Source organism: Clostridium sp. CTA-5 (assembly GCF_054768135.1).
Map to the genome: position 1 here is coordinate 634,386 of NZ_BAAAAT010000002.1, position 57,671 is coordinate 692,056.

Genomic DNA, 57,671 nt, shown 5'->3' on the forward strand with positions numbered 1-57,671 from the left:
ATAAATCTTATTATAATTACAAATATTAAATTATTATAAATAGGAACTTATATAGAAAATTTTTGATATGATTCTAACTAAAATATTTTTATAACAAATGTAACTTTATTATAAAAATAAATAAAAAGTTATAAATGTATAACTTAATTAGAACATATATAATCATAAACTTTTTAAAATATTGATTATTTACTTAAACCATTAAATTAAAATCTATACTAAAACAATTATACAAATATATTATACTCCTTTAAATATATTTTCTTAAAGAAATTTTTTTATTTAGTTTTCCACATTATCCACAGATTTTGTCCACAGTTTTATTTATAGTGTTAATAATATATTTTTATGTATATTTTACCATATTTTTCAAAATATATATACTCTTTAATTTTACATTTTTCTATATATTGTTACATCTAATTTTCCACATTACAATATGTAGAGGATTTAACTTTAACAATAATTATTTTATCCACAATTTTATCCACAGGCATTTTCTCATTTTCCACAAACATGTTACAAGCTTATATTTAGTGGCTTTGTCCTTATTATACGTATACATATCCACATTTTTAATCCACACAGTTATGCACAGGTTAGTTAGTCATTTATTTTTTCTCCAAATTAATCCAAATCCTGTAATAATCAATAAATGCTAAAACTCTTATCTCGACCTTATCTTATATTTTTTCTCATTAACAAAATCTTATACTACCAATTAGACTTGATATACCCACTTGAAATTTCCATATTATTCGTTCCATAAGCTATGTAATCATTATTTTTTTAAAGTTATCCACAAACAAGTAATAAAAAAAGTAATTTATACACATTCTGATTGACTCTTAGCAGATAACAACGAACAATTATTATAAAAATCTCTATAAAATTTAACAAAATATATTCATTAAAAGTTCTTTAAAAATTTCATAATCAATTATTAAGTATACGTCATATATTTTCTATATAAAAACCTCTATAATCTAAAAATTCATAAATTATTTTAGCAGAATAAAAGTGGTTACGCCACGTTTCAATGAACAATTGTCCATGGTCCATTGTCAATTCAAAAATCTCTACATAACCTTAATTTTATCAGCCTTTAAAGCTTCAAAACTTCTCTACTTTCCTAGATATTAAAAAAATCACTTCTATAAAGTAGCTTACATTGTATTAAACACTATTTATAGAAGTGATTGGTCATTCTTTTTAATTTTCACCTATAATATGTTGCAAATTTAGATCTACAACAAAGAACCATACAATTCTTTAATTTAGTCAAATTCATAAAAATAATTATTTCAACATGTTTTTTAACAACTCTTAATATTGTAGTTTAAGAGCAAACTGACATTAAGATTATCTTTTTATTTTCTCTATTTCAGTAGTTATTCCCTCTTTAACATTTTCTATTGCAAAATTTTTTCCTGGACATAATGTATCATACGTATCTCCATGTCCTTGAACCCTATTAATATTATATTTAACTATTAAATATGTTGATAATTCTTCTAAAGCCTTAATTTCTTCTTCTGTTGGTTCCTCTTCCTCCAAATTTCCTTCTAAACATATCCCTAATGTATCTTTATTTTGCCCTTTTATATGTGCCCCTATTGCATTTTCTGGCCTTCCCTTATATATAGTTCCATCTTTCCTTATATAAAAATGATATCCTATTCCAGCCCATTCTTTGTTTTTATGCATCTGATTTATTTGTTGAGGAGTTAATTCTTTAGATGCTGCATGATGAAAAACTAATACTTTAGGTTTATTATTGCATTCTAATTCTTGATCCCATTTATATTCTACATCATGTATTCCCAATCTATTTTCTAACTCAGGCAATTGTCTTTGCAAATCACTAATTTTTATTTTTTCTCCTTGAGAATATGGATTATCTTCTAAAAACCTTACATACCTATTCTTATTAAAATATCCTAGTATTAATAATAATGAAAGTGCACTAACCATTAATATAATAATTTTTTTATAAATCCTTTGTTTATACATCTGCTTTATCCTATAATGTGTTCTATTCTTATTTCTTCTTTCAATATCTTTTGGATATATTGTATAGTTCCCATTTTCATCTCTTTTTAGCACTCTTCTATTTTGGTATTTTATCCTATTTCTATTTCCGTTGATAATATTATTCATAAAACATATCACCCCTTTATTCTAGGTTACATAATATATTATAAATCATTTTCAAATATTTTCCAATTATTGTTGTAAAAATATGGATAAGCTTTCACATAACAAGTTCATACTAAAATATCAACACTATTTTTTAATAATGTTAATTTCTTTAATAACTTCATAACGTAAACGCTTATCCATATTTATAAATTGGATATTTAAAAAGAATTTATAGCCCAAATTTATTTATTAAGATTGTAATTTAAATATTTGTACTAATTCATTTAACTTTTGAGAAACTTCTGATTCATGTTCTACTATTGATGCAACTTCATTCATAGCTTCAGATGTTTCATGTAATCCTTCTTTTATTTTTTGTGAATTTTCTGTACTTACTTCAGCATTCTTTGCTGTATTTTCAATAGCAGCACTAATTTGTTCCATAGATGCTCCTATTTCTTGTGACATTGAAGATAACTGTAATGACATTTCATTTACAAAACTTCCATCTTTCTCATAAGACTTTCCTACAGCCTCATATCTAGTAAGTATATCTTGTACATCATTTTTAATAAAACTTAATATTTCTTGTGTATTACTTGAAAGATTACTAAATGCATTTTCTACTTTGCTGATTGTATTTTGAATAGTAACAACAGTTTTTGATGATTCCTCTGCTAATTTTCTAACTTCCTCAGCAACCACTGCAAATCCTCTTCCAGCTTCTCCTGCTCTAGCTGATTCTATTGCTGCATTTAAAGCAAGAAGGTTAGTTTGTCCAGCTATAGCATCTATTGCATCTGCCATAACCTTTATTTCTTCGACAACCTTTGCTTCTTCAATAGCTTCTAAAATACGTTCTTCTTTTTCTACACATACTTGTTGAGCATTTGAAATTGTTTTTTTGCTATGTTCTTGTATTTCATCAGCTTTTTCCTTTATCTTTTCTGAATTTACACTAGAAGTTTCAGCCTTTTCTGCTAACTCTTCCATATTTGCATTAATTTCTTGTATAGATGCTGATATTTCTTCAATTGTACTACTGTTATCTTCTATTCCTTGAACTATTTTACCAGTTGCATTATCCATACTGTCTATATTTGATGTTAATTCTTGAATAGCTGCTGATATTTCTTCACTTAAAGCAGAACTAGTTGAAGATCTATTAATAGTTTCTTTAATAATTCCTCTAACACTTTCTTGTGCCTTATTTAATGAATCTTCAATTTTTCCAAACTCATCATTCTTTTTAATTATAATATCAGTTGATAGATCTCCCTCCCCTATTCTCTCTGCTAATTGACCTATCTTTTTTAATGGTATGATAATATTTCTAATTGAATATATTATCATACAGATAACTAATAATAAAGCGGCTATTAATACTAGTACTTTTATTGGTGAGTCACAGAGCATTATCATACCTGTAAATATACCAATAATAAATGTAAGACTATAGACTATAATAAGCCTATTTCTAACACTAAGGTTATTAAACATATTTTTTTCATCTCCTCTAGCTAAGGCATATGAAGAAAAATAACATAATGATGCGATGTATATTTTGAGTTAGGCAATATAGTGTGTTTACCTCATAGTTAGCTATTAGATGAACATACTAACAAAGTATTATGCAAAATAAACTAGCATACTGACTTGTTATTTTTTGAATATACCTAAATTAAGTTAAATAATTTAAATTATATGATTTGATTATATCATTTTCTGTTTATAATTAGTATATTTTACATAAAAGATTGCATTTATCCATTAATGTAATTTTTTTCGACAAGGAAATACTAAGAATTTAATATACTTGAAATTTTATTTATAATAAAATGTCGATAAGATACCCTTATTACAACACTTTAATTTATAATTATTTATATAAGTTACAATAAAATTTGTTGATTAATATAAATGTTAGAATACTTATAATTCCTATGATTTAACTAACATAATGATAAACTTATATAGAAAATTTATTATATCCATGATTCTAATTGTATAGTTTTAATATAAATATCAATATTTTATAAAAATTAAATAAAAACTTATAAATGTATTGACTTAATTAGAAAATATATTTATAAAAACCATTTGCAATTTTTCATTTAACATATTATTCATTTTATGTATTAAATGTATTATTTTGCACCATTGTATAATAATTTGAGGAAATTTATGTTAAAATATTTATATCTAGAATTTAGGCACATTCAAAAAATAATAGACCAGTATTCTTGTCTATTCGATCTATTATTTTATTTCATGTGACTTATATAAAGAAGGGGGTGTGCTATTGCTAATTCTTAGCAATGGTGATTACTAATGATATCAAATAAAATGAAAAAATTAACAGCAAACAACTCTACTATAAGAGCAATGTTTGAAGAAGGTAAAAAACTTGCAAAAATTTATGGTGAAGAAAATGTTTTTGATTATAGTATAGGTAATCCAAATGTTGAACCACCTGAAAATATTAAATCAATAATAAATGAAATTTTAAATGAAGAATCTCCAAACCTTGTTCATGGATATATGAATAATTCTGGTTATGAGGATGTAAGAACTTCAATAAGTGATTTTATTAATAAAAAACATAATTTAAATCTTAATAAAGATAATATAGTTATGACTTGTGGAGCTGCTGGAGGATTAAACATACTTTTAAAAACTCTTTTAAATCCAGAAGATGAAGTTATTACATTTGCTCCATTCTTTGGAGAATATAAAAATTATGTAGAAAACTTTGATGGTAAGCTAGTTGTTGTAGAACCTGATACAACTACATTTGAACCAAACTTAAATGTGTTAAAAGAAAAAATTACAAATAAAACTAAAGCAATAATAATAAATACTCCAAACAATCCAACTGGTGTAATTTATTCTGACAAAGCACTAAAAGATTTAGCTGCTGTTCTTGAAGAAAAGCAAAAAGAACTTGGTACTGCAATCTATTTAATTTCTGATGAACCATATAGAGAAATAGTTTATGATAATGCTGAAGTTCCATGCATATTAAAATATTACAAAAATTCATTCATTGGATATTCATATAGTAAATCTTTATCATTACCTGGAGAACGTATAGGATATGTTGTAATAAACAGTGAAATGTATGATTTTGAAGATGTAATATCATCATTAAATGTTGCTAATAGAATATTAGGTTTTGTTAATGCTCCATCATTATTCCAAAGAGTTATTGCAAAATGTCTAGATGCAGAAGTTGATGTTAACATTTATAAAAGAAATAGAGATCTTTTATATAACCACTTAATTGAAATTGGTTTTGATTGTCTTAAACCTCAAGGAGCATTCTATTTGTTCCCTAAAACACCAATAGCAGATGATAAAAAATTCTGTGAAGATGCTAAGAAATTTAATCTATTATTAGTTCCAGGTTCAGCATTCGGATGCCCTGGATTTGTAAGATTATCTTACTGCATATCATATGAAAAAATTGAAAAATCATTATTAGCTTTCACTAAACTAGCAGAATTATATAATCTTAAGTAAGAAACTATGTTTTAACTGAATCCTGATATTATAGTATAAACAGAGTTCTTAGCTTTAGGTAAAACTTGCTTTTAACTAAAGGTTAGAAATCGTTATCCAGGAGCGTGTAGCTGTTATGTAATTACAGATACTAGCTATCGGATAAAGCTCATGGACAGAGGAATTTACTATAATATCAACATCTACTTAAAACATAGTCAAATAAAAAAAGTGGCAATGCCACTTTTTTCTTTTCTATGCGTTATATTCTAAATCTATTTACTTCATTTTCTAGTTTTTCTGAACAGTTATTTGTTGAACATGCGTCTTCTAATACATTATTTATACTTTCTACAATTGCCATAATTCTTTCAGCAATAAGTGTTGCTCCACCTGCTCCATCTTGTGACGCTGATGATATCTCCTCTATAGTATGCACCATACCATTTATATCTTTTTCTAAGTTCTCAGCAGTAAAAACAAAATCTGATACTAAATCATCAATAAAAGTTGCATCATCGCTATACTGCTCTCCAGTCTTTACTAATGATTCATAATCCTTAACTATAGTTGAATCCATAAACTTAAGCATATTTTTTGAGCTTACAACTAAATCTTCAACAGATTCAGTAACTAAACTGATTACACTTTGAATTTCAACTGCTGCTTCCTTTGAACTTTCCGCTAATTGCTTTACTTCTTCTGCAACAACAGAAAAACCTTTACCCGCTTCCCCTGCTCTTGCTGCTTCAATAGCTGCATTTAATGATAAAAGATTTGTTTGAGATGCTATATTAAGAATAGTATCTGCCAATAATTTTATCTTTTCTATTGATTTAGATTTTTCTATTGATTTAATAATATTTTCCTGAGTTTTATCATAAATATTTTGTGCTACTTTTTGTGAAGTTATAGCTTTTTCTTTTAAAGCCTCAGCTCTTTCTTTTATTTTTTGAGCTGATTTTTTACCATCTCTTGATTTTATTGTACCAGATTGAATATTTCCCTTTATTCTAATTGAAGCTTCATTCATTTCATTAGATGATGCTGCTGTTTCCTCTAAACTAGCTGATAATTGTTGTGTTGTAGAAGAAATACTTTCTGTATCAATGTATACACTATTTAATTTTTCACTAGTATTTTCTATGCTATGTTTTATAACCTCTGTTTCATTAATTATACTTTTAATCATTACTTTTATTCCATCTTGCATTTGCTTGATTTCTTTTGCTATAGTACCAATCTCATCTTTTCTATTTAATACTTTATTATTTATTTTTACTCTAAAATTCCCTGAGGCAAATCCCCTTAAATCTTCCTGTAATAATTCTAAATTTTTAAGTATATATTTTGATCCCAATGTAATTATAATAATTAATGAAGCTAATATAACTAAACTGGTAATTCCTATAGTTAATCCTAAAGAAATAAAATCTTGTCTTATCTCATCTTGAGGTAATCCAACTAAATACATTCCTATAATCTTTCCACCTGAATCTCTTAAAGGTGCATAACAAGCTATAACAGTTTCTCCATCAACATCTATTTTTTGAATGTCATTTTCACCGTCTTTAAGTACATCTTTTACAACATCTTCACTTACTTTAGTTCCAATAATTTTTTGTCCATCTTTTTGAGTTATATTTGTAGTTATTCTAGTATCATTCAAAAATATACTTGCATATAAACCTGACTTTTCTTTTATAGAATCTACAAATGAAAAATCATTATTAATAATGTTACTACCTTTGTATAATATATTCCCATCTACTTTCCAATTACCTGGATACTTTGCATCAAGTGTTGTTAAGCTAATATTAAGTGAATTCTTTAATTCTTTTTGAGTTTTATTTTCTAATATAGTTGCTATTTTAAAATACATAATTGATCCCAATATCAAGCTAAACCCAACTAATACTAATGATATTAGAATACATACTTTGCTTCTTAACTTCATAAACTCCCCCCTAAACTTCTATTTCATAATTTAATTGTTTTATTATTAAAATTTTAAATTAATAATTATTAATTTAATCTACCCCTTAAAATAGTATTTATGTTATAATTTTACAACCAATCCCCTTATATTATAATATAAACATTTATTTGTATACATTCAACTTAATTGTAAATATTTACAAGAATAAAATAAAGTATTTATCTTAAAACATATAAGAAAAATAGCTTTAGATTAATTGAAACCTTAATCTAAAGCTATTTTCTTTAATATATATTTAAAAATAGTGTTTATAAATATTATATTTAGTAAAGATACAATTTGATTTAAAATAATTCTGGAAGCTCTATTTCCCCTACGCTCAATGTTACCCTACTCTCAGGGCAATTATCAACCTTCAATTCATTTTGATACTTCCCTTCCTTATTAGGTAATCTTCGGTTGTATAAAATAAATATATTATAGTCTGTCTGCGAACCATCATTAAATGCAAATGTATAGTTCTTATCATCAATCTTACTCATTTCTCCAATATCTTTTACTCTATCTGATCCTAATATATAAACTTTAACATCTCCAACAATACTTCCATCTTGTATATTAAGATTTATATTACTACCTGGCTGGTAATCTAAAATATATGCTCCCATAGGAACAATCGAATCTTTAGCAAAAGTATTTTTCAAAGTATTAGTATCTATACTATTTATAGATATAGAATTATTATTTTGGGAACCTTTATATATACCATGAACTATTTCCGTATAATTAATATTAATTTTAATAGTCATCTCAATTTTTGAATTATCAAAATCCATTTTAAAAGATCCTTTATTTTGTTCCTCTGTATTGGTTCTATCAGTAGATATACTATATTGATTCTCACTATAATTATTTAAACCAATCTTATATTCACTTGATTTTATTTTTTCATCATTTAAATCTTTGGGCCAAGTATATCTTGATTCTAAAGCTTTCTGAACAGTTACTTTAGAATTAAATCCATCCTTATTACTCAATGTAACCTCTGCATCTGTATTTAATGGATTTCCTCTAGAATCCTGAAGTATTAATTTAACTTCACCATCCTTGCTATCAACTACAACCTTAACATTGCACTCTTTAGGATCACCATTACTTTTATAACCAAGTGTTATATTTATTTTTTCTCCAGCAAGTTGCCTAAGTGGAATTAACCCTCCGACTAAATAATACTCATTATTTTCCTTCTCTACTTTTATATCCTTACTATCATTTTGAACATTTTGTGAATTATATTCAATATTTTTAAGCTCTACATCTGTAATTTTATCAGATGAATTATCATTTTTTCTTTCTAATGGTATTTTAAAATCTATTTGATCTCCTGTTAAAACTTGAACTTTTTTATCTTCAGCTACCAATAATGCTTCTAATGTTGGAACTACTGTATACTCTTTTATACGTTGAGCTCCTTTTTCATCTTCTGCTACTATTTCAATACTTACGTCTTTATTAACCCTATCATTAAAATATCTACTAGGAATTTTCAAATCAAATGATGACCCTTGAGATTTCAATTTACTTGGTAAACTATTATAATTACTTATATCCTCATATTTATCATCATCATCTTTTTCTAGCTTTACTTTAATACTATTTATTTTAACTTTATCCCCATCAATATCTTTTACTATTGCCTTAAAGTTCAAATCCTTGTTACCTGGGATTTCATTTATATTTTCTAAAGCTGTAATTGTAGGTTTATGATTAGCACCTCTTTCAGCTTTTACTATTGTATTTACAAATAACTTTAATTCTGATCTTGGATATTGACAATCTTCTCTAGAATTTTCTCCTGTTCCTGAAAAAGTTATATTTCCTTTAGAATAAGTGTAAAAATTATTTCTTGGATCATATTTATTAGCAACATGTACTGAATTGGTTCCTCCATATGGCGTATTGCCATCATTATTATTTTTATTATTATCAGTTAATGTAAACCATGGAATTACATTTTCATCTTCAAGATTCAATTGTAAATACTGACCATGAGTTCTTCTAACTCTTATTGTTTCACCTAATTCAAAAGGATAATTAGTTATTAATGATTTATTTACTCTATACACTTCAGTACTATTACTATTATTAACATCAGTATCAGATTTTCTAGCCCATAAAGTACTTCCTATTGCTTCTTTTGAATTTCCATATGGTTTATCTTTATCATGAGGTATCTTATTTACTCCATCAATATCATATTCATTTATATTAAATTCCTCATCTCTATACCTAGATTGTCCAATACAGTCCCTAAATTGCTTTATAAATTTATCCGAACTTCTAATATCCTCTAATTTATACCATAATGTATCATGAGTAAGCATTAACCCTTGTCCAACTTTTATATAATCTTTAATTTCATCTAATGCTCTCTGATTCATCTTATCACTATAACAATCTGAAAAACCAGCTATAACAATATCATAATCACTTTTTTTAAGTGAATCTCTTCCAGTTCCTTTAAAATGTCCTTGATAAAAATCTTCATAACTGATTACATCTACTTTTATATCATAATCTTTTAATTCATTTAATAACTCTTGAAATTCTCTATTTTCAGCTAAATTCAAGTTTTTACTTTTATCATCTCTTAATTCATATCTACTATAAGGTGATACCTGTAAAACTTTCATCTTCCTTTTTTGTTTTTCTACTCTTCTAAATAATATATTTCCATCAGCATAAGAAATAATAGGATTATTAAACCCTGAAACATTAGGTTTACTTACTTCTATACGCCAATCTAAATAACCTATAAATTCAGGATAATCGTTATAAAAATTATAATCAAAACTATAACTTCCATTTATAATCTTCACCTTATCCATAACTTTTACTGCTTCTTCTTCTTTGAATAATCCATCACCATTAATATCTAAATATAACTTTAATGTTACCTCTTCATCTTCAATATCATTTAAATTTATTTTAAATTTCATTTTTCGTTTATTAACATCACCTAAATTATCATCTTTGCTATCACCAACTGGTTTTTCTGATACAAGTAACTTAGGTCTCTTAACTTTTAGATTTTCAGTAACTCTTTCTATATATTTATTTATAACTTTATCAAGTGTAATTTCATTATTATAATAATTGTAATAATCATTTACACTCATATCTTTAATTAAATTATCAGTAGTTTGATTCCAACAATCGCTCCAAAGTTTATTTAATTTTCTAGCATTAGCATTACTTATACTATTATCCAAATATACTAATTGAGCAGAATTTATAAAATCTTTAATTTCTTCTGCCTTTAAATTAGTAATATCATTTTCCAATCCATTATAATCATTAAACTGATACCCATTATTTTCAATCCTATTGTCTACATATCTACCAATAACTATAGCATCATACTTACCATTTAATTCATTTTTCTTGCCTATAAACTCTGGCATAGGCATATGCTCAACTATTATTTCATATCCGTTTCTTTGTGTTGTCTCTATTCCTGTTTTATTATTACCACCAATATTTAATTTAAAACTATCAGCTGGCTCAACTTCTAAAACCCTTATTTCTTTATTTGTTTGTTCATATCGTTCTATTTTAACAGTAGGAGAATCTATATTTATTTCTTTTACATTCCCATTAATATCTGTATAACTTACTTTACTTCCTTCTTTAAATAAAGAAAATTCTCCCTCTTTATCTGCCCTAACAGTAAATTCAACAACCTGACTAGGCGCAGTATAATTATTATTTTCATCCTTTGTATATATTATTGGATCTATTTTTACTACCCCATTACTTCCATTAATACTTTCAAATCCACTTACTACGGTTATATTATCACTCAAATTAAGATTTAATTTAACATCATCAAATGAAGTTCTTATTATCTTATCTGCAATTTGTTGAAATACTCTATCTATAGCACCTTCATCAGTGGGGAAAAATGTACTATCTGCTTCTGAGCTAACCCCTCCCATGGACTCATGTATTTCTTTCATTTTTTGATTAGAACTACTATATTCATCTCCAAGTCCATATCCTATAGAGAAAACATTATATTTTTTTTCCTTTATTAATCCACCTATAGTTTTAGCATACCCTAAACATTTTCCGTCATAATCTGAATTTCCTGTTCCCTGTAAATAAGGTTCTGAAGAACCCCACCCTGTTGTTCCTGGATTTCTATCGTCTAATCTTGTATAATAATTTCCTCTCCGATCAGTTGAATAATAAGTAGGTTCTCCATCTCCCATAAATATTACTGTCTTATCTGCTCTATTTGATTGGTCTAATAAATATGCACCCTTTCTTAATCCATCACCAGTGTTAGTTCCACCATCAGATTTTAAATTATCTATAATATCTTTAAGATAGTTTATATTATATTGATTCTTACTATCATAATTAGTTACTTCAACTAAACTTTGATTAATATATCCACTATTATTATAGGTTACTATTCCTATCTTTAAATTTTTTACCTTAGGTGTTTGTCCATCTGTTGAAATAGATGTTAGTGAATCAAGAAAGTTTTTTGCTGCTTTTTTTAGTTCATATATTTTGGTGGTATAATGATCATTACTTGTATTATGTTCTTTGCAATATTTTGTATCCCTAATTGAATCATAATAATATGGATATTCATTCTTGTGATTTGCATTAACATATTGTCTACAATTATAACAATAGTATTCATATCTATATCCATCCCACTCTACTCTATGATTAATATATGGTTGTTCATTCCTATGTTCATCAGCAGTTGTATTTAAGTATTTATTACAATTATCACACCAATAATACTGTTGATCATAATCTTTACACAATTGATTTATTTTATCTTCCATACTACGAGACGTATCTAAAACTAAAACTATTTCCTTCGGCTTAGAATCTTCATAATAAAAAGCTTGTGGATCTACTCTATATCTAACTTTAAAATCTTGACCAACCTTAGGATTTGATGGTTCCATTCCTTCATAAGTTACTTTAATTTCTGGTACTACTTTCTCATTATTTATTGCATTAACACTAACAGGTAAAATAGTGCTTAATATAAATATTATTGTTATAAAAATAGTCAATATTCTATACTTCTTCTTGTTATGTTCCAAATTAAAATTCACTCACATTTCCCCCTTTCTTATATATTTCCAATTCATACATTAAAAAAATCATTCTTTTTCTTTATTTCTAAATGTAAATTTAATATTTACTGGATATGTTATATCACTATAACCTTTCTTTTTAGATAATATAATTTCTATTTGAGCAGATGTATCATCCTTGGATAATACATTAATTTTCTCTAAATTATTTGTAAGTAATTTTTCACTAATTTTTTCTTTATCCTTGTCTTTACCATTATTATTTTTGTATTCAATTATATAAAGTTCCCTAACTTGTTTTTTTATTTTAAATTCACATTCTTCACCTGATGAATTTAATGATTCCATTGATATTACTTGTGTATTATCATTTTTATCGCAACTTATACTACTTGCTTGCATTCCTATTTTGCTTAATTTTTCTTCAATTGCTTGTCCTTCTGTTTGTAAGGTGGATTTAATATCAACATCAGAAATGATTCTATTATTAGTATTAAACATTTGAAATACCATTCCCAATATAACAAGTGTTAAAGCCATAACTATTATCAACTCAAGTAAAGTAAAACCACTTTTCTTTTTATTCAATATTAAATCCACCTCCAATTTATTAGTACTACTTTATAATTTTCCAAAGCTTAGTCTTTAAAAACTTATTTAAATCATATTGAACATCTAAATTTTTATCATTAAAATTAGAATTAGCACTACCTCCATTTTCTGACGATTTTTCATTATAAATTGAATCTATAAATACAGAATCGAAAAGTTCAACATTTGAAGCTTTAATCCTGTCACACAAATCTTTATCATATTTTATATTCTTTTCTTGATTCCCCTGAATTTTTAAGTTTCCTTCAGCAATTATACTACCATTAAAATCAACTTTTCCGTCAATAATGACATCTCCTTTAGTTGCTATAATTGCATTTACATCACCATTAGTTGCATCAATAACTATTTCTTTTTCTGTACTCTCCCCAGAATTATTATCATAAGCTTCAGATGCATTCTTACCCTTAATTATTATTGTCTTGTTATTATCTTTATTAAATATAGCTTTTTCATTATTTAATTCTTGACTATCTAAATCATAATCTACAGGAATATTTTCTAATTTCATAAAATATCCAATAGGACTACTTAGTTTTCCTAAAGTGTCATACCAATTACTTCCTACATTTTTTCCTATTGCATATACTTTTGAAGCATACTCTATTTGCTTTTTAGGTATTACAGTATTTATATCATCTATATTATTTTTATCTAAATTATAACTACTATCTTTAAGCTGAATATTTCCTGATTTATCTTTATATACAATTGCTCCTACTGAATAAGTCTGCTCAGGTAATTGAATTCCACCTGTATTTTTTTCTTCTAATTTACCTTTCCAGTAATCTACAAAACGTTTGCTCTTTTTTAAAATATTTTCTTCATCTAATAATTGTAATGGGTTATAATAATCAAACTTATCATTATAATCTAGAGCTTCTCCATAAGCTATATAATTCCCCTTAACCCCAGTAGATTCTCCTGTTTGATATTCTGGAGTTGTATTAATATTAGCTACTCCCATAATATAAGCTTTCTTATTAATAATAACATTTGACTTTTCATCTCCATTAACTATAATGCTACTAGATGTCCTTTCTTTTGTTCCATTTTGAGATCCATGTAATGTATCACCATATTTAGTGTTCTTGTCATTGATTCCATAAAAATTTTCTATTGTAATCTGAGTATTCTTAGCTTTTAAAGTAATATCATTATCAATTACTACTTGTCCATCATCCTTAGATTCTTTATTTAGATTAGTCTTCTTTTCTTTATCTAATTCTGGTGACTTTACAGTTAAGTTCGAATTTTCTGCCATATCTCCATTAGGTTTTCCGGCATAAACATTCATAGCATATAAATTTCCACTAACAGTCGAATGTGCATTACTTCCAATGTTAAATGTTCTTCCTGTAACTACTTCCCCATTAAAATTTGCTGTACAATTTTCTAAGTTTATTCCGCCTTTATATTTATCATAAACTTTATTACTATATTTATTATCTGTTTTATTATCCTCTCCCCAAACAAATATATCTCCATCTAGATTAAGTTTACTATTTCCTTCTATTTTCATATCTTTTTCAATAATTATTGCTTTATTATTCAAAGGAGTATTGTTTTCTACTTCTGAAACACTTTCTGAAAAAGCTACATCTTTATAATTAGGAACTACCATATTGTAAGTTGTTTGAATCTTTCTCATATTAGTTCCAATTACATCTACATTACCTTTTTGAGTTTCAAATGTTGATGTTATTTTTAATGTATATACCTCTTGTTTTTTTTCATTTTCTTCTTTATTTTCAGGATCAGAAATCTCATCAACAACAAGTTCTGGTTTATTTTCTTGTGAATTTAACTCTACCTCTTTATAAGATAAATCCTCTTTTTTTATTCCATTAACACTATCAACATATATTCCTTTTTCTATTGATTCTTTAAGCTTGTTAGGCTTATACTCATTACTATTTTCTAAATTATCCTTATTTACATATATAAAATTTTTAAAAGTCCTTCTAAATTCTTCATTAATAAGAATTTCAATGTTTTTCTTGATCTTTTCTATCTCTTCTTTAATTTCTTTTCTGCCTTTTTTATGTGTTTCATCTTTGCCATCATTGTAATGTTTCCAATAATAAATTTGTTCTTGATAATCCTTATACTTAGCATCATTAGGACTATCTGGATTTCCATCCTTACTTTTAAGTGCTTGTACTTCTTTATTTCCATATTGAACAGCTGCCTCAAAAGTTTTTACAGTTATATCGTAGGCAACGTCTAATCCAGATTCTGATCCATATAAATTCTCTATATTTTTACTTTCTTTAACCCTCATCTTGTAGTCACCAACAGTCATTGATAACATAGCTGTGCCTACCGTAATTAAAATGCTAAAGATGATAACTACAGTAATTAAACTAGATCCTTTCTTTTTCTTTCTCATTTAATCACCGCCTACTTAATATTAATATTTTGGCTACTATGTCCAGCAAATATCGAAGCATCTTCTTTATTTTTCTTTATTTCAACTGTTATATCATATAATTGTCCAAGTTTAACTGATTCATCATTTTCTACACGATTATCATAAACTCTAACTTTCCCTAATTTATTATTTACTTCTACATCTACCTTTTCTGATTTTTTTAAAACTATATTTAAACCTATATCATCTTGATTAAACACATTTATTTCTACTTTTTTATATTTATCATCTACTTTGCTTTTTACTTTGTATTCTTCAAAATTAAAGTTCAACCTTATTGAATTATCTTTATCATTATCTTTTTCTATGCCACTTTTAGCAGTTAAAATTTCTTTATTATTTTTATCTTTAATAACTACTACCTTTTCATCATCTTTTGTCTTAGTGTTTATAATTAACTTTAAATTTTCATTTACTTCAGTATTATATTCTAAGTTACCAATATTTGATTTACCTTCTTTTACTTTTATAGGACTACTTTCTCCACTTAAAGCTATATTAAAATCACAAGTCTTAATAGTTTTCTCTTTTGGCTCTTCTTTTCCTGATCCATCTCCTGCTTTTATATCTTTATCAAGAGTTATTGAATCATTTTTCTTTACTGTAATCTTTGCATAATACTTATTGTCCTTATCTAAATATCCTTCACCTTCATAATTAGATTCTCCTACAGGTTGTAAAACTATATTATTAGATAACATAATACTGTTAGTCTCAGTCTTAGTTATATCTCCACACTTAAATTCTTCAAATACTTCTTGTCCATACAAAGCTGCCTGTTGCTTAACCTCACCAGCTTTATTATTATTCATAGCAGATAAAACAATCCCATATATTCCACCCATCATTATCGCAAATAAAGCAAATGCTATTATTATCTCTATTAAAGTAAAACCTCTCTGTTTCTTCTTAATATTCAATCTAAATCTTCACCTACTTATTTAGGATATCCTTATTATTCTACTTATTACCCACACTTATGTTTTTGCCATCTCCATTTACTACTACTCTTGGATCTTTAGTATCATCACCACTTATTTCTACTTTTATTAGCTTGTCTGTATTATTTTTAATATTTATTTTCACTCCAGATTTATCATTTGAAGTTACTCTACTTTCACTTAAAACATCTATAACAATATTGTCTGATACAGGGATAAATTCTATTCCAAATCCTCCATATTGAGATGGATATGATTCATTTGTTGTCTTGTATTTATAATAATATTTATCATGATTTTTTGTTAACACAATTTCAATTTCTTCTTGATTATTGCTGTCTGCATATACATAAGAAGTTCTCAAACTATCATTACTTTTTCCTATCATAACTGTTGGTAAAACAGAAGTGTTTGATTTTGATGACATAATAAAATCACTAGTTTTTTCATCTTTAGAAACTATACTATTTCCTGCCACACCACCACTAAATGGGTCATTCTTTCCATAAGTATTATTTAAACTCCATTTTAAATATTCTTCTAAGTCATCATGTATCTTTGGAATTGCATATATTTCAAGATTCATAGTTCCACTTATCTGATCTAAACTTTTTTGATTTATTGATATAGAATTAACCACAATTTTTCTATTATATGATCTGATTGAATTTAAAAAACTATTTAATTGTGCATAACTTCCATTAAAATTAAGTTCTAATTTAATTTGCTCTATTGATGTTTTCTTAGAATCATTAGATTTATTTGAATCACCTTCACTTTTTTGTGATTTCTTCTCTTTAGTTTCAGCATTAATTGAAGAAACTTGTGTTTCTCCACTTTGATTATTTTTACTATTCTCATTAGAACTTTTATCTATTGCATTATAATTATCAACCATTGATTGTAATGAACTTTCTTTTAAATTTTCTTGTGTCTTTTCCGAAGATTCTACTCCTTCAACAGCTATAGGTTTAAAATTAAATCCACCATCTAATCCATTCTTTTTAAGTAATTGATCTAGTTCTAAAATTATATGTTCTTGACTTATTGTTGGGAAAAATAGAGAGGATTTATCCTTTACTTTTGTGTCCAATACCTTAATATCACTTTTCCTTTTATCTAAAGCGTTAATTGTATTTATAGAATTATTATATTTTTCTTCAATCTCATTCTTTTTATTACTCTTATCAGCTATCTTTGAAGTTTGTTTTAAATATATAAATTGATAATAAAGAATACTAATTAATACAATCCCTAATATACATAGCATCATCTTTTCTCTTTTACTTATCTTCATATTAATTAACACCCCTTATTACGCATTTTATATCAAAGGAGTATTCTCCCTCTACAGAACCACCAATATCTAATGAATTAACAAAAGCTTCTCTAATTACATCTAAATTTTTTAAATTATGCTGCATTTCACCCACTGCTTCTCTTGATTTTGATACCCCTTGTAGAGTTAAAACATCATTATTTATCTCTAAGTTTTTAAATGATACATCCGTTGGAATAGTTGAACATATATCATTTAATAATTTATCTGATACATTATCTCTTTTTGAAATCACACTAGATAACTCACTTAATGTAGAATCATATTTAGATAATACATCTATCTTAGAATTTATTTTTTCTGCTTCATTAAGTTTTTCTTGAATATCAGATGCATTTAACTTTTCATTATAAGATTCTATACTTTTGTTTAATGAAAATATTCTAAATGTATTTACACCTAAAGAAATAACTATAATAGCTCCCACTAAGGCTGCTAACTTATAGACATAAATCAATGAATCTTTTTTTTGATTATTTTGTCTTTGATATTTACTAAAAAAGTTTATATCTCTCATTATCTTCTTCCCCCTATAGCCTTATAAGTGAACCTATAACATTAACAAACTTATCTATATTCTTAGGACTATCATTATTAGAATTTAAAGTTATTTGTGGAAGTTCTTTTACCTTTATTGTTTCTATTCCAAGCTTTAATGTCATATACTCTTCTAGGCCTTTAAGCCTTGATGTTCCTCCATGAATAAAAACCTTATCCACTTCATCTCCAAAATTTTTACTCTTATAAAATCCTATTATTTTTTCTATCTTATCAATCCATTCATCTAAAGTACTCTTTATCAATTCATTTTGAGGATTTAAATCTTCTTTTTCTAAATCTATACAGCTTATCTTAAAATCCTGTATCTCCTCAAGTGGAATATTGCCGCTTTCATATAAGATTTCATCAAGATAAACTCCACCAGTTTTTATTATTCTAGTAAATTTTAAAATTCCTTTATTATAAATATTAACGTCTAAAGTAGTTGCACCCATATCAATAAAAGCAACTGAATCATCCTTTTTGTATTGATGTTGATTAATGACATCTATATAATTAATCAACTTATTTACTGCATTATAGTTAACATCTAATGCAAAAGGTTTTAAATTTAATGCCTTTAAAAAATCATAATATCCCCTTGCCATCTTTTCAGGATAAGCAATTGCTCTAATTTCTAATTTCTTTCCTGAATCCGAAAATTCTTCTCCTATTAATGTAATTTGCAATATATAATCATCTAAATTTATAGGTAAGTATTGCTGAATTTCATATCTTACAACAGTTTCTAATTCATCCTCCTGAACTTCTGGAATCATAAGCTCTCTATTAATAATTAAAGAGGAATTATTAGTACAAGTAGCTTCTTTAGCACTTATACCATTTTGTTTTAAAACTTTCCCTAATTCAGTAACAAGTAGCTCACGTTTTTCTATAAAACCATCAATAATAGCACCTTCTGGGGTAGGAAACTCTATAAACTTATCAATTGTTAAGTTACCTTTATAATAAGTTCCTTCCGTAATCTTTATACTCTTACTCCCCATATCAAAAGCCACAACTTTTCTCTTCTTTTCTCTCTTTTTAAGGGAGTTCTTTTTTATATTATTAGTACCCTTTAATAACTTAATTTTCAAATCCTTAACATCAAGATTCATAAAATCCTTTATCTTACTAAAATCAAAATTTAATTTGTCCATCTTTTTTAATTCCCTTCCCTTTTTTAATTGACAATGGACAGTTGACAATGAACAATTATGGTGGAAAGCCTTTCGCTTTCTTTAAAAAAATATATTAGAAATCACTTTGTGATTTCATCCCAAATTGTCAATTGTCCATTCTCCATTGTCAATTTCAATTAATAGTTGCTAATAGAGTAAAGTGTAAAGCCTAAAATTTAAGCTTTACACTTTGTTGTAGTTTTATTTAGTTTTGTGATGCTGGTTTTTCTGCTACTTTTTTTCCATAATCTTTAGTAGCTAGATGATTATCATCTTTCTTCTCACTTAATTGAGGAGCTAATTGATATTTATCTACTGTAACAATTACATCACCATCAATAACTTGAACGTAAAACTTTTTCTCTGTTACGTTATCAGCCATTGGAGTTTTTTGTCCATCAATTCTGTCTAATATATCTTGTGTTACTGGCTTTGCAGTTGCAAATCCACTTTCTGCAATAGTTTCATTTCCAATTAACATAGCAGCAGCTGATTGAATATTCTTAGCTGTTGCTATGTCATTACTTACTTTTGCATCTTGTCTAACTTGTCCAAACTTAGGAATAGCAATAGCCGCTAAGATAGCAATGATTGCAATAACAATGATAAGTTCTACAAGTGTAAATCCTTTCTTCTTTTTCTTTGAGATTTGATTGTTGATTGGTTTAATTAATGATCTGTTCATGAAAAAATCCCCCCATAATTTAGCTATATTCTTGTTTTATGTTTATATTTTAGTATAAGGGCGAACTGGCATTGGAATTTGCTTTTTAGAATCTCCTAATGAAGATTTGTACAATTAATTGCTTGTCCTTAATCTTTAATTGGGAGCATGCATTAATTGGACTAATCTTTATTTTTGGAGTTCTTAAAGTAAATTCCTCTGTCCATGAGCTTTACACTAAAATAGTAACCTTAATTAAAGAACAGCTTTAAATTTTATTATAACTATCAAACATTGGAATCATTATTGAAATTATTATAAATCCTATTACAAGTCCCATTATCACTATTAATATAGGTTCCATTAAAGAAACCGTAGCTTGAATTCTCGTCTCTAGCTCTTCATCATAGAAATCTGCTGTCTTGTTTAAAATGTCATCAAGTGATCCTGTTTCTTCCCCTATCTTAATCATTGAATAAAGCATTTGAGGAAAAAAGTTAGTTTCTTTTAAAGAAGTATTTAATGGATCTCCTCTAACTACTTTTTCTTTAACCTTAGATAAAACATCTTGAGCTAGTTTGTTTTCTACAACCCCTGTAACAATTTGTAGTGACTGTACTAATGGTAATCCACTTGATAATAATGTAGATAATGTTCTTGTAAATCTGGATACTATAATCATTTCATTAAGTTTCCTTAGTACTGGAAATTTAAGCTTCAACTTGCTTGATGCAATTAAACCTTTTTCTGTTTTAAAATAATATTTCAGTGCAATAACAATTCCTATTATTGCAAGTAATATTCCAAACCAGTGTTCAGTTAAAGATGAACTTGTCCACAGTAAAAATCTAGTACTCCATGGAAGTTTTGTTCCTGTTCCTTCAAATACTGTAACGAAAGTTGGCATTACATAAGTTAAAATAAATATTACCGCTCCAAGTGCTACAAAACTTAATATAACAGGATAAATCATTGCATTTTTAACCTTATTATTAATCTTATTTTCCTTTTCATAATGATTTGCCAGTCTAAGCATTATGCTATCTAAAGTACCACTAGCCTCCCCTGCTGCTACTAAACTTGTCAAAAGTTCAGGAAAAACCTCTTTATGCTTTTTCATAGCATCTGACAATATTCCACCCTTTTCAACATCATCCTCAACCTCTTTTAATGTCTCCTTTAACTTCTTATTCTCCGTCTGATTAGTTAAGATATTTAAACAAGTTAGTATTGGTACTCCTGCATTTAACATCGTGTAAAATTGTCTACAAAAAACAGAAATATCCTTTATCTTTACTTTATTATTAAGGTTAATCTCAATATTTTTACTTTCAATTATCTCCTCTACCTTTAAGGGGTAAAATCCATTTGATGAAATAAATTCAATAACTTCTCCTTCAGAATCAGCTTCATGAGTTCCCTCAATTTTTTCCCCATCCGAATTCATTGCTCTATATTTATAACTTCCCATACTATCTGTGCACCCCCCCTAAATAATTCTAATTCAGTCTACTTTTACCATATTTTAAGCGAATGTTGTATTGTAGTATAAGGGCGAATTGGCCCCTTAATCTTCATTTATAAGTGTTATTGTTGCAAGTTCAGTCATTGTGGTTACGCCTTTAATCACCAATTCACTACATTCATTCCCTAAAGTTGTCATTCCATTTGTGACTGAAATATCTCTAAGTATGTCTGAATTTGATCCTGCATTTATAGCTTCTCTATGTCTTCTTGTTATCTCCATAATTTCATAAACGCCTATTCTTCCTGAATACCCAGTGTTATTACAATATCCACACCCTTTTCCCTTATACAGAGTTAAAGGCTTATCTTTATCTACTTTAAGTATTTCTTTTTCGTATTGATTAGCTTTATATGATTCCTTACATTTAGTGCATATTTTTCTTACCAATCTTTGTGCCATTATCCCAACAACAGATGTTGCAACTAAATAAGGTTTTATCCCCATATCTATAAGTCTTATTATTGAAGATGGTGCATCATTTGTATGTAATGTACTTAATACTAAATGTCCTGTAATTGCTGCTTTTGTTGCTATTTCAGCAGTTTCATTATCTCTAATTTCCCCAATCATAACTATATCTGGGTCTTGTCTCAATATACTTCTTAAACCATTTGCAAATGTAAGACCAGCTTTTACATTTACATTTACTTGATTTACACCAGCTAATGTATATTCAACTGGATCTTCAATTGTTACTATATTCACATCATTTGAATTCAATTCATTTAAAACTGTGTATAAAGTTGTGGATTTTCCACTTCCTGTTGGACCTGTAACTAAAACTATTCCATGAGGATTAGTTATTATTCTATTTAATTTTTCAAGATTCTTTTCACTTATTCCAAGTTTCTCTTTACCAACATTATAATTAGACGTATTTAAAATTCTTATAACAATTTTTTCTCCATAAACTACTGGAAGTACTGAAACTCTAAGGTCTACATCTTTTCCACCAACCTTAACCATTATTCTTCCGTCTTGTGGAATTCTTTTTTCAGCTATATTTAATCCTGCAAGTATTTTTATTCTTGTAACCAATGGTCCCAAACTGTCTATATTAAGAACATTAACTGTCTGTAATTGTCCATCTATTCTATATCTTATTCTTATTTCATATTCAAACGGTTCTATATGAATATCTGATGCCTTCATCTCTATTGAATTTTTAAACAAATAATCAACCATTTTAACAACGGGTGCATTTTTAACATCATCTACATCTTCTACATTTATATTTACATTTTTATATTTGCTACTTTCTTGTGAAAGTTGCATAGCTGCCATGCTAACTTGTTGACTACTATAATATATTTCTATGAACTTTTTAATATCATCTTTCTTTGCTATAAAGGATTCTATTTCAAAGCCTGTAGATATAGCAACATCATCTATAGCAAATATATTTAATGGATCTGCAAGTGCTACTTTTATTTTGTTATTTTCAAAACCAAAAGGGATTAATATATATTTATTACATAAATTTTGAGGTATGATACTTATAGCTTTTTTATCAAAATTTATTGTATTTAAATCTACTTTTTTTATACCAGTTTGTTGTTCTATCGATTCTATTATGTCGTCTTCAGTTATTATGTTACTGTCTACAAGTATTTCTCCAAGTTTCTTTCCAAGAATTTTTTGAGATTTTAACGCATCTTGTAATTGGTAGCCTGTTATTTTTCCTGCATTTACAAGGATATTTCCTAATCTTCTCTTTTCATTAGCCATAAAACAGTCCCCCTATCACTTTTGATAAATACTGTATTTTATCTCAATTTTATCTTTTTATGTATATTTTTTCAATATTAATCATATAATAACCGAAATTTATTTAACTTTTAAGTTATTATGTATTAGCTTAATTAAAAAGTAATTTATATAAATATCAACACCCAATTAAATAAATAGTGATAAATATGTTGATAATATTTCATTTCCCCATAACATAGTTATTAAAGCGCCTATTGTTAAACAAGGTCCAAATGCCATACTGTCTTTTAAGTTTTTTAATTTAAAAGCCAAAATTATTATTGCTATTATTCCTCCTATAATGATTCCTAAAAATAGTGTAAGTAATACACCTTTAACTCCCAAAAATAATCCACAAATTAAAGCTATTTCTGCATCTCCATCTCCCATACCTTTTGTTAGTATGACAATTAATGCTATAATTCCAAATCCTATTATTGCTCCAAAAATAGGTTGCATAAATTCATTTTTGTAAAGTATATATCCAAGTGCTGTAAATGCTATGCCAACAATACCTCCAAATATAATAGAAGATGTATAAACATCTTGTGTATTGTAATCAATCATTGCTATAACTATTAAAAGAGATGAAAAAATACAATATTTAAAAAAGTCTAAAGTAAAATCATAATTTACATATATAAATAAATATAATAATGCATTTAATAATTCTATTGATGGATATCTTAGAGAAATTTTATCTTTGCAATATCTGCATTTTCCTTTTAAAAAAATATAGCTAAATATAGGTACTAAATCTAACGGATTTAACTTATGATTACATGTTGAGCAGTGAGATGGTGGATAAGAAATTGATTCTTCTCTTGGAATCCTATAAATACATACATTTAAAAAACTCCCTATAACTAGTCCAATAATAATTATCAATAAATAATCCAAAGTTCATCATCCTTTCATTAAAATTCAAAATTAAAGTCAACTTTTTATGCTGCAAATATTCTTTAATTAATAATTAGTAGAACGTAAGTGGTTGACACACTCTATTAATCACATTTTTACAAACCAACTACCTCCTACCCCATTTATAATAGGCATAAAAAAATACCACCAATTAAATAAATTAATTGCTGGCGGGTTGCACCACTAACTCCTAGTTCTCAAGGTGCCCAAATTAAGAGAACTATTCACAGTTTCCAACTTACTTATTAAGTTATTAAGATATATTTTATAAAATTATTTAATTAAATATCTTTTTATTTATAAATTATATCAAACTTTTTCTATTATTGTAATAATATTTATTAAACTAATATTATTTTCTAATAATAATAATGTCAATATTGTTTTTAAATATAAACATATATACACCACGCTTCAATGAACAAGTGACAGTTGAAAATGAACAATTATCCATTGTCAATTCAAAAATTTCTTCATAACTTTAGATTTTATCAAATCTTTCCCCTTAAAACAGTATTGATATTATGATATAAATATGAAGCTAAATTGAAATTTGCTTTTTAAATCATAAAAATAAGCCACTTTAAAATGGTTAACCATTTTAAAGTGGCTTATTTAATCTATTAATTAGGTAAATTATATTACTAATTTATGCTTATAAAATATATTTTATTCTATTAAGCTGCTGTAGCATTAGTATTAACATCTTGTGGCATAATTAATTTCATAAATTCATCTTGTTTAAGAGTAGTTTTACTACTTGGAATTTCAATATTCTTTGCTTCAGCTTTAGCACTTGTAGTATTTACTTTTATACTTATTTTTGCTGCATCTTTTATTTGTAAATTCATGTTTATTTCTGATTTATAATCTTTATCTGAGAAAGTTTCTTTTGTAGATAATGTTGATCCTTGCATTAAAGTTTTAGCTTGATTTAACGCATCATTGAATGATGGATCATTTACAGATTTTTGAATATCTTTTATCATTTGAGCATCAAATCCTAAATTTAATCCAGAGTTACTAGAATCTAAGTTGCTTGCCATTGCTTTTGCTGCTTTTGAAACTAATTCAATCATTTCATCTGAATTCATATTAATAGAATATTCTCTTCCATTTTGAACTAAAGGTAAGTCAACCTTATTATCTCCAAAGATCATTTTACCTAAGTTAGCTAAATAATCTGGTGATTTTGTCATTTCTGTTAAGGCATTCATATCCATTCCTGAATCTATTCCTATATATTCATATGGTAGATTAGCAAGACCTGCTGGTGCTGCTGCTCCATTTGCAGTAAAGCTATTTACATAGTAACTCTTGTTCATGTAAGTTATACCTTTATCCATATATATTTTTAATTCTGGAATATTAATTTTTCCACTTGCATCATTAAATTTAAATTCTACATATGCTTGATCTTGACCTTTATTGTAGCTTGTACCAGTAAAAGTTAACTTTTCTGTTTCTCCTTGAGCTTCAATATTAACTTCCCCTGTAAATTCTGAATTTGTTGCTTCCCATTTAGCTAAGTTGTTGATTTCCTTTGAATAACTCATAGCTTCACTACTACATCCTGCAATTGTAAACATTGATAAAGTAGCTGCCATAATAACTGATAATGTCTTTTTTAATTTCATTTTTTTAACCCCCTGTTTCTACTTCTATATTGAATTTATCCAATTTATATTATTTATAACATAATTATTTTGATATAAAACAATTAATAAATTAGATAAGTTTTAGCAATAATTTAATTAGTCTGGTAATTATTTTAAGCTAAGGACTATTTATACTATTTAATAATCTATTATATTTATCGGCTTATTATAACTTAAATTTAGTTATATACATATTAATAATTTCTTAAATTAACCTTAATTTTATAATTTTATCTATATATCCTTATTTTCACAAATTGAACATGATATTGAATATGATATCCTGCCTACAATTGCTAATATAATAATAGATGCAATAGCTATGATTACTTTATTAATTACGATAATATTTAATATATCATTAGGAATTGTTTTTTCTTTTAATATAGATGGTAATGAGAATATAAAAAATGCTGGAACCATATATACTAACATTAAAATAGCTCTTCCCTTTTCCATTCCAAATTTATAATAAACTGAATACTGAATCATACACATAATTGTAGTAATTATTCCTGCAAAACATATTAAAATAATTTCAGATATATCCATTGAACCAATATTATAAAAATGTATCATTGTAAGAATTTCTATAACCCATACCATAATATTTAATATTATTAAATATAAAAATCTTCCCATTACCATACTTGATACTTTAGATGGAAACATATAATACATTTCTTTACTTTTTTGATTGCCTTCTGAACTAAATGGTAATACTGCAACAACAATTAAAACAAAGAATAAGTAACTCATTGCCTTAAGGCTACTCTCTGAATAAAATAATGATATAGCAAAAGCCACTAAAAATAATGAGTAATACTTTATACTTCCTTTTATTATTCTAAAGTCAAACTTTAAATAGTTTATAGCATTCATTATTTCTCCTCCTTTTCCTTATTTATATAAAATACAATTATTTCTTCAATAGATGGTTTTTCAATTAATAATTCATCATCTAAATATCTTTTATCATCCGCATATATTAACCCTTGGAATCCAACATTTGATTTTTTATATCCTATAAGTTTCTCTTTTATATTAGGTGTTAAATCTTCTATACCACCCTTTACTACTAAATGTTTTTCTAAGATGTTGTCTTTTGTATCATTAAACATCATCTTTCCTTTATTTATAAAAAATATATAGTCAGCTATCTTTTCTAAATCACTTGTAATATGTGTAGAAAATAATACGCTCTTTTCACCATCTTCTATATATTCCTGTAGTAACTCTAAAATATCATTTCTAATTACAGGATCAAGGCCACTTGTTGGTTCATCTAATATAAGTAACTTAGTTTTTCTAGCAAATATGCTTGCAAATGTTAGTTTTATTTTCATACCTTTTGAGAAATCTCTAATCTTTTTATCCTTTGGTAATTCCCATAAATCTATATAATGATTAAATTTATCTTTATTAAATGAAGGATAAAAATCTTTTAATGTATTAATTACATCTTTTATTTTAAAAATTGTTGGAAAGTAACATTCATCTCCTACAAATCCAATCATATCTTTGAATAGAGCTTCATTTCCTTTATACTCTTTTCCAAATATGCTTATTTCTCCACTATCTGCTTTTAACTGTTGCATAATAAGTTTTATAGTTGTAGTCTTTCCTGCCCCATTTTGTCCTACATATCCTAATATATAACCCTTAGGTAAGCTTAAATTTATATTTTCTAAACTAAAATCTTTAAACTTTTTATTTAAATTGCTTATTTCAAGTGCATTCATTACTTATCTTCCTCCATCAAATTTTCTAAAATGATAATAAGTTCATCGTTTGGAATCTTTGCTAATTTTGCATTTTCAATTGCTATAGTAAAAGCTTCTTCAATACGTTTTAAATACTGCTCCTTTACCATTTCATTATCTTTAGGAAGTACAAAACTTCCCTTTCCCCTAATAGTTGCTATAAATCCTTCTTCCTCTAAATCTGAATATGCTCTAGTTGTTGTTATAACACTTATACCTAAATCCTTAGCTAATTGTCTTATTGATGGTAAAAATTCATTTTCTGCAATTTTACCAGACATTATCTGTTCTTTAATTTGTGTTTTTATCTGCTCATAAATAGGTAAATCAGATTTATTAGATAATAATATCTTCAATCAATTTTCCTCCTTAAAGTATATATACTGTATATATAGTATTATATACAGTATGAACACTATAGTCAATAGTTGGATAAAAAAATAAACCTTGTTATAATACAAGATTTATCCTAAAACATAAAATTTTATTTTTGATTGTACCTTATGTACTTTTTAATATATATATATGTTCTAATTAAGTTATTACATTTATAATCTTTTATATAATTTTTATAGAAAATTATATCTTTAATTAATAATATCTAGTTAGAAGCATATATATCATAAATTTTCTATATAAGTTCCTCACTATACTGCAATGTCATAACATTTATAAATATTTTAAAATTTATATTAATAAACAAACTTTATTGGAACTTATATATTATGAACTTTATCCCATAGTTAAAATGTATAATTTAATAAGCTTTATACAGTAGCTAGTATCTGTAATTTCATAACAGCTACACGTTCCTAGACTTGGTGTATAACGACTCTAACTGCCAACTAAGACAAGCTTTATCTTATGCTAATAATTCCGTTTATACTAAAATATAAATACTATTTTTAAAACATATATATTAGTAAAAGTGTATTAGGCTTTTAATTTGTATAATTCATCAACTGGTAACCCTATAACATCTGAAATTTCTTCTAATCTTAAACCCATTAATAATAATTTGCTTGCAATTTCTAATGCCTTTTCTTTTTTCCCACGTTCTTCACCACGTTTTTCAGCATTACTAATCATGTTAGCACCCTCATAAAGAGCTTTTTCTTTCCACCAAGCTTTATTATCTTTGTTATCATGATCTGAATCTATAAGTTTTTTTGCTGCTGAATCTATAAGATTTTTTGCAGCTTTTTTAATCGCTAAATCTAATCCTATTACTTCTTTTAATGTTATTTGTGATGTATTATTTTCCAAAAACCTAACCACCTTTCAATATCATTCATAAACTTTAAGCATATTCAAAAAAATTAATAGACCAGTATGCTCGTCTATTTTGAGACATACTGTATCAGCAAGTTCAGTTAATAAGTTCACTATTAATTGAACTTGCTTCCTTTTCTGGCACAGAATATAAAACGCCTCTTTGGCCTATTATTTTATTTCATGTGCCTCATACTTATATCGTACATATGTTCGTATATATTTGCAAGTTATATTTTTCTTAAAAAACCATATTAAAATTAATTTTTATTTAATTTATCTTTACTTTTCTTTATTTTTCTAACTTAACTAAATAATTTTTAATTTTTCGTAACTTTTGTTACATATTAATCCTTAATATCCATATATAATCTAAATATAATCTAGCAAGTTATAAATAGGAGTGATACTAAATGATAAATATAAATAGTTTTTTAAGACAACATAAGGAAATTCTTGAAGAAGTAAACCATATTGATAAAATAATAAATAAATCTGATTATATAGAATACTTAGATGAATTTGTTAGTCATATAAATAAGCTAGCTGGTAAATTAAATGTGCATTTAGCTTCTGAGGATAAATTTTTATATCCTACTTTAATTAATGGAAATGATAATAATTTAAAAAATTTAGCCAATTTATATATAACTGAAATGGGTAATATATCTAATATATTTACAACTTATAAAGATAACCACAACACTAAAAATAAAATAAATACAAATATTGGCGGATTTATACATGAAACAAATATGATTTTAAAAGAAATTAAAAAGAGAATATCAAAAGAAGAATCTGAATTGTATAAATTAATTTAATGAAATTATTTAAGTAAAAATGTACTATTATAGTAACTATTCTTATACTTTAAAGATTAACAATTATAAAAAAATCAGGTAATACAAAAATATTACCTGATTTTTTATTAATTTTTTTCATAATGCAATAAAGCGAAAAAATAATTGCAGGAAAAAGTAATCTATTAAAACTTTTAAATGAAATTATATCAATAAATTCTAATGTAGTGATAGATAGAACATATATTATAACAATTAATTTTATATAGAATAACAGATTTGTTTTCATAAATTTAACATCCTTTTACTTTTTATTGAGAATATATATTATAAATCCCTGCCCAATTTATATCAACAACAATTCCTGCCTAATTTATATAAAATTTAATCATTATACGTTTCAAATTATTTAATGTTTAATTCTTTTTAAAAATAATGCATAGTCCAAGCAAAGCCATAATTAAACCCAAAATATATTTTAAATTTAAAATATATCTAGCTGTTCCATCAAATAATAAATGAATATTTTCTGGATTTTGTGTTGTTTTTCTAAGATAACAAGCAAAAAACACATAACCCAAAAAAACTATAAATTGAATTATAAAAAAATGTATTTTTTTCATTAAACACCTCATGAATTAATGCAACAGTTTCTTTTTAATATAAGATAATCTAAAATATTTCTAGTATTCTAATATACTGAATACTAGAATTTACTTTTCATCAATTTTGTTTTAAAATTCTCTATTATTATGATATAAAAGATCAATATATTATTTAATTATCTATTATCTTTCTACATACATAATATTTATTATCATACTTTATTATCTTAACAGAAAATAATTCATCATCACTTGAGTCTTTATACTGATATATAGGTGTATTAACCTGCAATTTTGAAGCTTCTAAATTAATCTTTGGATATTTATTAGTTTTACGATTAATCTTCCCTAATTCTTCATCTACAAGATCTTCACTTATTTTTTCATTAGTTACAATATACACATTATTATTAAACATAAAAGTGTTTAAGCTATTTTTTTGATTATAAACATATATAAATCGAATTGTAAACATACTTACAATTATTAAAGAAAATATTATTAAATATCTTTTTTGCATAAATCTCTCCTCAAAAATTAAACTTACTTATGTTATAACATATTACTTATAAAAAGTTTGTCTAAACAAAGTATATCTAATTTCAAGTAGAACATAATAAATTTGGTGAATATCATGATATGTTATTAGATGTTGTTCATATTATTTTCATCCAAAATTTCACTTTTTTAAATATAAAAAAATAGCAGGAAACTCCCTACTAACTGATATTAAAGAAAACAAACTGTGCCTACTGATATATCTTTTACTAATTTATACTAGAATAATTCTAAGATTACTTAATTTAATAAATTCATATTAAATATTGTTTTGTAATCCCTAGTACCATATAAAATCCTATTAATAAATATATTTGTACCTTCAATAAGGTAAAAAAACAAATAATTTCCTAAAACAATATATCTACAACCTTTATGAGCTACATTTTTTATTTAAATTTAATTTATACCTTAATTAGAACATATATATTAAGTATAAAATTCATAAATAAAAGAATTCAATTTTATACTTAATATCAACATACATTTAGATATAATAAATAAAAATATATCTAAATGTATGTTTTGAGACAACCTTTCTAATAGCTACATTTCAATAATGTCTTTTTCATTAACTTTAGAATTCAAAGCTATAATTTCTTGCACTATATCTTCAGATATTTTTGGAGGATCAAAATCTGGTTTACTTAAATAATATCCTTGAAGATAATCTACTCCAAATTCTATTAATATTTCTAATTCTTCCTTTGTTTCTACTCCTTCTGCAACAATCTTAATTTCTCTATCTTTTGAATATGAAATAATATTTTTTAATATCTGTTGTCTATTTAAATCTTTATCAATACCTCTTACAATTTCCATATCAATCTTAACTATATCAGGAGTTATATCTAATAATAATGCTTCATTATTATATCCAGCACCAAAATCATCTATTGCAATATTAGAGTTCCATTTTGTAGCGATATTTCTTTTCTTAAATATGAGATTTCTATTTGACCTTTCATTTTCAAGCAATTCGAAAACTATTTTATTAGTATAAGAGCCATATAAATATTCCAAATCATATAAATCTTCATCTGACAATACATAATTAGGAATAGAATTTATAAATAATTTTGCATCTTCAAATTTTTCATTATTACAAGCAAATACTTCAAGAGTCTTAAACCATGTAAGTTTTTCTATTTGATATAATTTAAATTGAGATGTTGCTAATCTTATTATATCAATTGGATTTTTTAGTTCTTCAAGTTGTGATCTCATAAGAGCCTCATAACCATATATTTTTCCAGTATGTGCATCAACTATTGGTTGAAATGCATATCTCACAAGTTCATTATCAATTAATTTATTTAATTCTTCTTTACTATTTAATAAGAATGAATCTTTTTTATAATCTTCCATATTAAATTCATTTAAGTATCCTTTTACTGTATTCTTGATTTTATACATTGCAAAATCTGAGTATTTTGCAAGTTCTTCATAACTAATTGAATCATACGGATACCAAGCAATTCCTGCTGATGCTCTTATCTTTAATTCACTTTTATTAGGTAAAACTATATTACTAGATTTCATGGTTTTGTGTACATTTTTTATTATTTCCCTTATTTCTTCCTTACTATCATATCCATAGATAAAAACATAGAATTCATCACCTGACATTCTTGCAACTATTCCATTGTACCTTGTAAACTTTTTCAATATTGATGCAGCCTTTTTAATGTATTTATCTCCATAATCATGCCCATATATATCATTTACATACTTAAGATTATCTAAATCCCACATTACAAAAGCTCCTATTCCAATATTGTCTTCCTCTAATTTCTTAGTTACAATATTATAAAACGCTCGTCTATTTAATATATTAGTTAAAGAATCATAATCTCTTTCATATTCAATTTTCCGTTTTTCAAGTATATCTTGTGTGACATCAGAAATTACACCTAAGATTCTCGCTCCATCATCAAAAGTTCTTAATTTTACCCATATACTCTCCCCATTACCTTTTTCAATATCATATATACCATCACAAAATATTCTAGAATTCCTAGTTAGTTCTGCTATTATCTCCTTAAAAAAAGCTTTGTCTACATAAGTGCAATCTCTCTTAATAGCCTCAACACCAAGCACACTAAAAAATGCTTCTGTACAAAATACTATGTCATCATCCTTTTTATATTCAAATGCTCCAATTGGCATGTTTAAAAGAGATATTATTTGAGATAATTTTGAGGCTGAATCTGCCACTTTAGCACTCAATGTTTCAATGGCTGATGATAAATCATCAATTTCCATTATTTTTATCTTTTCAAGAAGTACTGGTTGTTTTGGATCACTCCCTCTAACTTTTTTTGCTAGATTCATGATTGGCCTTATTACAGTACTTCCCCCTAATAAAACAGTAAAGATTCCTATAACTGTAGCTATACATATTGATAATATCAATGATTTTTTTATGAATTTTATGGATTGTAATAAACTATCCTTTTTCACAATTCCAATTAATGCCCATTTTTCATTAGAAAATGGACTATTATCATCATATAACTGCAAGGACTTAGCACATCCAAGCATTCCTTGATTTGCTTGTTGATCTCCTAATTTTAACTCATAAAAATTATTATACAGTACACTATTACTTACACTAATACTTTCAAAATTTTCAAAGTTATTTTTACTATTATCTTTATTTAATAGCATAGTATTAAATTTATTTTTATCATTATTTAAACCAATAAAATAGGCTCCTCTATTCTTTGAATCTAATTCTTTATATGGCAACATATCATTTATAACATCAACATTTATAGCTACTCCTAATATTCCATATACATTACCATCACTATCTTTTAGTGGTAAAGAGTATGTTATCTCCTTTTCTTCATCTTTATTTAAACTAAAAGGATTATTCCAATAACCTAAACTATTACTTGGTAAAGCATTATATTTTTTAGCTGCATTAAGTGGTTTTATAAAAAAATTAATATTTTCGCTATTATCATTTAAATTAAAATTAAAATTTTCATTCCAATTTTTACTTTTATTTATATCTAATCTGTTTAATATACTTATAGGTCCTCTTTCCAAAACTACGTTTGATGGATTTTTTAAATCATCTTTATTATCAAAACTTCTTATATATATTCCTGATTTCTCTATAATATCATTTTGATAATTTGATTTTTCACTGAAATTATTATCTAGAATTAAAAAAGAGGCATCAACATCATTATGTTTTAATATAACTACTAAATCATGTGATATTTCTTCTAATAGGTCTATTGATAAATTTTTATCATTCTTTATATAATTTGTTGTTAATCCTCTGTTTTTTAATATATTTTCAATTTTAATATTAATTAGGTTTGTTGAATCTTCTAAATCGCTCCAGCGATTTTTCATCTCACTTTCTAAATATTTATTACGATATGTGACTCTTTCATTTAATATATTAAATACATTATCATCAAGTTCATCTAGCGCCCCACTCCATAAAATTGCACTCGCAAAGAATATGGCTTGTACAATTAGTGCAACTATCATCGGCATTAATAATTTTTTAGTTATTGAATTACTCTTAAAAAAATTTTTACTCATACCTTAACCTCTATTTATTTAAGGCATATTCAAAAAAAATAATAGACCAATATGCTTGTATATTTTAAGTACTATTTTGTCAGTAAATCAAACTAAAACAGCCTCTATCAATTAATTTTTTCTCCTTGTCTAAAACAAAATATACGTCACATCTTTGAACTATTATTTTTTCATATGCCTAAATTTGCTATACATTAATATTTTCTAGTTGTCAGACATAATGTACTATTAATTTAGTTAGTAAAATTTATACTATCTAAATTATAATGTAATATACATTCTTAATCTACCTATATTTTGAATTTATTACTTTTTAATACATTTAAGGATATATTAATAATGTTTTTTTCTTTAATAAATTGTATTGCAAACCTTAGTAAACGAATTCATGTTTTTATTGAATTAAATCCCCATTTGTGGGATAATTTATATATACTGGACTGGGATTACAATATCAATTACCTTATATAGGGGGACGGGATTTATGAGAATAAAAAAATATATATTACCTATTCTTTTAAGCATTTTAAGTAGTATATGTATTGCTTTCCTGATAGAAAACAAATTACTAAAACTGCTTGTTTGTTTAATTACTTTTATATTGATATTATCTTATTTTTATTATTGTGATACTTTAACTTATAATTCAAATAACATTGACATTGATGATTCAAATGATTGCCAACAGGAAGTATATAAAAATATACACTCCATGATTGAAACAATGGGATTTGATGTAGAACATCTTTTATGGATTTCTAAACAAAGCAAAGAAGCTTTTTCACATTTAGTCGAAAAAAATAAAATTATTTCAGATTTTTCTACGACTAATTTAGCTTGTATTGAAACAGTTGAATCAGGGATTCATGAGGTCGTATCTAGTTGTGAAAAAATTGACAAAAGTATTTCAACAGTAGAAGAAAAAACCGATGATACTATTTCTATACTTGAAAAAAGTAAATCAGCAATGACTAATACTATTTCTTTATTATCAGAAATAAAGAAAATGTCCGATATTTCTTTAGAAACTAATTCAAAGCTTCATGATTCATCTAATAGTATAAATAAATTTGTAGAATACATACATGATATTTCAAGCCAGACAAATTTACTTGCATTAAACGCATCAATTGAAGCAGCACGAGCTGGTGATGCTGGACGTGGATTTTCTGTTGTAGCTAATGAAATTAGAAAACTAGCTGATGAAACAGATAAATTTGCAAGAGAAATTGATCAGAATGTTAAAGACCTTCTTTTAAACATTCAAGATACACATGTGGCAACTGAAAATTCTAAAAACACAATAAACGAACTTGATGAAATTTCTAATAATACATTAAAAGTTTTATCTAATAGTTATAAAGCAATGGCACATATTAAAGATTCTATTTTAAATTTAACGGATGTTTCCAGCTCAAATACTCAAGTTGCATTTGATATAGAACAAGCTCTTAGTCATTTAACATGTACTATTGAAGATACAAATCGTGAAACGCTTGATTCTATTGATATGATTGAAAGACATGAAAGTAAAGTAGATGAATTACTTAATTACTGTGGAACATTGAGTACTGCTTCTGAAAATTTACAATATCAAATGAGTAGCCTTAAAGGAGAAAATGAAATTATAATCGGAATTAATCCTTTTACATCTCCTGCTGACATAAAAAAAATGTATCTTCCTATTTTAGAAAGATTATTTAAAAGCATAAATCTTACTCCAAGAATCATAATTGTTAAAGATTATGACGCACTTAGCGATCAAATTAAAAAAGGTACTATTGATATGGGATGGTTCTCTCCATTTGCTTATGTTATAGCTAAGCAAACCGCAAACGTTATACCTTTGGTTACTCCACGTGTTAATGGTAAAACTTATTATAATGGCTATATTATTGCTAGTAAATCATCTGGAATTAATACTTTAGAAGATTTAAGGAATAAAACTTTTGCTTATGTTGATAAAAATAGTGCTTCTGGATATTTATATGCTAGACATATTTTCAAAGAGAATAACATGAATCCTGATAGATTATTCTCTAATATATCTTTTGCTGGAAGTCATGATAACGTTATTGATGGAGTATTAAATGGATCTTTTGATGCTGGTGCTACTTATAATGAAGCATTTGATAAGGCAAAAATTAATGGTCTTAATGTGGACAATCTAAAGATAATCTCTATGACCGATAATATACAAAAAGATGCTATTGCAGTAAGTCCTGATATGGATTCTGAACGTATAGAACTTATCAAAAAAGCATTTGTTGAATTTAATGACTTTAGTAATATAACAACGCCTGTTACTGGTTTTATTGAAGCAAACGATTCTAATTATGATCTAATCAGAAAAGTTATGAAAAACTAAGGCTATGTTTTAAGTAAATGTTGATATTGTAAAATATAGCTAAAATCAAAAGTAAGGTTGCCCTATTAATTAGGACAACCTTTTTTATGTGTTTTAAATGTATATTGCTTTTTCAATATAATGGAAATTTAGCTATTAAAACATATTTTTATTTTTATATAAGTTTTAATTATTCAATTCCTACAACATCATATCCTTCATCTTCTATTGCATCTTTTAAAACTTGATCACTTACTGTTGTTTCTACTAAAGCATATTTATCCTGTAAGCTTACCTCTACTGAAGTTACTCCATCTAACCCTTCTAAAGCATTCTTTACATGACCTACACAATGATTACAACTCATGCCTTCAATTAAAATTTTCTTTTTCATACTCTCAATTCCTCCCAAATCATCTATATTTTGATTAAGTGTTGATATTTTAGTATAAGGGCGAACTGGCATTGGAATTTGCTTTTTAGAACTCTTAATGAAGATTTGTACAATTAATTGCTTGTCAGCAATCTTAGATTGGGAACATGCATTAATTGGACTAAGCTTTATTTTAGAGTTCTTAAAGTAAATTCCTCTGTCCATGAGCTTTATACTATAATATCAACATTCATTTAAAACATAATGTATTTTTAATATTTTAAGCTTTGAAATTTCTAAGCCTTAAAGCGTTTAATAATACTGATACTGAACTAAAACTCATTGCTCCAGCTGCTATCATTGGATTTAAAAGTGGTCCTCCAAAAATATGAAGTATTCCCATAGCTACTGGTATTCCTAATATATTATATCCAAATGCCCATCCTAAATTTTCTTTTATATTTTTGATGGTTGCTTTACTTAATTTAATAGCTGTTGATACATCCATTAAGTCACTTCTCATAAGAACTATATCTGCTGATTCTATTGCTACATCTGTCCCTGAACCTATTGCAATTCCTATGTCAGCTTTAGCAAGTGCTGGTGCATCATTGATTCCATCTCCAACCATACCAACTTTATCTCCATTTGCTTGAAGCTTAGTCACTTCATTTGCTTTATCTTCTGGTAATACTTCTGCTAAAACTATATCTATTCCAACTTGTTTAGCTATTGCATTTGCTGTACTTTTATTATCACCTGTAATCATTGCTACTTTTATTCCCATATCATGAAGGATTTTTATAGCATCTTTACTACTTTCCTTAACAGTATCTGCTACTGATATTATTCCCTTTATTTCTGAATTAATAGCTATATACATAGGTGTTTTGCCCTCATTAGCTAGTAAGTCTGCTCTTTCATTTAATACTGATATATCTACATTTTTCTGTATCATTAACTTTTTATTTCCTAGGAAAACTTTGTTTTCGTCAATCATTGCCTCTATTCCATGACCAGGTATAGCTTCAAATCCATCAACTTTCTTTAATTCTAGACATCTATCATTTGCTTCTTTTACAATAGCTTCTCCTAATGGATGTTCAGAACCTTTTTCAGCACTTGCAGCTAAAATTAATATCTCATCTTCTGAAATATCATTACATATAATGTCTGTTACTTTTGGTTTTCCCTCTGTTATAGTCCCTGTTTTATCAAATACTACAGTATTTAATTTATAGGTAGTTTCTAAAGCTTCTCCACCTTTAATTAACACACCATTTTCTGCTCCTTTACCTGTTCCAACCATGATTGCTGTTGGTGTTGCTAAACCCAGAGCACATGGACATGCTATTACTAATACAGAAATAAATATTGTTAATGCAAAAATAGAAGATTCTCCAGCTATTAACCATGCTAATGATGAAATAATAGCTAATCCAATCACTGTTGGTACAAAATATGCTGCAATAATATCAGCAAGTTTTGCTATAGGCGCTTTTGAACCTTGTGCATCTTCAACTAATTTAATGATTTGAGCTAAAGCTGTGTCTTTTCCTACTTTTGTTGCTCTATACTTTATAAATCCAGTTTTATTAATGCTTGCTCCAATAACACTGTTACCTATTGTCTTTTCAACTGGAATACTTTCTCCTGTAAGCATAGATTCATCAATTGCTGTACTTCCCTCGATAACTTCCCCATCAACCGGAAGCTTTTCTCCTGGTTTAACTAAAATAATATCTCCAACCATAACTTCTTCTACTTTAACAATTATTTCATTATTATCTCTTATAATAGTTGCAGTCTTAGGTGCTAAGCCCATCAATGCTTTAATAGCTTGTGATGTTTTCCCTTTTGAAACTGCTTCTAAATATTTTCCTAATGTTATTAATGTTAAAATTACACTTGCTGATTCAAAATATAAGTGCATTGCATATTCATGATTTCCTTGATTAATTTTAAATACGGCAAACACTCCATATAAGAATGCCGCTAAAGTACCTATGGATATTAATGAATCCATATTAGGACTCAATTTAAATAAATTTTTTAATCCAACTTTATAAAATTTATATCCTACTATCATTACTGGAAGTGTTAGTATAGCTTGTATTAATGCAAAATTTAAAGGATTCATCATTGGATCAATTATAGATGGAAGTTCCATTCCAACCATATGTCCCATGCTTATTATCAATAATGGTATTGTTAAAACTACTGATATAATAAATCTTATTAATAATTGCTTCGAAGGACTTTCTTCCTTTTTATCTTCACTTTCTTTTTGGATTGACTCCTCATCAATAAGCTTATATCCAGCTTTATCTACTACACTCCTTATTTGACCATAATTTATTTCATCTTCATCTATTGATATAGTTAATCTTTCAGTTGCAAAATTAACAGATGATTCTTCTACACCTTCTAATTTTCTAGTAACTCTTTCAACTCTATTTGCACATGCTGAACATGTCATTCCTTCAACTTTAAAATTATAAGTCTTTATATTTTTCTTAACTCCATATCCAGCCTTTACAACTGCATCTTCTATATTTTGATTATTTAATTTATTTTCATCAAACTCTACATTTAAAGTTTCTGTAGCAAAATTAACATTTGCATTATCTATTCCCTCTAATTTCTTTATTACTCTCTCAACTCTGTTTGCACATGCTGAACAACTCATTCCTTCTATCTTAAATGCCTTTTTAATCATATATTCACCTCCAAAATTTTCTCGATAAATCAGTTAATTTAATTATAATTTTAATAAAGTTTCTATATTGACTATGTTTTAAGTAAATGTTGATATTTTAGTATAAGGGCGAATTAGCATTGGAATTTGCTTTTTAGAACTCTTAAGTGAAAATCCAAATTTTATATTTGGTTCTTTGAACTTACTCAGCGAATGCATATGAGTCGAGTTTCCTATTTAAGTTCTGTCCATGAGCTTTATCCGATAGCTAGCATCTGTAATTTCATAACAGCTACACGCTCCTGGATAACAATTTCTAACCCTCAGATGAAAGCAAGTTTTACTGAGACTAAGAACTTTGTTTATACTGTAATATTAACATAGGTTTAAAACACAGATTATCTTTATATTATCTATTTAGAAAGTATTTTTTCTAAAACTTTATTCATTTCTTCAATCTTTTCATCAGGATTATTGTTAAGACAAGCATCTTTTACACAATGACGTAAATGCCCTTGCAATATCATTAAATCTGCTTTTTTTAATAACGATTGAGCTGCTAATATTTGATTTGCAACATCTATACAATATCTATCATCTTCAATCATTTTTATTATTCCTTCAATTTGACCTTTTGCTGTTTTTAACGATTGTAATGCCTTTTTTCTTTCTTCACTCATAATTTTACCTCCTCCCCCCAGGGGGGTGTATTATAATTATATTATATAATTAATTTTTAATTTGTCAATTCAAAAATCCTATAATTTTCTGTACAATAAAAAACTTAGAGTTAACTTTAAATAAACTACTCTAAGTTTTTTATTCCCCTTAATATATATTCTAATTCATTTAATCTTTTAATTTTTTACAAAATCTATACTTAACCCAGTCCCTTTTGCTACTTTTGCTATATCTACTGCTAATAATAAGAAGCTTCTAGCATTTTCATACTCTCCTTTAATTTTTCATCTATAAATTTTAATACTACAATATCAACATTTACTTGATATTTCTATTAATGACTTTTCTGCTAAACTCGCAAAATATTTTGCATAATCTAAAATCACATTCTCATCTATTTGAAATTTAGGGTGATGATGTGCATATGACTTTCCTATACCAGCAATTATAAAAGCACCTGGTATCTTTTGTTGATAATATGCAAAATCTTCACCTTCTAATCCCATTGAAACTTCTTTTACATCAAGGTTTAAATTCTTTGCTATTTCACTTGATACTTTAACCCAATTTTCAGTATTATTTGTTGCTGGAGAAGAAGAATGCCAAATAAGTTTTGCACTTCCTCCAAACAATTGTGCTGTACCATTAATAATTTCATTCATTCTCTTAAATATTAAATTACGGTCACTTTCATCTAAAGTTCTAACTGTACCTTCGATATAGGCTGATTCCGGAATTACATTCCATGTGTTTCCACTTTCTATGTGAGTTACACTTAAAAGTGCGTTACTAGTCGGACTTATATTACGACTTACTATCGTTTGAAGTGACATAACTATATTAGATGCAATTATAATTGGATCTATTGACTTTTCTGGCTTTGCAGCATGACTTCCTACTCCTAATATCTCTATTTCAAATCTATCAACAGCTGCAGTCATTGCTCCAGTTTTAATTCCAATAACTCCACTATCTAAATCTGGTGTATTATGAATACCAAATATAACGTCAACATCATCTAAAACTCCAGTCTGAAGAATTTTCTTAGCTCCATCTGCACTTTCCTCTGCTGGTTGAAATATAACTTTAATTTTCCCCTTTAAATTTTGTTCATTTTTTTTAAGCAAGTAGACTGCTCCCAAAATAACAGCCATATGAAAATCATGTCCACAAGCATGCATCTTTCCTTTAATTAATGATTTATATGGTAAATCTGTTTCCTCTTCAATTGGTAATGCATCTATATCACACCTAATAGCAATAACTGGTCCTTTAGCTCCCCCATTAATTTCTGCAACTAAACCTGTTTTTAAATTTAAATCAATAATATCTATATCAACATCTTCCAATAATCTTATTAAACTATTTGTAGTTTCAAACTCTTGATTTGGTAATTCAGGACTTTGATGTAGTTTACGATAAACTTTTATAAGTTCATTATTTAAATTTTTAAATATACTTAATAACTTTTCTCTACCCACTTTATTTTCCTCCCCAAGATTTATAATTAATTTATAATTTTTAATTATACTTCCCTTGTCAATTCTCCTTTAATATTATCTTTAATATCTACAATTATTCAATTATTAAATTCCAAATAATAATCATAGTATAATATCTATAATATATTAAACTATTAATATTGATAGTATATAAATAAATTTATCTTTAAAAGAATTCACGTATTATCTGCTAATTAAAAAACATAACAATGTATAAATAAAACTATATTTTAAGTGACTTTTTATCATAGAACATAGATATAACTAAAAACATTTTATAAATAATGTTTTTCAACAAATTTATATTGATAATTAATAATAATTATTATATAATAATTTTAATAATTGGAGGTGAAATATTATGGTTAATATCGGAGATTTAGCTCCTAATTTTGAGCTTAAGGGTTCAGATGGAAAAAGTCATAAATTAAGTGACTATAGAGGGAAAAAAGTTATTTTGTATTTTTACCCAAAAGATAATACACCTGGATGTACAGCTGAAGCATGTGATTTTAAAAATAATTACACTACTATACAAGATAAAAATTCAATAGTAATTGGAATTAGTAAAGATAAATTGTCTTCTCATGATAAATTTATTACTAAATTCAACTTACCATTTTTATTATTAAGTGATGAAGAAAAAGTTGTTTGTTCATTATATGATGTACTAAAAGAAAAAACTATGTTTGGAAAAAAGGTTATTGGAATAGAAAGAAGTACTTTTTTAATTAATGAAGATGGAGTCCTTCTTAAAGAATTTAGAAAAGTTAAAGTTAAAGGACACATTGATGATATTTTAAGCTCTCTCTAACAATTGTAATTCTCTAAGTTTTAAATAATATTTATAGAAAAATTTCAACTATAATTTAAAGCTTAGTTGATTGTAATTAATTTACATATATTTTACACACACTAATTTATGATATATATGCTTCTAACTATATATTGTTAATTAAAGATATAACTTTCTATAAAAATTATAAATATATTAACTTAATTAGAACATATATAACTAATCCCAATCAAATTAATAGAGCTGACTCAAATTACAGAGTCAGCTCTTAATATTACTTTTTAATTTTATTTTGATAAATTACTTAATTGTTTTGCATGTTTAGTATATAATTCTTCAACATCACCAAATGTTCCTACTGCATCCATGTGGTCCATTTCGTCAAATCTATGAACCACATTCCATTCTCCTTTTTTAACTTTATTATAAAAATCTTTTATATTATCGAAATCTTTAATTACAGGTTTTTCACCTAGTTTTGGTCCATCTTGGCTATAGGTATTTACAACTCCATCATTTGGATACCATCTTGGATCTCTATTAGGCATACCTTTTATATGTGGTGTATAACTTCCCATTTTCATTGATTGCGGAACAAATGCTGGATTCATTGAACCAAGTATTAGTCCAACTTTAGGTATAGAATATCCTGTTAAAATTTCCTCTCTTGTTGCACATGTTGTCCAAGAAAAATAATAAACATCTGGTTGAGTTTTTACCCATTTATTAAGTTCTATTGCACCTTTTGTTGATAAATCATAACTTGCTATGTCTTTTGTTTTATACCATATATTACTATTTAATACTCTCTCTTTATAATCCCAAAATCGTTCTCCTGGTTCTCTTGTTAATCCCCATTGATCTAATTTAAAATCATATAATGAGCTAAATAATTTATTACTTCCTGTTATTTTTCCCAAAGCACCAAATACAGCACTTAAATAATCTCTGGCTGGCATTACATCTGATAAAGTTGTTCCATTATTTGGTGTAGCTATTGTTGTTACACTATGGATCCAATGTTTTCCGCCTTCAAATAATGGTGATAAGTTTTCTTGTCCACATGCCTTTTCTTCTTCACAGCCTTCACTTAATAATTGTGTTAAAGTACGTATAGTTTGTCCTCCCATACTATGTCCGATTAAATGAATTTTATTCTCGTCACTTATTTTTTTGTATACTCCTGGAAATGTTCTACCATATCTTTCATGTCCAAATTTTTTAGCATGTGCTTCACCATAGTCTACTGTACCACCAACTATGTATGCATATAATTCACAAGCTCTATCCCAGTTACTAGATACAGGTCCTACTGTTGCTGTATAAGTTTCGTGACCTAAATCTCTTAATTCTTCCTGAATGTCAACAACTCCACCCCAATATTTGTATCCTAATAGTTCATCTCTTCCAAACCCCAAAAATCCATGAACTAAAATAATTGGATAGTCATTTCCTTCAGTTATATTAGTTGCTGCTAAATTAGGTACTTCTACTGGAGTCGCTTCAGTAATATCAGTAGTTTCTTCCTTTTCTATTTTATCTATATTACTAATTTCATTTTCAATACTAGTTATTTCATTTTCTAAATTAATGCTTTTATCTATTTCAGATGTATTTAATGATTCTTTTTCTTCATTTTTTTCTTGTACATCTAGTTTTTGTGGTCCTTTTTGTGGTTCTTGTACTTTATCACGCTTCGTATTTTCTACTTCTTCAGCTATATTTTTTTCAGATTTAATTAATGCTTGAGACATTGATTCATCATCAACAGTTTGCACCTGTGTACTTTGAGGCACATTTATTGGTTCAGCTGCTCTAGCATTTACTGGAAAGCTTGTTAGTGTCATAGAAACCGCCAATAAAGTAATACCTATTAATTTAGTTAAAGATCTCTTCATCTCTTTTCCCCCTTATTTTTAAACATATGGTATTATTTTGACTTTATTTATATAGCTTTGTTTATCTTATAAACTTGTACTTATACTTTTTAGATATAAATTAATAGCCTAATGGGGAATTTTTTCCCCACCAAGTTATTAACTATAATTCCTACATTGGTAATTTACTTAATTGTTCGCAACGATTTATATACCAGTTTTTAACATTTCCAAAACGTCCTATTATATCTTCATGGTCCATGTTCATAAGTGTAGGCATTGCATTCCATTCACCCTTTTCAGGAGTACCATCATAATCTACAATAACATCATGAGATCCTAATTTAGGTCCATTTTCACTTATGCAGTTTACATAACCATCATTTGGCCACCAACTTTCATCTATAACTGGTTTGCCTGCTTCATTACGTGTATACTTACCCATTACAAAAGAATTTGGATAGAACATCTTATTCATTACCCCTGGTTGTGGAATTTGATGTCCAGTAAGTATTGATTCTTTTGTTGCACAAACTGTCCAAGAGAAGTAATAAACATCTGGTTGAGCTTTTACCCATTTATTAAGTTCTTCTGCTCCATATGTTGATAAATCATAACTTGATATATCCTTTGTTTTATACCATATATCACTATTTAAAAGACGTCTTAAATAAGAAAATTGTAATTCATTTCTTCTCTTTGTTAATCCCCATTGGTCTAGTTTAAAATCAAATACGTTTTGAACTAAAGCATTATGACCTGTTGCTGCTCCTAAAATCCCGAAAGCAGGACTTGCCATATCAACTATTGGATTTCCATCAGCTGCTGTTGTTCCATCATTTGGTGTTGCTATTGTTGTCACACTATGAATCCAGTGTTTTCCACCCTCAAATAATGGTGATAGATTATTTTGGCCATATGCTCTTTCTTCTTCAGAGCCTTCGCTTAATAATTGTGTAAGTGCACGAACAGTTTGTCCACCCATACTATGTCCAACAAGATGTATCTTTCTTTCATTACTTATATTTTTGTATATACCTGGATATGTTCTACCATATCTTTCATGTCCAAATTTTTTAGCATGTGCTTCACCGTAATCTACTCTTCCACCTACTATATAAGCATAAAGATCACAAGCTCTATCCCAGTTACTAGATACAGGACCTACTGTAGCTGTATAAACTTCATACCCAGCATCACGCATTTTTTCTTGAAGGTCTACTGTACCTCCCCAGTATTTAAATCCACCTACTTCATCTCTTCCCCAGCCCATAAATCCATGTACAAGTACAACTGGATAATTATTTCCTTCTTTAGTTGCAGATAAATCTACAGTTTCTGTTTTTTCTTCATCTAAATCCACTGATAATGGTGAATTTTTCATAGATGATTCATCTTGTGCACTTTCTGTTGTTGTTTGCTCTGTAATTTCTGCTGCTCTTACATTCATTGGAAAACTTGTAACTGTCATTGCAGCTGCTAATAGTGAAATACCTATTAACTTAGTTAAAGACTTTTTCATTTTTCCACACCCCTATACAATAATTTTAACATTTTTTTACTCTAATTTTCTTTTCTTTCGTTAAAATGACTGTATATCTCACCCCACTTTAATTGAATCAACAACTATCTATATTTAAGAAAATTTATTTATCATTAACTTACTTGATTAATACTCATATTGTCCTATCAATATAGTTGAATTACCAAAAGTCATTTCCATGTAATTGATTACATTAGAGATTATTTAACCCTTCTTTTTAATATCTTAAATATATAGTTTGATAGTTTATCAATTCTTAGTTTTAAATATATTTAAAGTTTAATATATTTACCCTTTAGATATAGATTTATATTTTTCATTACATCTACATTTATTAAATATGCTTGTCTATAATCCACTGTCATTTACACTATATATTTACGAAATAGATATAACTGTAAATTTTTGTTAATATTTTATCAAATTAACTTATAATTTTAGTATTCTAAAACATGTATTTAATCTTAGAAATTGCTTCTTACCTAAATCAAATATTTATATACTAATAATTTCATTCTTCACAATCTATTAAATAAAATAATAGCTTATTTACTTCCGCCCAACTTATTAGAATAAATTTTGATTTTTATAATTTATTTTCTTTATTTATAGATTTACATATTTCATTATCCAAAAGTTCATGTTTCTCGTTTATCATTTGATAGCATCTTCTAATACCCGTTTTGCAAAAAATTATGTACTTTAATATTATCTAAAATTAAATATATTTATTTTTTATTTTAATATGTATAAATTTAATTAAAAATTATATAAATTATAAATAATAATATTTACATTTTGTGATATATATGTATTTATTGCAAACGTTTAAATTTTATGTATATATTTTACATCAATATGTTGTTTTTATTATATTCTCTTATTTTGTAATTTTCAATATATTCTCAATATTTATTCAAATATTTTTATTTACATAAAAAAACAAAGGTAGATATTATTTTCACTCTAATATCTACCTTTGTTATTGATTTAGGCTACCTTATTAAATTAAACTATGTTTTAAAATATAAACTCAAATTAAGTATATTCTAAATCTTAAATTTAGAAATTCCTTCTTTTAATTTTTGAGCACTTTCTTTTGATTTTAATGCATTCTCTAAAACATAATTAGATTTATCATTAACCTGTAATACACTACTTGCAATATCTGTAGTACCACCTGCTCCTTCGCCAGCTGCTTGTGCTACCCCATCTATAGTTTTAATTACATCTTGTAATGATGCTAAAAGTTCTTCTGAACTTGAACTAAAATCTGCTACAAGATTATCAACAAAATCAGCATCTTTACTATATTTATCTGCTACATCTAACATATTCTTATAATCACTATCTACTTCTACAGACATAAATTTTAATAATTTATTTGAGCTATTTGAAAGGTTTTTAACCGCATCTGTTACTTTTCCTGTTATGTTTTGAATTTCTATTACTGTATCTTTTGATTGTTCTGCAAGTTTTCTTATTTCTTCAGCAACAACTGAGAAGCCTTTTCCTGCCTCTCCAGCTCTTGCAGCTTCTATAGCAGCATTAAGTGCTAAAAGATTAGTTTGTGATGTTATTTGCATTATTGACTCAGAAAGTACATTTATTTCTTCAACAACCTTTGATGATTGAATAGCTTCTTCTAATTCTACTTTTGTATCGTTAAATATTTCATTTGTTTTTTTCTGAGAAGCTTGTACACGTATTTTAGTATCTTCTGCTCTTTTATTTATCTCTCCAGCTTTAATTGCTCCATCTTGAGATTTTTGTGCAATAGAGTTTACTGCTTGTTCTATTTCTTGAGATGTTGCTAACATTTCTTCTGCTGAAGCTGCTGTCTCTTCCATATTTGCAGCAAGTTGTTCTGTAGTCGCTGAAACTTCTTCTATGTCTGAATTTAAATTTGTAACATTATCCTTTATAATGTCTACAACACTTTCTATATTATCTGAACTTTCATTGACAGTTCTAATAATTTCTCTTAAATTATGCATAAATTTATTTAAGCTTTTAGCTAAATCACCTATTTCATCCTCAGAACTTATTTTTATTTCTTGAGTTAAGTCCCCTCCTCTTTCTGATAAAGAGTCTAATTCTGCTTTTAAAACATTTAGTGGCTGTGTTATGACTCTAATAATAATTCCTCCAAAAATCACACTAACTATAGCTAATATTATTACTACAGCAATATTTATTTTCATAGCAGTGCTATATTCTTTATCACCTTCTAAGCTAGCATCATTAGTTGATTTTTGATTATACTTAACTAAATCTAATAAAGCAGAAGATGCTTTATCAAAAGCTTCTTTTGATGAATTATTCATTATATTCATTGCTTCTTGTGTTTTTAGTTCTCTACTAAAAGAAAGTACTTGTTTATTTAATTCTAAATATTTATTCCATTCATCTTTAACAGTATTAAATATAGTTTGATCTTCTCCGTTATCTATATCTTTTTGATAAAGATCTAAATATTTTTGTATTTCTGCGTTCTTTTGTTCCATAGCTTTTTCTTTTTCCGACATAACTTCTGGACTTGTTGCAATAATATGGTCATACTCAAGAATTCTAAAATCTGATGTCATCGTATTTAATTCTTCTGAGTATATAATTGATGGAACACAAGATTGACTAATAACTGTTGATTGTTGATTTACACTATTTAAGGTTTTTATAGAATAAATCCCCATAGATATAAGAGTAATTACAAAAATAGCTACTAGAAAAATCAGTTTATTTTTTATTGTTTTTAACATTGCCCTATCCCCTTACTATAAGTAAAATTTAAACTTTTTAATATAATTCCCATTGTGTTTTTAATATTCTTTAATGTAATTTAAATTTCAAACGCAATTTTACAAAAATAGTTTTTATTTTATATTTCTAAATACATTATATATAATTCATTTGATTATTTAAATAGTTTTTCTATTTAAATAGTCGATTTTTGTAGAATTTTTTTAACACTTTTATGGATAAAATTATATTATAATTAAATATTTACATAATAGTATTTAATTTTATACAATTTGAATAATTATCCACAAACTTGTAACAATAAATATATAAAAGTTCTTTACTTAATTAATTAAAGGATTTATTTCAGAATATATACTTTAATTTTGAAATATAGTAAAAATTATTTAAAAAAATAAAAAAGAGCTATCGCTGACGGATTTTAATCCGCTAATGCGACAGCTCTTTTTTACTAAGTTACATTTTAAAATAGTGTTGATATTTTAGGTTAATATATACAATTATTTAGTTAAATATTCATCTATAGCTTGAGCAGCTTTCTTTCCAGCTCCCATAGCAAGTATTACTGTTGCTGCACCTGTAACTGCATCTCCACCAGCATAAACGCCTTCTTTAGTAGTTAATCCAGATCTACATCCATAACGAATTCTGAACCTTCAATTTCAACTGGTCTTCTTCTTCCTGATGCATCAGCTTCTCCAAGTTCCATTTTAATACAYTTCATTCCTTTAACCCATCCATTTTCATCTACTAAGATTTCTGTTGGATTTGTTAATAAGTCRAAGATTACTCCTTCTTCTTTTGCATGATGTACTTCTTCAACTCTTGCTGGAAGTTCTGATTCACTTCTTCTATATACTATATGAGATTCTGCTCCTAATCTTAATGCAGTTCTTGCTGCATCCATAGCAACATTTCCTCCACCTACTACTGCAACTTTTTTACCTGCTCTAACTGGTGTATCATAGCCTTCTACAGCTGCTTTCATTAGATTTACTCTTGTTAAGAATTCATTTGCRGAGCATACTCCATTTGCATTTTCTCCATCAATTCCCATGAATTTAGGAAGTCCTGCTCCTGARCCTATAAATACTGCTTTAAATCCTTCTTCTTCAAATAATTGATCTACTGTTATAGTTCTTCCTATAATAACATTAGTTTCAATCTTAACTCCAAGTTTCTTTATGTTTTCAACTTCATTTTTAACAACTTTTTCTTTTGGAAGTCTGAATTCTGGAATTCCATATTCTAATACTCCACCTGCTTTATGAAGTGCTTCGAATATAGTAACATCATAWCCTTTTTTAGCTAAATCTCCTGCACAAGTTAATCCTGCTGGACCACTACCTATAACTGCAACTTTCATTCCATTTTTAGGTGCTGTTGCACTTAAATCCACGTTATTTTGYGCTGCCCAATCTGCTGTAAATCTTTCAAGTTTACCTATTGATACTGAGTCACCCTTTATTCCTAAAACACATTTTCCTTCACATTGTTTTTCTTGTGGACATACTCTACCACATACAGCTGGAAGYGCACTATATTTAGCTATTTCCTTTGCTGCTTCTTCAAAKTTGCCATCTTTAACATGTGCAATAAATCCTGGAATATTAATAGATACTGGGCATCCTTCAATACATTTAGGATTTTTACAGTTTAAACATCTTGTAGCTTCTTTAACTGCTTCTTCTTCATTGTATCCTAAGCAAACTTCTTCAAAGTTTGTTGCTCTTACCTTTGGATTTTGCTCTCTTACAGGTATTCTTACCATTCTTTCTTTCATATCCATTATTTATCACCTCTGCAACCACAGCCACCGTGACTATGAGTATTTCCTTCTTCAAGCTTTAATTGAGCTTTACCTTCTTCACTCTTGTACATAGCTTGTCTTCTCATTGACTCATCATAATTTACTAAATGTCCATCAAATTCTGGTCCATCAACACAAGCAAATTTAACTTCTCCTCCAACTGTAACTCTACAAGCTCCACACATGCCTGTACCATCTACCATTATTGGATTTAAGCTTACTGTAGTTGGGATTTCTAATTCTTTTGTTAAAGCTGCCATGAATTTCATCATTATCATTGGCCCTATAACTACGGCATGATCATATTTTTTGCCTTTATTTGTAACTAAATCTATTAAACAATCAGTAACTCTACCGTTAAATCCATATGTTCCATCATCAGTTGCAACATAAAGATTTCCAGCTACCTTTTTCATTTCTTCTTCTAATATTAATAAATCTTTTGTTCTAGATCCAACTATAACATCTACATCTATTCCATTTTCATGCATCCATTTAACTTGAGGATAAACTGGTGCTGCACCAACTCCTCCAGCAATAAATATTAATTTTTTCTTCTTTAATTCTTCTAAATCTTCATGAATAAATTCACTTGGTTGACCTAATGGTCCAACAAAATCTACTACATATTCGCCTTCTTTATATTCAGCTAATTCTTGTGTACTTTTTCCTACTGTTTGGAAAACAATAGTAACTGTTCCTTTTTCTCTATCATAATCAGCAATAGTTAATGGTACTCTTTCGCCCTTTTCATCATTCTTAATAATAATGAATTGACCTGGATGAGCTGATTTTGCAACTCTTGGAGCTTCTATATCCATTAAATATATATTGTTTGTAAGCTCTCTTTTGTTTGTTATTTTATACATTTCTGTTCCCCCTATTTTTTATAAATATCTTTTAGTAAAAAAGTATATTTTATAAAAGAGTTTTATCTGGTGTTACTAATATCTTAACATGTTTTTTCTTTTCCGGACCTGTTAATGCTCCAAATCCTTCTTCTACTATATCATCTAAATGTATTCTCTTTGTTATATATCCTTCAGCTTTTATTCTTCCATCATTCATTTGAGCCATAGTTGCTGGGAATTCATGTCTATAAGCTAATGTTCCAACTATTTTCTTTTCAGTAAATACTAAAGCATTTGGATTAAAACTTACTCCATTTTCCCATATACTTGTTATAACCATAGTTCCTTCAAATTTTAAACTATTAATTCCTGTATCAAAACCTATTTGAGCACCTGTAGTTTCAAATGCAACATCAATACCTACTCCATTAGTAAGTTTTTTAACTTCTTCTGCTATATCAACTTCATTAGGATCTAAAACTACATCTGCACCTGCTCTTTTAGCATATTCTTGTCTTATTGATTTTCTTTGTAAAACTACAACTAATTTTGCACCTGCTGCTTTCAAGCATTCTATAGTTGCTAATCCTATTGGACCGGAACCTAATACTAATGCTGTATCCCCTATTTTAAAGTTTGCTATTCTGATAGAATGTAAAGCTACTGCCATTGGTTCAACCAAAGCTGCTTGTTCATATGACATTTCATCTGGAATTTTATGTATAAACTCTTCTGGGAAAACTGTGTATTCAGCAAGTCCTCCACCACTTCCACAAAGTCCATGGAATCCTAATGATGAACATAAGTTATATTTTCCTTCTAAACATGCTGGACATTTTCCACATGCAACTATAGGTTCAACTATTACTCTATCCCCTACTTTAAACTTAGTTACACCTTCTCCAATTTCTACAACTTCTCCTGAAAATTCATGACCTAAAACTACTGGTGCAGTTGTTCCACTTAATGGATGAGGTTGTCCTACTGGAATAAATATAGGTCCTCCTAAATATTCATGTAAATCTGATCCACAAATTCCACACCATTTTACTTTTATTTTTACGTTATTTTTTATAACCTTTGGTTCTTCAATTTCCTCTACTCTAACATCTTTCTTTGCGTACCATAATGCTGCTTTCATAATAAAACATCCTCCCTAAATATATTGTTAATTAATTCACACACTTATATTAAGCAAGATCCGTGCCAAAATTATAATTATGTTATTTAATCATAATTTTTTTTGATAATAATCAATATTTTTATTCTTAGATAAAGGGAAATTTTATAATAAATTAAATATTTTATTATAATAACAATATTACTCAATCTTTTTAAAATCGTGTAGATTTGAGAGAATGAAAGTAACTACATCATATCTTAATAAACAACTTATAATTTAAAATCTCTTTCGTCTTAAATTTTATTATATTTTTAGATTCTAAGAATATAATAAATTCCTGTAAATAAAAAATGTATCAAAATGAAACATTTTTATTCTCATTTTGATACACTTATTATTTATTTTCTCATTCTGATACACTTATATTATATTTTTTAATTTTTCTATATAATGTAGCCCTACCTATATTTAATAACTTAGATGCCATTTGAAGATTTCCATCACATTTTTTTATTGCATCTTTTATAGCATTCTTTTCTAAACAATCTAAAGGTATTATTTTTATATCTTTTTCTATAACTTTATTTTCTATTAAATCTTCACTAATTTCTGCATAACTTATATTATTTACATTAATAAGTTCATCATCACTTAAATAATAATCCCTCTCAACTACATTTCTAAGCTCTCTTATGTTTCCAGGCCAATTATATTTTTTTAACTCATCTATATAAGAATCTTCTATTTTAAGAATTTTATTTCTATTTTTTATGTTTAATTTATCTACAAAATAATTTACTAGTACATCTATATCATCAATTCTCTCTCTTAGAGGAATAGTTTTTATATTCATCACACTTAATCTATAATATAAATCTTCTCTAAAATTCTGTTTGCTAATTTCATTTTTTAATACTCTATTAGTGGCACCAATTACTCTCACATTTAGCTGCTTCTCATAAGTTCCACCAATTCTTATAATCTTACCACCGTCTAACACTCTAAGAAGTTTACTTTGAGCATCTAATGGCAACTCCCCTATTTCATCTAAAAATATAGTTCCACCATCAGCCAATTCAAATTTACCTGGATGACCTTCTTTTGATGCTCCAGTAAATGCTCCTTTTTCATATCCAAATAATTCACTTTCTACTAACTCTCTTGGGATAGAAGCACAATTTACTGCAACAAAAGGACCTCTTTCTCTTTCACTATAATTATGTATTGATTGTGCTATTAATTCTTTACCTGTTCCACTTTCCCCTTCTATTAATATATTAGAATCGCTTCTAGCAATTTTTTGAGCAAAAGCTATCATCTTCTTCATTTTTGTATTTTCTGTTATAATATCTTCAAATTTGTATTGAGCCTTATATCCTACAAGTTTATTTACTAATTTATGAACCCTTTTAACTTCAGTAAAAGTTATTACCATTCCAGTGTTTTTACCACTTATATTTAATGGAATCATACTTGCTACACATTTTACCCTATTATTTCTTATATAAAAATCACATTCTATATTATTTAATTTTTTCTTTTCATTTAATAATTCATTAAAACGAATTCCATTTAATAAAGTATTTATGTTCATTTTCATAGCTTCATCTAAAGATATATTTAATATTTTTAATGCCCTTCCATTAACCTTTTTTACTTTCATATTTTCATCAATAACTATCATACCTTCTGATATAGAATCAAATGTTACATTAAGTAATTTATACGAAAGAATTAAAGCCATTTGTTTTTGAATTGATTGAGCTGCTGCAGTTACTATCCCTAAAGTATGGGAATGCGCATTATAATAATTTCCGGACATATTTATACAGCCTATTAAATTTCCATCTTCATCATGAATAGGAGAAGCTGAACACGTCCAAGAATGTTGGTTTTTCCCATAATGCTCTCCACCAATAGTCTGCATAGGTTTATTAAGATATAATGCTGTTCCTATAGCATTTGTCCCAACAACATTTTCAGTCCAAAGCTCTCCTTTTAAAAAGTTTAACTCATTAGCTCTTTCCATTATGTCTTGATCACCTATTATCTCTAATAAATAACCATCTTTATCCGATAAAAATAAAGCAAAACCTGAACCTTCAACCATACTATATATACTTTCCATAATAGGTCTAGCAACTGAAATAAGTTCAATATTACTTTTTATTAGTTTATCTATATCTGGATGTTTAACACTTCCTTTACCATTGTTAGGATCAACACCATATCTTCTACACCTTATCCATGATTCTGCTATTTCACTTCTGACTTTTGAATCTACTTTCCCTGTAACAACAAAATTTTTCCATGCACTATCCATAAAACTCATATAATTTTCCATATGTATTTCTCCAATACTTATATATTATTTTCTTGTATGTTTTAACTGAATATTAATATTATAATAACAACACTATTTTAAAACATAGATTATTCATTAAAGTATGTACTTTCAAAATATAATGCTTAATATAAAAAAACACTACATTAAATATGTGTTCATTAATGTACTACATAATAATATTATACTTAATTTTTATATAAAAGTTTATGTTAGAAATATAAAAAATAAAGAAGCTAAACTCAATTCTCTATATTGCAAAAAGGTATCTTAAAATAATTAAAAGTCATAATCCATTGATAATTAAGCGTAAATATATTTCCTGATGAAACACTACTAATAAATACAAATATTGATACTATTAATATAATTAATATTTTTAATAACTTTTTACCTTCTTAAATTAATAAAGCAATCACTGAAAACTATTCTACCCAGTGATTGCTCTGTTCTGTTGAATCATAGATTTATAAATATTATAAAAGCTACATTAATAAACATATTTTTTCAGAACCTATATATTAGATTCCTTAATGTTCTTATAAGAATCAAGTTCTGTATAAATTTCATCCTTAAGAGGGTTTTTCTTATTCTTCATAATTGTATAAAGTTGATATGCAGCAACCAAAACATTTGATGCTAATGCAATAATACTAACAACCATATATGCTGTAGGATTGTGGCTAGATGCAACTGCATATTTTCCTGATGTAAAAAATTCTGGAACAATCATAACTAACATCATCCATAAGGCAAGTGTATGAGTACGATGTTGTAGCCACGCCCCTTTTTTTATAGTAAATGCAGGAATTGTACAAGATAATAACAATGCTAGTCCACCATAAAACGCACGATCTGTTACACAGTTATATAAATAACCAAAGTTCCATAAATCGTAAGCAATAATCCAGAACCAAAGCATATCCGGCCAAATCATATCTTTTTGTTTATCATTACTTACTATAATTCCAAACCATCCACAAATCGTTAATATATTTAGTATTCCAGCAACTCCATTCATAATATTCCAAGGCCCACCAATATAAGTCATTCCATTAATAACTTCATTCATTCCATAAACTTGAAATTCACGAATAACTGCCTCCAAAATGTTAAGTGATAAAATACCTGGTGGAAGTAAGTAATACCACTTTTTTGCTTGAATCTTTTTTGAAAAACGTAACCCCATGAAAATAATAGCACCAGCGATAGCAGAATATGTTTTTGCCCAGTGAAACCAATTAGCAGTTGATTGACCAGAGTTAGCTCCGGAAGTATTGGGCCAAACAAAAATAGTTAATACAATTGGTAATATTACAAATAGTGTAATACCGGTATACTTGTTGTAACGACCTATTTCATTAAATAGCATCAAGCCACCCAAAACAATAAAAAACATTACCCAAGAATACCAAGGAATTGGTTGAAATAAAAACATAAAAATCCTCCTATAAGAGTAATAAAAAATAACACTTGTTATTTTTATATTTAACTTTATTATAAAACACTCCTCTATTTTGTCAACACTTTTTAACATTTAAGTATTTTTTTAACAATTAAAACTTTTGATTCAAATCCCTTTCACTTTTCATTACTCTAATTCATGGTATAATTAGTAATAATATACATTTATATTTTTTAATATACTTATGGGGGTAATATGCAAGAAAATATTAACAATAAAAGAAAACAAAGAATCATAGATGCTGCAATTACAGTATTTACAACAAAAAGTTTTGAAGATGTTACTATGAGAGAAATTGCTGCTACAGCTGGTCTTACTACTGGTGCAATATATTATCATTATAAAAGTAAAGATGAATTATTGTATGATGTAATAAACCACTCAATTCACTTTATTTATAGAATTTCAGAAAAAGATGGAGCAAAATTAAAAGATAAAGATGTGCTTTTGTCAGAAGTTAAAAATGAGGTAACTATGCGTTTGTCAAAAAAAGATGAGCAAAAGTTGCATTTATTACTTATTAGTTATTTAATTTCAAAAAATGGTGAATTAAAAGAAAAATATAAATTAAATTATAATAACATAATAGATAAAGTAGCTAATATGTATTTATATACTTTTGGAATAGAAAATGAGAAACTCAAGAAAGGTCTTGCTT

38 protein-coding genes, 1 pseudogene and 1 riboswitch (1 of these 40 only partly in view) are annotated in these 57,671 nt (G+C 26.8%); of the genes and pseudogenes, 5 read left to right on the forward strand and 34 right to left on the reverse strand.

Going from position 1 to position 57,671, the window contains the following annotated elements; genetic code table 11:
• Nucleotides 1-1,362: 1,362 nt before the first annotated feature.
• Both ACYUET_RS07855 and ACYUET_RS07860 read right to left on the reverse strand, forming a co-directional pair.
• On the reverse strand, nt 1,363-2,160 hold the full coding sequence (locus ACYUET_RS07855) for a peptidoglycan recognition protein family protein (protein ID WP_460278757.1): 798 nt from the start codon (nt 2,158-2,160) through the stop codon (nt 1,363-1,365).
• A gap of 231 nt (nt 2,161-2,391) precedes the next feature.
• Entirely contained in the window at nt 2,392-3,642 is a 1,251-nt protein-coding gene (locus ACYUET_RS07860; RefSeq protein ID WP_460278758.1) for a methyl-accepting chemotaxis protein, read from the reverse strand.
• Nucleotides 3,643-4,473: 831 nt separating this feature from the next.
• Between ACYUET_RS07860 and ACYUET_RS07865 the strand changes: the two genes are divergently transcribed.
• Nucleotides 4,474-5,664: a pyridoxal phosphate-dependent aminotransferase gene (locus tag ACYUET_RS07865; protein ID WP_460278759.1), complete on the forward strand. Its 1,191-nt coding sequence runs from the start codon at nt 4,474-4,476 to the stop codon at nt 5,662-5,664.
• A 241-nt stretch (nt 5,665-5,905) separates the two neighbouring features.
• On the opposite strand, the gene ACYUET_RS07870 is transcribed toward ACYUET_RS07865, so the two are convergent.
• The 17 genes from ACYUET_RS07870 to ACYUET_RS07950 all read right to left on the reverse strand — a co-directional run bounded on the left by ACYUET_RS07870 (nt 5,906) and on the right by ACYUET_RS07950 (nt 29,307).
• Nucleotides 5,906-7,600 carry a methyl-accepting chemotaxis protein gene (locus ACYUET_RS07870; RefSeq protein WP_460278760.1) on the reverse strand — a complete coding sequence of 565 codons (1,695 nt, stop codon included), beginning with the start codon at nt 7,598-7,600 and terminating at the stop codon, nt 5,906-5,908.
• Nucleotides 7,601-7,926: 326 nt separating this feature from the next.
• Entirely contained in the window at nt 7,927-12,729 is a 4,803-nt protein-coding gene (locus ACYUET_RS07875) for a DUF5057 domain-containing protein (protein WP_460278761.1), read from the reverse strand.
• 48 nt (nt 12,730-12,777) lie between these two features.
• Nucleotides 12,778-13,299: a PilW family protein gene (locus ACYUET_RS07880; protein WP_460278762.1), complete on the reverse strand. Its 522-nt coding sequence runs from the start codon at nt 13,297-13,299 to the stop codon at nt 12,778-12,780.
• 28 nt (nt 13,300-13,327) lie between these two features.
• Complete coding sequence (locus ACYUET_RS07885) at nt 13,328-15,715, reverse strand: polymer-forming cytoskeletal protein (protein ID WP_460278763.1); 2,388 nt, start codon at nt 15,713-15,715, stop codon at nt 13,328-13,330.
• Between the two features lie 11 nt (nt 15,716-15,726).
• Nucleotides 15,727-16,677, reverse strand: coding sequence for a type IV pilus modification PilV family protein (locus ACYUET_RS07890; RefSeq protein ID WP_460278764.1), 951 nt, complete (start codon nt 16,675-16,677; stop codon nt 15,727-15,729).
• A 40-nt stretch (nt 16,678-16,717) separates the two neighbouring features.
• Nucleotides 16,718-17,995, reverse strand: coding sequence for a GspMb/PilO family protein (locus ACYUET_RS07895; protein ID WP_460278765.1), 1,278 nt, complete (start codon nt 17,993-17,995; stop codon nt 16,718-16,720).
• 1 nt (nt 17,996) lies between these two features.
• The gene (locus tag ACYUET_RS07900; protein ID WP_460278766.1) at nt 17,997-18,554 is read right to left on the reverse strand and encodes a PilN domain-containing protein; all 558 of its coding nucleotides are present in this window, start codon (nt 18,552-18,554) and stop codon (nt 17,997-17,999) included.
• 13 nt (nt 18,555-18,567) lie between these two features.
• Nucleotides 18,568-19,737 (reverse strand): pilus assembly protein PilM, encoded by a 1,170-nt coding sequence (pilM, locus tag ACYUET_RS07905; protein ID WP_460278767.1) that lies wholly within the window; start codon nt 19,735-19,737, stop codon nt 18,568-18,570.
• A 226-nt stretch (nt 19,738-19,963) separates the two neighbouring features.
• The gene (locus tag ACYUET_RS07910) at nt 19,964-20,443 is read right to left on the reverse strand and encodes a prepilin-type N-terminal cleavage/methylation domain-containing protein (RefSeq protein WP_460278768.1); all 480 of its coding nucleotides are present in this window, start codon (nt 20,441-20,443) and stop codon (nt 19,964-19,966) included.
• A 247-nt stretch (nt 20,444-20,690) separates the two neighbouring features.
• Nucleotides 20,691-21,893 carry a type II secretion system F family protein gene (locus ACYUET_RS07915; RefSeq protein ID WP_460278769.1) on the reverse strand — a complete coding sequence of 401 codons (1,203 nt, stop codon included), beginning with the start codon at nt 21,891-21,893 and terminating at the stop codon, nt 20,691-20,693.
• A gap of 96 nt (nt 21,894-21,989) precedes the next feature.
• Nucleotides 21,990-23,678 (reverse strand): GspE/PulE family protein, encoded by a 1,689-nt coding sequence (locus ACYUET_RS07920; RefSeq protein ID WP_460278770.1) that lies wholly within the window; start codon nt 23,676-23,678, stop codon nt 21,990-21,992.
• A 168-nt stretch (nt 23,679-23,846) separates the two neighbouring features.
• Nucleotides 23,847-24,599, reverse strand: coding sequence for a prepilin peptidase (locus ACYUET_RS07925; RefSeq protein ID WP_460278771.1), 753 nt, complete (start codon nt 24,597-24,599; stop codon nt 23,847-23,849).
• A gap of 181 nt (nt 24,600-24,780) precedes the next feature.
• Nucleotides 24,781-24,864: riboswitch (cyclic di-GMP riboswitch) on the reverse strand.
• Nucleotides 24,865-25,297: 433 nt separating this feature from the next.
• Nucleotides 25,298-26,257, reverse strand: a complete 960-nt coding sequence (locus ACYUET_RS07930; protein WP_460278772.1) for a hypothetical protein — start codon at nt 26,255-26,257, stop codon at nt 25,298-25,300.
• 255 nt (nt 26,258-26,512) lie between these two features.
• Nucleotides 26,513-27,160: an ABC-2 transporter permease gene (locus ACYUET_RS07935; RefSeq protein WP_460278773.1), complete on the reverse strand. Its 648-nt coding sequence runs from the start codon at nt 27,158-27,160 to the stop codon at nt 26,513-26,515.
• The gene (locus ACYUET_RS07940; RefSeq protein WP_460278774.1) at nt 27,160-28,020 is read right to left on the reverse strand and encodes an ABC transporter ATP-binding protein; all 861 of its coding nucleotides are present in this window, start codon (nt 28,018-28,020) and stop codon (nt 27,160-27,162) included. The genes ACYUET_RS07935 and ACYUET_RS07940 overlap by 1 nt, the downstream gene beginning before the upstream one ends.
• Nucleotides 28,020-28,397, reverse strand: coding sequence for a GntR family transcriptional regulator (locus tag ACYUET_RS07945; RefSeq protein WP_460278775.1), 378 nt, complete (start codon nt 28,395-28,397; stop codon nt 28,020-28,022). Before ACYUET_RS07945 ends, ACYUET_RS07940 begins: the two co-directional genes overlap by 1 nt.
• 577 nt (nt 28,398-28,974) lie before the next feature.
• Nucleotides 28,975-29,307, reverse strand: coding sequence for a hypothetical protein (locus ACYUET_RS07950; protein WP_460278776.1), 333 nt, complete (start codon nt 29,305-29,307; stop codon nt 28,975-28,977).
• Nucleotides 29,308-29,726: 419 nt separating this feature from the next.
• Here ACYUET_RS07950 and ACYUET_RS07955 point away from each other — a divergent pair, with 419 nt between their 5' ends.
• Nucleotides 29,727-30,134 (forward strand): hemerythrin domain-containing protein, encoded by a 408-nt coding sequence (locus ACYUET_RS07955; RefSeq protein WP_460278777.1) that lies wholly within the window; start codon nt 29,727-29,729, stop codon nt 30,132-30,134.
• A gap of 395 nt (nt 30,135-30,529) precedes the next feature.
• On the opposite strand, the gene ACYUET_RS07960 is transcribed toward ACYUET_RS07955, so the two are convergent.
• From ACYUET_RS07960 to ACYUET_RS07970, 3 genes are all read right to left on the reverse strand, one after another.
• Nucleotides 30,530-30,736, reverse strand: a complete 207-nt coding sequence (locus ACYUET_RS07960) for a hypothetical protein (protein ID WP_460278778.1) — start codon at nt 30,734-30,736, stop codon at nt 30,530-30,532.
• A gap of 154 nt (nt 30,737-30,890) precedes the next feature.
• Entirely contained in the window at nt 30,891-31,238 is a 348-nt protein-coding gene (locus ACYUET_RS07965; protein ID WP_460278779.1) for a hypothetical protein, read from the reverse strand.
• A 584-nt stretch (nt 31,239-31,822) separates the two neighbouring features.
• A complete protein-coding gene (locus ACYUET_RS07970) occupies nt 31,823-34,843 on the reverse strand; it encodes an EAL domain-containing protein (RefSeq protein ID WP_460278780.1) in 3,021 nt (1,006 codons plus the stop codon).
• A gap of 484 nt (nt 34,844-35,327) precedes the next feature.
• On the opposite strand from ACYUET_RS07970, the gene phnD reads away from it, so the two are divergent.
• Nucleotides 35,328-37,211 (forward strand): phosphate/phosphite/phosphonate ABC transporter substrate-binding protein, encoded by a 1,884-nt coding sequence (phnD, locus tag ACYUET_RS07975; RefSeq protein WP_460278781.1) that lies wholly within the window; start codon nt 35,328-35,330, stop codon nt 37,209-37,211.
• A gap of 169 nt (nt 37,212-37,380) precedes the next feature.
• Here the strand turns inward: phnD and ACYUET_RS07980 are convergent, their stop codons facing one another.
• The 4 genes from ACYUET_RS07980 to ACYUET_RS07995 form a co-directional block, all read right to left on the reverse strand.
• The gene (locus ACYUET_RS07980) at nt 37,381-37,584 is read right to left on the reverse strand and encodes a heavy-metal-associated domain-containing protein (RefSeq protein WP_219779309.1); all 204 of its coding nucleotides are present in this window, start codon (nt 37,582-37,584) and stop codon (nt 37,381-37,383) included.
• A gap of 259 nt (nt 37,585-37,843) precedes the next feature.
• The gene (locus ACYUET_RS07985) at nt 37,844-40,282 is read right to left on the reverse strand and encodes a heavy metal translocating P-type ATPase (RefSeq protein WP_460278782.1); all 2,439 of its coding nucleotides are present in this window, start codon (nt 40,280-40,282) and stop codon (nt 37,844-37,846) included.
• 392 nt (nt 40,283-40,674) lie between these two features.
• Nucleotides 40,675-40,941 carry a metal-sensing transcriptional repressor gene (locus ACYUET_RS07990; protein ID WP_460278783.1) on the reverse strand — a complete coding sequence of 89 codons (267 nt, stop codon included), beginning with the start codon at nt 40,939-40,941 and terminating at the stop codon, nt 40,675-40,677.
• 312 nt (nt 40,942-41,253) lie between these two features.
• Nucleotides 41,254-42,423, reverse strand: a complete 1,170-nt coding sequence (locus tag ACYUET_RS07995; protein WP_460278784.1) for an amidohydrolase — start codon at nt 42,421-42,423, stop codon at nt 41,254-41,256.
• 382 nt (nt 42,424-42,805) lie between these two features.
• Between ACYUET_RS07995 and ACYUET_RS08000 the strand changes: the two genes are divergently transcribed.
• Nucleotides 42,806-43,258: a peroxiredoxin gene (locus ACYUET_RS08000; RefSeq protein ID WP_460278785.1), complete on the forward strand. Its 453-nt coding sequence runs from the start codon at nt 42,806-42,808 to the stop codon at nt 43,256-43,258.
• Nucleotides 43,259-43,527: 269 nt separating this feature from the next.
• Here ACYUET_RS08000 and ACYUET_RS08005 read toward each other — a convergent pair whose 3' ends face one another.
• The 8 genes and pseudogenes from ACYUET_RS08005 to ACYUET_RS08040 all read right to left on the reverse strand — a co-directional run bounded on the left by ACYUET_RS08005 (nt 43,528) and on the right by ACYUET_RS08040 (nt 56,986).
• Nucleotides 43,528-45,138: an esterase/lipase family protein gene (locus tag ACYUET_RS08005; RefSeq protein ID WP_460278786.1), complete on the reverse strand. Its 1,611-nt coding sequence runs from the start codon at nt 45,136-45,138 to the stop codon at nt 43,528-43,530.
• A 151-nt stretch (nt 45,139-45,289) separates the two neighbouring features.
• Nucleotides 45,290-46,639 (reverse strand): esterase/lipase family protein, encoded by a 1,350-nt coding sequence (locus ACYUET_RS08010; RefSeq protein WP_460278787.1) that lies wholly within the window; start codon nt 46,637-46,639, stop codon nt 45,290-45,292.
• 1,070 nt (nt 46,640-47,709) lie between these two features.
• Nucleotides 47,710-49,419, reverse strand: coding sequence for a methyl-accepting chemotaxis protein (locus ACYUET_RS08015; RefSeq protein WP_460278788.1), 1,710 nt, complete (start codon nt 49,417-49,419; stop codon nt 47,710-47,712).
• 501 nt (nt 49,420-49,920) lie between these two features.
• A pseudogene (gene gltA / locus ACYUET_RS08020) lies at nt 49,921-51,209 on the reverse strand (NADPH-dependent glutamate synthase).
• A complete protein-coding gene (locus ACYUET_RS08025; protein WP_460278789.1) occupies nt 51,209-52,099 on the reverse strand; it encodes a sulfide/dihydroorotate dehydrogenase-like FAD/NAD-binding protein in 891 nt (296 codons plus the stop codon). Before ACYUET_RS08025 ends, gltA begins: the two are co-directional and overlap by 1 nt.
• 49 nt (nt 52,100-52,148) lie before the next feature.
• Nucleotides 52,149-53,222: a 2,3-butanediol dehydrogenase gene (locus ACYUET_RS08030; RefSeq protein WP_460278790.1), complete on the reverse strand. Its 1,074-nt coding sequence runs from the start codon at nt 53,220-53,222 to the stop codon at nt 52,149-52,151.
• A 388-nt stretch (nt 53,223-53,610) separates the two neighbouring features.
• On the reverse strand, nt 53,611-55,548 hold the full coding sequence (locus ACYUET_RS08035) for a sigma-54-dependent Fis family transcriptional regulator (protein WP_460278791.1): 1,938 nt from the start codon (nt 55,546-55,548) through the stop codon (nt 53,611-53,613).
• A 514-nt stretch (nt 55,549-56,062) separates the two neighbouring features.
• A complete protein-coding gene (locus ACYUET_RS08040) occupies nt 56,063-56,986 on the reverse strand; it encodes a DUF5692 family protein (RefSeq protein WP_460278792.1) in 924 nt (307 codons plus the stop codon).
• A 222-nt stretch (nt 56,987-57,208) separates the two neighbouring features.
• On the opposite strand from ACYUET_RS08040, the gene ACYUET_RS08045 reads away from it, so the two are divergent.
• Nucleotides 57,209-57,671: the 5' portion of a TetR/AcrR family transcriptional regulator gene (locus ACYUET_RS08045; RefSeq protein WP_460278793.1), read on the forward strand. It continues 143 nt past the right edge of the window; 463 of the gene's 606 nt are visible here — the first part of the coding sequence; the start codon lies at nt 57,209-57,211; its stop codon lies beyond the right edge, outside the window.

Bases quoted from the DNA above. Each gene is read 5' to 3' on its own strand.
- ACYUET_RS07990 (WP_460278783.1), bottom strand. From the start codon at position 40,941: ATGAGTGAAGAAAGAAAAAAGGCATTACAATCGTTAAAAACAGCAAAA.
- ACYUET_RS08000 (WP_460278785.1), top strand. From the start codon at position 42,806: ATGGTTAATATCGGAGATTTAGCTCCTAATTTTGAGCTTAAGGGTTCA.
- ACYUET_RS08015 (WP_460278788.1), bottom strand. From the start codon at position 49,419: ATGTTAAAAACAATAAAAAATAAACTGATTTTTCTAGTAGCTATTTTT.
- ACYUET_RS07910 (WP_460278768.1), bottom strand. From the start codon at position 20,443: ATGAACAGATCATTAATTAAACCAATCAACAATCAAATCTCAAAGAAA.
- ACYUET_RS07865 (WP_460278759.1), top strand. From the start codon at position 4,474: ATGATATCAAATAAAATGAAAAAATTAACAGCAAACAACTCTACTATA.
- ACYUET_RS07980 (WP_219779309.1), bottom strand. From the start codon at position 37,584: ATGAAAAAGAAAATTTTAATTGAAGGCATGAGTTGTAATCATTGTGTA.
- ACYUET_RS08040 (WP_460278792.1), bottom strand. From the start codon at position 56,986: ATGTTTTTATTTCAACCAATTCCTTGGTATTCTTGGGTAATGTTTTTT.
- ACYUET_RS07895 (WP_460278765.1), bottom strand. From the start codon at position 17,995: ATGAAGATAAGTAAAAGAGAAAAGATGATGCTATGTATATTAGGGATT.
- ACYUET_RS07960 (WP_460278778.1), bottom strand. From the start codon at position 30,736: ATGAAAAAAATACATTTTTTTATAATTCAATTTATAGTTTTTTTGGGT.
- ACYUET_RS07920 (WP_460278770.1), bottom strand. From the start codon at position 23,678: ATGGCTAATGAAAAGAGAAGATTAGGAAATATCCTTGTAAATGCAGGA.
- ACYUET_RS07860 (WP_460278758.1), bottom strand. From the start codon at position 3,642: ATGTTTAATAACCTTAGTGTTAGAAATAGGCTTATTATAGTCTATAGT.
- phnD (WP_460278781.1), top strand. From the start codon at position 35,328: ATGAGAATAAAAAAATATATATTACCTATTCTTTTAAGCATTTTAAGT.
- ACYUET_RS08005 (WP_460278786.1), bottom strand. From the start codon at position 45,138: ATGAAGAGATCTTTAACTAAATTAATAGGTATTACTTTATTGGCGGTT.
- ACYUET_RS08010 (WP_460278787.1), bottom strand. From the start codon at position 46,639: ATGAAAAAGTCTTTAACTAAGTTAATAGGTATTTCACTATTAGCAGCT.
- ACYUET_RS07900 (WP_460278766.1), bottom strand. From the start codon at position 18,554: ATGAGAGATATAAACTTTTTTAGTAAATATCAAAGACAAAATAATCAA.
- ACYUET_RS08035 (WP_460278791.1), bottom strand. From the start codon at position 55,548: ATGGAAAATTATATGAGTTTTATGGATAGTGCATGGAAAAATTTTGTT.
- ACYUET_RS07915 (WP_460278769.1), bottom strand. From the start codon at position 21,893: ATGGGAAGTTATAAATATAGAGCAATGAATTCGGATGGGGAAAAAATT.
- ACYUET_RS07970 (WP_460278780.1), bottom strand. From the start codon at position 34,843: ATGAGTAAAAATTTTTTTAAGAGTAATTCAATAACTAAAAAATTATTA.
- ACYUET_RS07955 (WP_460278777.1), top strand. From the start codon at position 29,727: ATGATAAATATAAATAGTTTTTTAAGACAACATAAGGAAATTCTTGAA.
- ACYUET_RS07985 (WP_460278782.1), bottom strand. From the start codon at position 40,282: ATGATTAAAAAGGCATTTAAGATAGAAGGAATGAGTTGTTCAGCATGT.
- ACYUET_RS07885 (WP_460278763.1), bottom strand. From the start codon at position 15,715: ATGAGAAAGAAAAAGAAAGGATCTAGTTTAATTACTGTAGTTATCATC.
- ACYUET_RS07940 (WP_460278774.1), bottom strand. From the start codon at position 28,020: ATGAATGCACTTGAAATAAGCAATTTAAATAAAAAGTTTAAAGATTTT.
- ACYUET_RS08030 (WP_460278790.1), bottom strand. From the start codon at position 53,222: ATGAAAGCAGCATTATGGTACGCAAAGAAAGATGTTAGAGTAGAGGAA.
- ACYUET_RS07855 (WP_460278757.1), bottom strand. From the start codon at position 2,160: ATGAATAATATTATCAACGGAAATAGAAATAGGATAAAATACCAAAAT.
- ACYUET_RS07965 (WP_460278779.1), bottom strand. From the start codon at position 31,238: ATGCAAAAAAGATATTTAATAATATTTTCTTTAATAATTGTAAGTATG.
- ACYUET_RS07930 (WP_460278772.1), bottom strand. From the start codon at position 26,257: ATGAAATTAAAAAAGACATTATCAGTTATTATGGCAGCTACTTTATCA.
- ACYUET_RS07935 (WP_460278773.1), bottom strand. From the start codon at position 27,160: ATGAATGCTATAAACTATTTAAAGTTTGACTTTAGAATAATAAAAGGA.
- ACYUET_RS08025 (WP_460278789.1), bottom strand. From the start codon at position 52,099: ATGTATAAAATAACAAACAAAAGAGAGCTTACAAACAATATATATTTA.
- pilM (WP_460278767.1), bottom strand. From the start codon at position 19,737: ATGGACAAATTAAATTTTGATTTTAGTAAGATAAAGGATTTTATGAAT.
- ACYUET_RS07870 (WP_460278760.1), bottom strand. From the start codon at position 7,600: ATGAAGTTAAGAAGCAAAGTATGTATTCTAATATCATTAGTATTAGTT.